Source organism: Bowmanella denitrificans, from assembly GCF_039522935.1.
Lineage (GTDB): Bacteria > Pseudomonadota > Gammaproteobacteria > Enterobacterales > Alteromonadaceae > Bowmanella > Bowmanella denitrificans.
Genome location: NZ_BAAAEI010000002.1, coordinates 1 through 57,671 on the forward strand (window position 1 = coordinate 1; position 57,671 = coordinate 57,671).

The 57,671-nt window shown below is 50.5% G+C and carries 52 protein-coding genes and 1 other RNA gene (1 of these 53 running past the window's edge); 22 read left to right on the top strand and 31 right to left on the bottom strand.

Annotated elements, in window-relative coordinates:
• Positions 1 to 239: 239 nt before the first annotated feature.
• Positions 240 to 995 (bottom strand): DUF4097 family beta strand repeat-containing protein, encoded by a 756-nt coding sequence (locus ABD028_RS01175; protein WP_343840750.1) that lies wholly within the window; start codon positions 993 to 995, stop codon positions 240 to 242.
• A gap of 88 nt (positions 996 to 1,083) precedes the next feature.
• Complete coding sequence (locus ABD028_RS01180) at positions 1,084 to 1,581, bottom strand: DUF1203 domain-containing protein (protein ID WP_343840753.1); 498 nt, start codon at positions 1,579 to 1,581, stop codon at positions 1,084 to 1,086.
• 619 nt (positions 1,582 to 2,200) lie between these two features.
• Between ABD028_RS01180 and ABD028_RS01185 the strand changes: the two genes are divergently transcribed.
• Positions 2,201 to 3,052, top strand: coding sequence for a methylated-DNA--[protein]-cysteine S-methyltransferase (locus tag ABD028_RS01185; protein ID WP_343840756.1), 852 nt, complete (start codon positions 2,201 to 2,203; stop codon positions 3,050 to 3,052).
• The gene (locus tag ABD028_RS01190) at positions 3,042 to 3,752 is read left to right on the top strand and encodes a 2OG-Fe(II) oxygenase (protein WP_343840758.1); all 711 of its coding nucleotides are present in this window, start codon (positions 3,042 to 3,044) and stop codon (positions 3,750 to 3,752) included. Before ABD028_RS01185 ends, ABD028_RS01190 begins: the two co-directional genes overlap by 11 nt.
• Positions 3,753 to 3,819: 67 nt before the next feature.
• Here the strand turns inward: ABD028_RS01190 and nspC are convergent, their stop codons facing one another.
• The 3 genes from nspC to ABD028_RS01205 all read right to left on the bottom strand — a co-directional run bounded on the left by nspC (position 3,820) and on the right by ABD028_RS01205 (position 7,041).
• Positions 3,820 to 4,956 carry a carboxynorspermidine decarboxylase gene (nspC, locus tag ABD028_RS01195; RefSeq protein ID WP_343840762.1) on the bottom strand — a complete coding sequence of 379 codons (1,137 nt, stop codon included), beginning with the start codon at positions 4,954 to 4,956 and terminating at the stop codon, positions 3,820 to 3,822.
• Between the two features lie 91 nt (positions 4,957 to 5,047).
• Positions 5,048 to 6,247, bottom strand: a complete 1,200-nt coding sequence (locus ABD028_RS01200) for a saccharopine dehydrogenase family protein (protein WP_343840765.1) — start codon at positions 6,245 to 6,247, stop codon at positions 5,048 to 5,050.
• Positions 6,248 to 6,657: 410 nt separating this feature from the next.
• Positions 6,658 to 7,041, bottom strand: coding sequence for a YciI family protein (locus ABD028_RS01205; RefSeq protein ID WP_343840768.1), 384 nt, complete (start codon positions 7,039 to 7,041; stop codon positions 6,658 to 6,660).
• A gap of 234 nt (positions 7,042 to 7,275) precedes the next feature.
• Here ABD028_RS01205 and ABD028_RS01210 point away from each other — a divergent pair, with 234 nt between their 5' ends.
• Positions 7,276 to 7,929 carry a LiaF domain-containing protein gene (locus tag ABD028_RS01210; RefSeq protein WP_343840771.1) on the top strand — a complete coding sequence of 218 codons (654 nt, stop codon included), beginning with the start codon at positions 7,276 to 7,278 and terminating at the stop codon, positions 7,927 to 7,929.
• Between the two features lie 93 nt (positions 7,930 to 8,022).
• Here ABD028_RS01210 and ABD028_RS01215 read toward each other — a convergent pair whose 3' ends face one another.
• From ABD028_RS01215 to ABD028_RS01225, 3 genes are all read right to left on the bottom strand, one after another.
• The gene (locus ABD028_RS01215) at positions 8,023 to 8,259 is read right to left on the bottom strand and encodes a helix-turn-helix transcriptional regulator (protein ID WP_245921756.1); all 237 of its coding nucleotides are present in this window, start codon (positions 8,257 to 8,259) and stop codon (positions 8,023 to 8,025) included.
• Positions 8,256 to 8,729, bottom strand: a complete 474-nt coding sequence (locus ABD028_RS01220; RefSeq protein ID WP_343840776.1) for a hypothetical protein — start codon at positions 8,727 to 8,729, stop codon at positions 8,256 to 8,258. The genes ABD028_RS01215 and ABD028_RS01220 overlap by 4 nt, the downstream gene beginning before the upstream one ends.
• A 146-nt stretch (positions 8,730 to 8,875) precedes the next feature.
• Positions 8,876 to 10,330 carry a hypothetical protein gene (locus tag ABD028_RS01225; RefSeq protein WP_343840779.1) on the bottom strand — a complete coding sequence of 485 codons (1,455 nt, stop codon included), beginning with the start codon at positions 10,328 to 10,330 and terminating at the stop codon, positions 8,876 to 8,878.
• Positions 10,331 to 10,506: 176 nt separating this feature from the next.
• Here ABD028_RS01225 and rnpB point away from each other — a divergent pair.
• An RNA gene (rnpB, locus tag ABD028_RS01230) (RNase P RNA component class A) lies at positions 10,507 to 10,858 on the top strand.
• 126 nt (positions 10,859 to 10,984) lie between these two features.
• Here rnpB and ABD028_RS01235 read toward each other — a convergent pair.
• Complete coding sequence (locus ABD028_RS01235) at positions 10,985 to 11,980, bottom strand: LysR family transcriptional regulator (RefSeq protein ID WP_343840782.1); 996 nt, start codon at positions 11,978 to 11,980, stop codon at positions 10,985 to 10,987.
• A 104-nt stretch (positions 11,981 to 12,084) separates the two neighbouring features.
• Here ABD028_RS01235 and ABD028_RS01240 point away from each other — a divergent pair, with 104 nt between their 5' ends.
• The 3 genes from ABD028_RS01240 to ABD028_RS01250 all read left to right on the top strand — a co-directional run bounded on the left by ABD028_RS01240 (position 12,085) and on the right by ABD028_RS01250 (position 14,078).
• Positions 12,085 to 13,239 carry an MFS transporter gene (locus ABD028_RS01240; RefSeq protein ID WP_343840784.1) on the top strand — a complete coding sequence of 385 codons (1,155 nt, stop codon included), beginning with the start codon at positions 12,085 to 12,087 and terminating at the stop codon, positions 13,237 to 13,239.
• Positions 13,240 to 13,333: 94 nt separating this feature from the next.
• Entirely contained in the window at positions 13,334 to 13,903 is a 570-nt protein-coding gene (locus ABD028_RS01245) for a hypothetical protein (protein ID WP_343840786.1), read from the top strand.
• A complete protein-coding gene (locus tag ABD028_RS01250; RefSeq protein ID WP_343840788.1) occupies positions 13,896 to 14,078 on the top strand; it encodes a hypothetical protein in 183 nt (60 codons plus the stop codon). The genes ABD028_RS01245 and ABD028_RS01250 overlap by 8 nt, the downstream gene beginning before the upstream one ends.
• A gap of 109 nt (positions 14,079 to 14,187) precedes the next feature.
• Here the strand turns inward: ABD028_RS01250 and ABD028_RS01255 are convergent, their stop codons facing one another.
• From ABD028_RS01255 to ABD028_RS01270, 4 genes are all read right to left on the bottom strand, one after another.
• A complete protein-coding gene (locus ABD028_RS01255) occupies positions 14,188 to 15,372 on the bottom strand; it encodes an ABC transporter permease (RefSeq protein WP_102797947.1) in 1,185 nt (394 codons plus the stop codon).
• A gap of 1 nt (position 15,373) precedes the next feature.
• Entirely contained in the window at positions 15,374 to 16,531 is a 1,158-nt protein-coding gene (locus ABD028_RS01260; protein WP_102797948.1) for an ABC transporter permease, read from the bottom strand.
• Positions 16,528 to 17,241 (bottom strand): ABC transporter ATP-binding protein, encoded by a 714-nt coding sequence (locus ABD028_RS01265; protein WP_102797949.1) that lies wholly within the window; start codon positions 17,239 to 17,241, stop codon positions 16,528 to 16,530. Before ABD028_RS01265 ends, ABD028_RS01260 begins: the two co-directional genes overlap by 4 nt.
• Positions 17,242 to 17,309: 68 nt before the next feature.
• On the bottom strand, positions 17,310 to 18,326 hold the full coding sequence (locus ABD028_RS01270; protein WP_343840799.1) for an efflux RND transporter periplasmic adaptor subunit: 1,017 nt from the start codon (positions 18,324 to 18,326) through the stop codon (positions 17,310 to 17,312).
• Between the two features lie 272 nt (positions 18,327 to 18,598).
• On the opposite strand from ABD028_RS01270, the gene ABD028_RS01275 reads away from it, so the two are divergent.
• Complete coding sequence (locus ABD028_RS01275; RefSeq protein ID WP_343840801.1) at positions 18,599 to 19,804, top strand: M23 family metallopeptidase; 1,206 nt, start codon at positions 18,599 to 18,601, stop codon at positions 19,802 to 19,804.
• Positions 19,805 to 19,836: 32 nt separating this feature from the next.
• Here the strand turns inward: ABD028_RS01275 and ABD028_RS01280 are convergent, their stop codons facing one another.
• The 4 genes from ABD028_RS01280 to ABD028_RS01295 form a co-directional block, all read right to left on the bottom strand.
• Positions 19,837 to 21,900, bottom strand: a complete 2,064-nt coding sequence (locus tag ABD028_RS01280; RefSeq protein ID WP_425542044.1) for a S9 family peptidase — start codon at positions 21,898 to 21,900, stop codon at positions 19,837 to 19,839.
• Between the two features lie 143 nt (positions 21,901 to 22,043).
• Positions 22,044 to 23,996, bottom strand: coding sequence for a glucans biosynthesis glucosyltransferase MdoH (gene mdoH, locus ABD028_RS01285; RefSeq protein WP_343840807.1), 1,953 nt, complete (start codon positions 23,994 to 23,996; stop codon positions 22,044 to 22,046).
• Positions 23,968 to 25,569, bottom strand: coding sequence for an OpgD/OpgG family glucan biosynthesis protein (locus ABD028_RS01290; RefSeq protein ID WP_343840810.1), 1,602 nt, complete (start codon positions 25,567 to 25,569; stop codon positions 23,968 to 23,970). The genes mdoH and ABD028_RS01290 overlap by 29 nt, the downstream gene beginning before the upstream one ends.
• Before the next feature lie 464 nt (positions 25,570 to 26,033).
• Positions 26,034 to 26,978 carry a LysR family transcriptional regulator gene (locus tag ABD028_RS01295; RefSeq protein ID WP_343840812.1) on the bottom strand — a complete coding sequence of 315 codons (945 nt, stop codon included), beginning with the start codon at positions 26,976 to 26,978 and terminating at the stop codon, positions 26,034 to 26,036.
• A gap of 122 nt (positions 26,979 to 27,100) precedes the next feature.
• Here ABD028_RS01295 and ABD028_RS01300 point away from each other — a divergent pair, with 122 nt between their 5' ends.
• From ABD028_RS01300 to ABD028_RS01310, 3 genes are read left to right on the top strand one after another with little or no spacing between them, the layout of a single operon-like run.
• Positions 27,101 to 29,815, top strand: a complete 2,715-nt coding sequence (locus ABD028_RS01300) for a TonB-dependent receptor (protein ID WP_343840815.1) — start codon at positions 27,101 to 27,103, stop codon at positions 29,813 to 29,815.
• Positions 29,816 to 29,857: 42 nt separating this feature from the next.
• Entirely contained in the window at positions 29,858 to 30,718 is an 861-nt protein-coding gene (locus tag ABD028_RS01305; protein WP_343840818.1) for an N-formylglutamate amidohydrolase, read from the top strand.
• Positions 30,711 to 32,099, top strand: coding sequence for a YfcC family protein (locus ABD028_RS01310; protein WP_343840821.1), 1,389 nt, complete (start codon positions 30,711 to 30,713; stop codon positions 32,097 to 32,099). Before ABD028_RS01305 ends, ABD028_RS01310 begins: the two co-directional genes overlap by 8 nt.
• Before the next feature lie 143 nt (positions 32,100 to 32,242).
• Here the strand turns inward: ABD028_RS01310 and ABD028_RS01315 are convergent, their stop codons facing one another.
• Entirely contained in the window at positions 32,243 to 33,028 is a 786-nt protein-coding gene (locus ABD028_RS01315; protein WP_343840824.1) for an alpha/beta fold hydrolase, read from the bottom strand.
• 293 nt (positions 33,029 to 33,321) lie between these two features.
• Here ABD028_RS01315 and ABD028_RS01320 point away from each other — a divergent pair, with 293 nt between their 5' ends.
• Positions 33,322 to 33,609 (top strand): hypothetical protein, encoded by a 288-nt coding sequence (locus ABD028_RS01320; RefSeq protein WP_343840826.1) that lies wholly within the window; start codon positions 33,322 to 33,324, stop codon positions 33,607 to 33,609.
• Here the strand turns inward: ABD028_RS01320 and ABD028_RS01325 are convergent.
• Positions 33,606 to 35,720: a sensor histidine kinase gene (locus tag ABD028_RS01325; protein WP_343840829.1), complete on the bottom strand. Its 2,115-nt coding sequence runs from the start codon at positions 35,718 to 35,720 to the stop codon at positions 33,606 to 33,608. The two genes, ABD028_RS01320 and ABD028_RS01325, sit on opposite strands and share 4 nt — an antisense overlap.
• A 236-nt stretch (positions 35,721 to 35,956) precedes the next feature.
• On the opposite strand from ABD028_RS01325, the gene ABD028_RS01330 reads away from it, so the two are divergent.
• Positions 35,957 to 36,223, top strand: a complete 267-nt coding sequence (locus tag ABD028_RS01330) for a hypothetical protein (RefSeq protein WP_102797961.1) — start codon at positions 35,957 to 35,959, stop codon at positions 36,221 to 36,223.
• Positions 36,224 to 36,316: 93 nt separating this feature from the next.
• Here ABD028_RS01330 and ABD028_RS01335 read toward each other — a convergent pair whose 3' ends face one another.
• Positions 36,317 to 37,102 (bottom strand): DUF748 domain-containing protein, encoded by a 786-nt coding sequence (locus ABD028_RS01335; protein WP_343840833.1) that lies wholly within the window; start codon positions 37,100 to 37,102, stop codon positions 36,317 to 36,319.
• 100 nt (positions 37,103 to 37,202) lie between these two features.
• Positions 37,203 to 38,132 carry a 1-aminocyclopropane-1-carboxylate deaminase/D-cysteine desulfhydrase gene (locus tag ABD028_RS01340; RefSeq protein ID WP_343840835.1) on the bottom strand — a complete coding sequence of 310 codons (930 nt, stop codon included), beginning with the start codon at positions 38,130 to 38,132 and terminating at the stop codon, positions 37,203 to 37,205.
• 30 nt (positions 38,133 to 38,162) lie between these two features.
• Here ABD028_RS01340 and ABD028_RS01345 point away from each other — a divergent pair, with 30 nt between their 5' ends.
• Positions 38,163 to 38,567 carry an MAPEG family protein gene (locus tag ABD028_RS01345; RefSeq protein WP_102797963.1) on the top strand — a complete coding sequence of 135 codons (405 nt, stop codon included), beginning with the start codon at positions 38,163 to 38,165 and terminating at the stop codon, positions 38,565 to 38,567.
• Here the strand turns inward: ABD028_RS01345 and ABD028_RS01350 are convergent.
• The 3 genes from ABD028_RS01350 to aceK all read right to left on the bottom strand — a co-directional run bounded on the left by ABD028_RS01350 (position 38,564) and on the right by aceK (position 42,478).
• Positions 38,564 to 39,703: a DUF4785 domain-containing protein gene (locus ABD028_RS01350; RefSeq protein ID WP_343840840.1), complete on the bottom strand. Its 1,140-nt coding sequence runs from the start codon at positions 39,701 to 39,703 to the stop codon at positions 38,564 to 38,566. The genes ABD028_RS01345 and ABD028_RS01350 overlap by 4 nt on opposite strands.
• A 10-nt stretch (positions 39,704 to 39,713) precedes the next feature.
• Complete coding sequence (locus tag ABD028_RS01355; RefSeq protein ID WP_343840843.1) at positions 39,714 to 40,565, bottom strand: alpha/beta hydrolase family protein; 852 nt, start codon at positions 40,563 to 40,565, stop codon at positions 39,714 to 39,716.
• A 185-nt stretch (positions 40,566 to 40,750) separates the two neighbouring features.
• Complete coding sequence (gene aceK / locus ABD028_RS01360; RefSeq protein ID WP_343840846.1) at positions 40,751 to 42,478, bottom strand: bifunctional isocitrate dehydrogenase kinase/phosphatase; 1,728 nt, start codon at positions 42,476 to 42,478, stop codon at positions 40,751 to 40,753.
• A gap of 81 nt (positions 42,479 to 42,559) precedes the next feature.
• On the opposite strand from aceK, the gene ABD028_RS01365 reads away from it, so the two are divergent.
• The 5 genes from ABD028_RS01365 to ung all read left to right on the top strand — a co-directional run bounded on the left by ABD028_RS01365 (position 42,560) and on the right by ung (position 48,560).
• Positions 42,560 to 42,952, top strand: a complete 393-nt coding sequence (locus tag ABD028_RS01365; RefSeq protein WP_343840849.1) for a response regulator — start codon at positions 42,560 to 42,562, stop codon at positions 42,950 to 42,952.
• A 253-nt stretch (positions 42,953 to 43,205) separates the two neighbouring features.
• Complete coding sequence (thrA, locus tag ABD028_RS01370) at positions 43,206 to 45,665, top strand: bifunctional aspartate kinase/homoserine dehydrogenase I (RefSeq protein WP_343840852.1); 2,460 nt, start codon at positions 43,206 to 43,208, stop codon at positions 45,663 to 45,665.
• A complete protein-coding gene (gene thrB / locus ABD028_RS01375) occupies positions 45,665 to 46,621 on the top strand; it encodes a homoserine kinase (protein ID WP_343840854.1) in 957 nt (318 codons plus the stop codon). Before thrA ends, thrB begins: the two co-directional genes overlap by 1 nt.
• 2 nt (positions 46,622 to 46,623) lie before the next feature.
• Positions 46,624 to 47,904, top strand: a complete 1,281-nt coding sequence (gene thrC / locus ABD028_RS01380; RefSeq protein WP_343840857.1) for a threonine synthase — start codon at positions 46,624 to 46,626, stop codon at positions 47,902 to 47,904.
• Positions 47,901 to 48,560 carry a uracil-DNA glycosylase gene (gene ung, locus ABD028_RS01385; protein WP_343840860.1) on the top strand — a complete coding sequence of 220 codons (660 nt, stop codon included), beginning with the start codon at positions 47,901 to 47,903 and terminating at the stop codon, positions 48,558 to 48,560. The genes thrC and ung overlap by 4 nt, the downstream gene beginning before the upstream one ends.
• A gap of 89 nt (positions 48,561 to 48,649) precedes the next feature.
• On the opposite strand, the gene ABD028_RS01390 is transcribed toward ung, so the two are convergent.
• Positions 48,650 to 48,826, bottom strand: a complete 177-nt coding sequence (locus ABD028_RS01390) for a DUF3545 family protein (protein WP_102797972.1) — start codon at positions 48,824 to 48,826, stop codon at positions 48,650 to 48,652.
• Between the two features lie 246 nt (positions 48,827 to 49,072).
• On the opposite strand from ABD028_RS01390, the gene ABD028_RS01395 reads away from it, so the two are divergent.
• Entirely contained in the window at positions 49,073 to 50,443 is a 1,371-nt protein-coding gene (locus ABD028_RS01395; RefSeq protein WP_343840863.1) for a sensor histidine kinase, read from the top strand.
• A gap of 32 nt (positions 50,444 to 50,475) precedes the next feature.
• Here the strand turns inward: ABD028_RS01395 and ABD028_RS01400 are convergent, their stop codons facing one another.
• From ABD028_RS01400 to ABD028_RS01415, 4 genes are all read right to left on the bottom strand, one after another.
• Entirely contained in the window at positions 50,476 to 51,243 is a 768-nt protein-coding gene (locus ABD028_RS01400; protein ID WP_343840866.1) for a ParA family protein, read from the bottom strand.
• A gap of 130 nt (positions 51,244 to 51,373) precedes the next feature.
• Complete coding sequence (gene pgi, locus ABD028_RS01405) at positions 51,374 to 53,020, bottom strand: glucose-6-phosphate isomerase (protein WP_343840869.1); 1,647 nt, start codon at positions 53,018 to 53,020, stop codon at positions 51,374 to 51,376.
• A gap of 99 nt (positions 53,021 to 53,119) precedes the next feature.
• Positions 53,120 to 54,073 (bottom strand): transaldolase, encoded by a 954-nt coding sequence (gene tal / locus ABD028_RS01410; protein WP_343840872.1) that lies wholly within the window; start codon positions 54,071 to 54,073, stop codon positions 53,120 to 53,122.
• 300 nt (positions 54,074 to 54,373) lie between these two features.
• The gene (locus tag ABD028_RS01415) at positions 54,374 to 54,856 is read right to left on the bottom strand and encodes a hypothetical protein (RefSeq protein WP_343840875.1); all 483 of its coding nucleotides are present in this window, start codon (positions 54,854 to 54,856) and stop codon (positions 54,374 to 54,376) included.
• A 178-nt stretch (positions 54,857 to 55,034) separates the two neighbouring features.
• Between ABD028_RS01415 and yaaA the strand changes: the two genes are divergently transcribed.
• Together yaaA and ABD028_RS01425 are read left to right on the top strand one after the other, a co-directional pair.
• On the top strand, positions 55,035 to 55,808 hold the full coding sequence (gene yaaA / locus ABD028_RS01420; RefSeq protein ID WP_102797979.1) for a peroxide stress protein YaaA: 774 nt from the start codon (positions 55,035 to 55,037) through the stop codon (positions 55,806 to 55,808).
• 114 nt (positions 55,809 to 55,922) lie between these two features.
• A complete protein-coding gene (locus ABD028_RS01425) occupies positions 55,923 to 56,660 on the top strand; it encodes a MipA/OmpV family protein (protein WP_102797980.1) in 738 nt (245 codons plus the stop codon).
• Between the two features lie 63 nt (positions 56,661 to 56,723).
• Here ABD028_RS01425 and ABD028_RS01430 read toward each other — a convergent pair whose 3' ends face one another.
• Both ABD028_RS01430 and ABD028_RS01435 read right to left on the bottom strand, forming a co-directional pair.
• Entirely contained in the window at positions 56,724 to 57,149 is a 426-nt protein-coding gene (locus ABD028_RS01430) for a DUF4426 domain-containing protein (protein WP_343840879.1), read from the bottom strand.
• 103 nt (positions 57,150 to 57,252) lie between these two features.
• A protein-coding gene (locus tag ABD028_RS01435; protein ID WP_343840881.1) for a YggT family protein crosses the window boundary here: on the bottom strand, positions 57,253 to 57,671 show its 3' portion. It continues 130 nt past the right edge of the window; the window shows 419 of its 549 coding nt (coding positions 131–549); its start codon lies off the right edge, out of view; its stop codon occupies positions 57,253 to 57,255.

The window sequence follows — 57,671 nt, forward strand, 5'->3', positions numbered from 1 at the left end:
AAACGAGTCAGAACGAAGATACTGGCGTAACTATAAACCTGTGGCCAATATGACTTGACCACTACAGTGACTCTGCGTGCTTTTCTCAGCGCACTCCGTGTCTCTGCGAGAGGTATCCGGATCTAGGCTTTAATTATTTACCGCAGAGACGCGGAGTGCGCTGAGATTTCAAGGGCAAATATCGAAATATCTCCTGCCTTCCTCCGCGCCCCGGCGTCTCTGCGGTGAAGATATCAAAACTATTGTTCACGGATATTACGTAAATCCACATCGCCAGAGCCGTCGCGCAGCAATAAAAAACGCTGAGCACCATCAACCCGGATATCTCCGCTGCTGTCTTCTACTTCCACCAGGCCGGATACGTCTTGCACTTCAATATCGCCTGAGCTGTCAAACAGGGTTAAATCACCTTGTATTTTCTGCACCCAGATATCGCCGGAGGCATCAACTAAATGAATATCGCCCTGAATATCCGCCATATGCACTTTGCCAGAGGCATCCTGTGCGCGTACCGGTCCTTTCACCTCGGTCAGGCTGAGATCGCCGGAACCATCGGTTATGTATACCTCGCCATTGATACGACTGACCCGCATATCTCCTGAACCATCCTGAATGTTCAGCAAGGCATTGATGCCACTGACATCCATATCCCCCGAACCATCTTTAATATCTAACAGCAGATTGGCCGGCATACGCACGGTGACATCAATATAGGCGTCATGAATGCGTGGGTTAGTATGTGCCATCAAAATGGCGACGTCTTTTTCAGCTTCCAGAGTCAGTTGATAGTTTTCTGGTTCAAGCTCCTTACCGGATTGATATCTGGCTTTTGCCTCCACTTTGATGCTTGTTAGCCCTGCTTCACCGCGCACCTGCAATTCGCCGCTGCCGGCTTCGATTTTAAACTGACTCAGGCCCTGAGTGTCGAGTTCCAGTGTTTGTGCCAGACACAGTGGGCTGATTAACGCTAAAGATACTAACCATTTATTGTTCATTGATATTCCATTGGCTGTTGTTTGAACCTTAGTCGACCAAAGAACTACAAAGGTTTAAATACCAGTTAAGAAATTTTTAAATTTTTTATTAGCCTCCGGAAAGTTCATCCGTCTGGCAAGACCTTGTAACTTTGGCCAGAAAGCAGCCGTGCGTTGGCGAGTGCAGGTGCAGGTACGATGTAGTGGGATTGTCCAGTAAGCGTTCGATGCACAATCTCAGTTCCTGCTGGCCCTGAGCCAGCTCTGCTGCCTGAATATGGTGCCGGGCCGATAAGGCCCTGACAGCAACGCGTTTTAAGCTAAACATGTCGGGGATGTGTGCTGGCGCAAAATAGCCAGAGGGATGGCCATCGCGAATATAAATAGCATGGCTGGAGCGATAGGGACTGTCTACATCCAGATGCGTGTAGTTAAGCAATAGCATCCGTTCACCCGGCTCGGGCAGGGCGAGGCTGACACGGCAGGGATAGCCGTTTGGTGTCTTGGCAATTTCAGTGATAACACCTTGTCTGGCCAGGGCTTCGTCGCTTAAGCCGTAGAGGTGGTTGAATTGTTGGTGATCCAGAGCAGTAAATTGAAAAGTCATAGGTATCCTGAGTAGGTTAAATCAGGACCTAAGACTAAACAGCCAAACCCCTGGTGCCGATCCGTTTCTTGCGCTGTTCAATGGCCGTTTTTAACCACGAATAACTGAATATATCTCTCGCGGAGACGCGGAGCTCGCTAAGAAATGCTCGCGGACTTAACATCCTCTTGAACAACTCTGTGACCTCTGTGGTTATTGGTATTTTTTAACTGATACGACTTCACCACAGAGGCACGAAGGTCCCAGAGAAAAGCAAAAATATTTTCAATATATATCATTGAAATCTCAGCGTTCTCTGCGCCTCGGCGGTGAATACAAAAGGCTTCTCGCAAAGACGCGAAAGGCGTGAAGAAAAGCCCGCAGAGCTGGCAAAACCTTCAGCCACTCTGTGCTCTCTGTGCCTCTGTGGTTTTTAGTATTAAACAGAGACGATTTCACCACAGAGGTACGAAGAACACGGAGATTCCAGGGCTTGTTCTTAAGACACTCTGCGGCTCTGCGAGAAATACTTTCGTGCTTTTCGTGGTCAAAAGTCACTTCAATATACAGCAAGAAGCGGACAGCGATTTTTCTGTCGGTGCGATAGCCTTTAGACTGTGGTTATTCAGTGAGGTGGTATATGACAGACGCGACCGACAACCGGGTTTTACAGGTAGCTGACTATTTAGAGCAGCATGCAGAGCAGGCGTTGTCTCTGGCTGAACTGGCGGAGCGTGCAGCCTTAAGCAGTTTCCATTTTCAGCGTAGCTTTAAAGCTCTGCTGGGAGTAACGCCAAAACAGTTTCAGCATGCCGTGCGCTTACAGAAACTCCGGCAATCCCTGCAACAGGGCGAAGCCGTGCTGGATGCCATTTACGCGGCTGGTTTTGGCTCAAGTAGCCGGGTGTACGAGAAGCTACCGGAAAATCTTGGTGTGACTCCCTCGGTATTGCGTCAGGGCGGTAAGGGGCTGGAGATATATTTTGCGTTGCGAGAAACCCGCTTTGGCCATTTACTTATGGCAGCAACTGAGCGCGGAGTTTGCTGTGTGCAGTTGGCTGACAGTTTCACAAAGTTACTCGAAGCCCTACATCAATCCTTTCCCAATGCCGAGCTATTGACCACGCCAGATACTATGGACACCGAGCTGGATAAATGGATGGCTGCCCTGGAGACTTTTTTGCAACATGGTGGTCCCCAACCGCAGATCCCGGTGGAATTGTTTGGCACGGCCTTTCAAATTAAGGTGTGGCAGTTTCTGACCCGCATCGGTAGCGGGCAAAAATGCAGTTACAAGCAGGTGGCCGAAGGTATCGGTGCGCCTAGCGCGCATCGCGCTGTGGCTAACGCTTGTGGTGCCAATAAACTGGCAGTATTGATACCTTGCCATCGGGTACTGCGCGGCGATGGCAGTTTAGGTGGCTATCGCTGGGGTGAGCAACGCAAACGCGCCTTGCTGGCCATGGAAGAAGGACTGGCCTGTGAATATTGACGCCATCCTGCAAAACAGCAAGCCACTGGCTTTGTTGGATGCTGACTTGCTGGCGCATAACTATAGTGTGATGTCGGGATCTTTGGATGTGGCAACCTGCAAAACCTTATCCGCCTTGTTTGATGAACGGCAGTGGTTTCGCAATGAAGTGCGGATGGAAAAACATGGCTTTGGCCGTGGTCGTTATCGCTATTTTGCCTATCCGCTGCCAGCCGCAATTCAGCAACTACGGGAAGGCTTCTATGCGCAACTGGCCCCCCTGGCCAACCTGTGGGCCGAACGATTGGGGTTGGCTACACGCTGGCCACCCACACTGGATGAATTTCTGGCCAGCAACCACAACGCGGGCCAAACCAAAGCCACACCCTTAATGCTGGATTATGGGCCAGGCGATTATAACTGCCTGCATCAGGATAAATACGGCGAGTGCTATTTCCCTTTTCAGGTGCTGATTTTGCTCAGTCAGTCAGGCACGGATTTTCGTGGCGGTGAATTGATGCTGGTGGAGAATCAGCCCCGTAAGCAAAGCCGAGGTCAGGTAGTGCCGCTGACACAAGGTCAGGCGGTGATTTTTCCCAATAGTGTCGGCCTCGTGCCCACGGCCAATGGCTTTCGGCGCAGTCGGTTACGCCATGGTGTCAGTGAAATATTGACAGGGTACAGGCGCAGCCTGGGTTTGATATTCCATGATGCGCTATAAGTAGATATCAGCAAAAGTGCCGCTATAAAAAAGCCCCGCACTGCGGGGCCTCAAAAACGAAAAAAGTTCAGGACAACTTATCGCGAAAATCTTCATACTCGAATTTTCGCACCAGCTTAAAGCTACCGTCTTTTTGCAAAATACCAATGGACGGGTGTTCCACCCCGTTAAAGAAGGTGGTTTTAACCATGGTGTAGTGAATCATATCTTCAAAGATAATGCGTTCACCGATTTGCAACTCGTGATCGAAGCTATACAGATCAATCACATCACCAGCCAGACAGGAATTACCCCCCAGCTTATAAGTAAAGGCCTTTTCCTGAGGCAGACCTGCGCCACGAATCGCCGGGCGGTATGGCATTTCCAGCACATCCGGCATATGCGCAGTGGCGGAGATATCCAAAATGGCGATAGGGCCATCGTTGTGTACAATATCCACTACTTCGGCCACTAACGGACCGGTTTGCCAGGCGACTGCAGAGCCAGGTTCGAGAATGATTTCCAGGTCGTACTTTTCACGGAAGGCTTTAAGGGTGGCAATTAAATGGTCCACATCATAACCCTGACGGGTCATCAGATGGCCTCCGCCAAGGTTCAACCATTTCAGTTGTGGCAGGTATTTAGCAAAGCGCTGTTCCACTGCTTTCAAGGTGCGCTCGGCAGCATAGGAGTCACATTCACATAAGTTGTGCACGTGGAAGCCTTCAATACCGGACAGGTCCACTCCTTCCAGATCCCTGGCCATAATCCCTAAACGGGAACCAGGCGCGCTAGGGTCATATAGCTCCGTCTCTGCTTCACGGTGCTCCGGATTAATCCGGATACCCATAGAAATACCGGCTGCTGCCACCTGATCTTTGTAGCGTTGATACTGGCCCAGGCTGTTAAATGAAATATGATTAACCAGTTTAACCAGCTCATCGATATCGGCCTGCTTATAGGCAGGTGAGTAAGCATGCACTTCCTTACCCATCTCAAATTTGGCTAGCTTGGCTTCCCATACCGAGCTGGCAGTACAGCCTTGCAGGTACTGTCCCACCAATGGAAAGGTGGACCACATGGAGAAGCCTTTTAAAGCCAGGATGATATTGACGCCAGCCTCTTTCTGCACCCGCTGCATTAGCTGCAGATTGGCTTCCAGCCTGGCTTCCTCACACACATAGCATGGGGAAGGGATGTGGGGATTCATTATCGGATCGTTCAATCTTTCATCCTCAATGTAGCTGAATGTAGGTCGGACTTAAGTCCGACATGTTCTGTCGGGATTAATCCCGACCTACAGATCAGGTGCACCGTTACTTCTTAAACGGGCTGTCGCACTCAATCACATGCCAGGGCAGGCCGTGTTTGTTGAGCATGTCCATAAAGGGATCAGGATCGAACTGTTCCATATTCCATACGCCAGGCTTTTTCCAGGTGCCGCTGAGCATCAGGGCTGCACCGATCATAGCCGGTACGCCAGTGGTGTAAGACACCGCCTGTGCGCCCACTTCTTCGTGGCAGGCGTGGTGGTCACAGTTGTTATAGATAAAGATAGTCTTCTCTTTACCATCCTTAATACCTGTGATGTAGGTACCGATACAGGTTTGACCTTCATAGCCTTCAGACAGTGAACCCGGGTTTGGCAGCACGGCTTTGAGGAATTCCAGCGGCACAATTTGCTGGCCCTGGAAGTCGATAGGCGCAATGCTGGTCATGCCGATACCTTCCAATACACGCAGGTGGGTCAGATAGGCTTCACCGAAGGTCATCCAGAAACGTGCACGTTTCAGGGTAGGGAAGTGCTTAACCAGTGATTCCAGTTCTTCGTGGAACATCAGGTAAGAGGCACGTACACCGATATTCTGGTAATCCAGATCTTCACGTACTGACAACGGATCGGTTTCTTTCCACTCACCGTTTTCCCAGTAGCGACCGCGCTGGGTGATTTCACGGATATTGATTTCCGGGTTGAAGTTGGTGGCAAAGGCCTTACCGTGATCGCCGCCATTACAGTCAACGATATCCAGATAGTGGATTTCGTCGAAATAGTGTTTGGCCGCATAAGCGGTGTAGACGTTGGTTACGCCTGGGTCAAAACCGCTGCCCAAAAGTGCCATCAGACCAGCTTTTTCAAAGCGCTCCTGATACGCCCACTGCCAGGAATATTCAAACTTGGCTTCGTCTTTAGGTTCGTAGTTGGCGGTATCCAGATAATCCACGCCGGTTTCCAGACAGGCGTCCATAATCGGCAGATCCTGATACGGCAGGGCCAGGTTAACCACCAAATCGGGTTGTACCTTGCGGATAAGTTCGGCTACCTGCTTGGCATCGTCGGCGTCGACGGCGAATACGCCCTTGACCCGGTCGGCGCCACATTCCTGCTGCAGCGCTTCACATTTCGACACAGTGCGGCTGGCCAGATAGATTTCATCAAAATGCTCAGGTAAACGGGCACATTTTTTGACTGTTACGGTACTGACACCACCGGCGCCAATGATCAAAACGCGAGACATAAGGCATAATCCTCTAAAGTTGTGTTCCGGCGCCCTTGTTAGACGCCATCCTGCCAGTGGCAGAACCATTTTGAACAAGGTACGGGCCTGTTACCAGGCTAAAACCGCAGCATGCTATCAGCTATTTGCAAACAGGCAAGTATTACTGCGGTTAGCAGGGATCAACCTTAGAATATCAGCCTTGAGTCAGCAACTGATGACAGAAAGATGTCTGGTTTAATCCGAGAGACAACAAAACCCACGAAGAAACGAAAATCTGCATAGAGCTTCTCTCCAAACTAAGTGCGCCAGCGGTAGCAAACGCGATTAAGCACTGCTTATCGTTGGGTTTCTAATCATTGTTGGGGGATTTCCAGCTCGCACCTGAGTCCGACATCTCTCTGCCATCTCAATTCTGCGCACAGCCAACTTTATTCCGGCGTTTCATTACTTTTGACCAAAGCATTGGCTGGCGTGGCATCCAAAGGGCGAATTTCATATTCCAGTCCGCAGGCCATGCAGGGATTTTGCGCTGCCAATCTGGCAGCATCATCCAGGCTATTGGCCAGAATAAACCAATAGCCGCCAATGACTTCTTTGGTTTCGGTAAAGGGGCCGTCGGTAATGCCCTGACTGGACACCCGGCGAATTTCAGTACTAAGTCGTGAGCCGGGACCAAAGTTGCCTTGCGCCAGATTGTCCTCATACCAAAGATAAAAGGCTTCAATGGCCTGTTGAATGTCCTTGGCTGGCAGATCTGCATGCCATTGTCCGCGGGAAAGCAGTAAATAGGTGTGCTTGGTTTGCGCTGTCACAGTTCGCACCGTCATTGTGGGTATTTACTGCAACTATGCCTAAATCCGCTTGTACATAAAAGTGTCAACTGAATCCAAATATCTGGTTAATATCACCATTATTTGCGCTGGTCGGCGTTTCTTGCTAGTAATGGAATTTTTAATCTATTGATTAATATGGATTTTTGATGTGGTGTGGAAATTGCTTAACACCATGGCTACTTAAACTCTTTATGTGCTACAAGGATAATCAAAATGTCAGTACCCCTGCAGGACCAACCTATTGAGCATGTACGTGAACAGGTGATTGACAAGCTTATTTACAACTACGGTCAGGGCGCACTGTCTCTTGATGCCTTCGAACGACGGTTGGATATTGCCATGGAAAGCAAGGATGTCATTGAAATCTCTGCGCAGGCACAAGATCTTCCACATCAAATTTCCGAGCAATATCAACAGAGTCGCAATAGCGCATTCGATGTTGCGTACGATACGCAAAGACAGCCTGAGAGTGAAACCATACTCAGTGTGCTGGGCGGTACCAATCGCAGTGGCGCCTGGGTAGTACCCAGTGAAATTCGTTGTGTCACTATTCTGGGTGGTTCGGATCTGGATTTCAGTCAGGCGGTATTTACCAGCCAGGAAGTGACTATCAAGGTGTTTTGCTTATTTGGTGGTGACAACATTTACGTACCGGAAAACGTCAACGTGGTGTCGCGGGCATTTTGTATTTTAGGTGGCAATAACATTGATATTCCGCCGGTTATCCACAGACGCCAGGTACCCACCCTGATTATTGAGGGCTTGGTGCTGTTTGGCGGTATTGATGTCAAAATCAAACGCAGCATAAAGCAGCGGCTGATTAGCTTTGCACGGCAGATGAAACAAATGCTTAATGCAGAAAAGTAGCGTTTGATGCATCTGAGCATAGAGTTAAACGCCCCAGGCTTTGCTATCGCAGGAATGGCTAAAGGTGTGCCCCAACCGTTTGGTTTTTGATGGCTATTCGTCGGTTGAATGACACTGATACTGGAATACGGCTTCAAGTGGTTGGTTAAAGACCTCAGCAATACGAAAAGCCAGCTCTAACGACGGAGAATATTTGTTCGCTTCCAGAGACATAATGGTTTGTCTTGTCACCCCTGCCGCCTTAGCCAGCTCAGCCTGGGTCATTTCATTATGATCAAAGCGTAAGCGGCGAATCTGGTTGTATATTTTACCTTTATTGACGGCCATCATATCCCTCTTCGGTACATTACTAACTGGCTCAGGTGCTTAACGGTGGATGCTGCCAGCAGGCAGATCAGTAAAGCGTGGGCACATATGAGCGGCGTGGATAAAGCAACAGGCAGTGTATCGGAGCCAACCCCCAGTGCATCGGCGACCAGATGACCAATCATAAGCAATATCGCCCCCACTAATACACCGTAACCAATGCTATTGCCTTTGCCTTCTATAAGTCTGTCCCTTTCATCGGCCGGTTCCCGGTTACCGGTGCGCCAGTTAATCAGGCCGAACAGTAAAGCGGCGCCTATGCTTGCAACAATAATTACTTGCACAATAATGCCTGCCAGCGCACTGCCTGGTGCCGCCAGGCCCTCTGGTAGCGACGTCAGCTTACTGAAGTACAATGCCGCAATGGCCAGATCCAACACCAGGGTTGCCATAAGATTCCACTCGCGATTGGAGAAAGTGCGTAATGTATCCATCACCTTACCTAAATTACTTTGCTATCAGAGCATGAATGGTAATGCAAAATGGACTTTAGGTAAAATGATTTTTACATTTTGTATGTTTTACATTTCTTTTCGTCTAACTTTTTATGCTCTATATGCAAAACAGGTAACGGTTGGCATTAATTGGCGATCCTGGTGGTTTTGTTCCACAGGTTCTGGTGTTTCGCGTAAGAAAAGAAGGTATAGGGATGCCAGCTATTGGGGATCAGATCCAGTTCTTTACGTTCCTCGAAGTTAGACACCAGCTTGCTGAGTATTTCCAGTAGTCTTTCCTTGCTCATCACTTCCAGCTTTTTTCTGGCTTTGGGGTAATACAGATTGTTTTCCTGGCTGATTAACAGGTCCTGGCCAAATCCGGTAAAGGCCAGATTCTTGGTGGCTGATCTGCAAATCGGCACACTGGGATTGGCAGGGTACAGTCCATTGACTATGGCGTATTCGTATCTGTCCAAATCGCGGCGATCTGAATCCTTGGGTATATAAGTCACACCGAATCCCTGCGGGAAATGCCCCACCACTTTGATAAAGCACTGGACCGCCTTGGCATTTAATGCGTCTTTCTCGGCGGCCTTTTCCAGTACTAAGGTGGCTTTGGGTAAAGTATCGTAAGCTTGCCCTCGTTTGGTTGACATCACTACTGAGCTATATACCTGCGGGACTTTAAGTAAATTGCCTATGGACTGTTGGGGGTCCAGGGAGGATTTAATCATAGTCATCACAAACTTTAGTTTGTCTTTTTCTGTTTCATTAAACTGGTCCCGCTCCTGTCGCGAATTGCCCACATAGCTGCCACAACCTATACCGTCTTTAAGGTAGTTAACCGTGTATTGGTAGCTGAGTTTAAGCATTTGTTGGCGTTCATCTTTTTCCAGGGTGCGAAACTCATCTTCATCACCATCAGGGCCTTTAAGAATGGCCTGCACATCATGATGATACTGGCCTATGTCCTGCAGCAGTGCTGTCATCAGTAGTGGAATTTTCACATACAGGCGAAAAGGGCAGCGGGCGGCGTCATCTTTATCTTTAGGTTGTTGAATGCGGTTGCTGTAATGCTGCAATACATAAGGGTTACTGATTTGCTTATCTTCCAGCATGGCGTCGAGCAGCAACAGACATAACACGGCCTTATACAGGTGCTTGGTTTTCTGATTGAACGCTGCCACCTTGCGGTGTTCTGTCTGCGTGGTTAAAAGCAGGGTACCCAGCAAACGGGCAAAGTTGCGGGCGGTTTCTTCTTTGTTTGCGCCATCGGTTAGTTCCAGTATCTGCTCGCAAACTTGCTGCAAATCTTTGTAGCGCTGCAACCGTGATTCTTCACTGTTCTTTTGAAAGGATTTAAGTTTGTCCTGTGCGTCCTTCAGACGTTTTTCGGTGCGACTATTTTTTAACTCTTTGCTGTCGCTGAGCTGCTGTTTGAGATTAGCCAACTGCTCTTTCTGCACCTCAGCACTGGCAAAGTAGTCGGCTGCCTGCTCATATAATGAGTCTTTGATCGGAGACTGGTCGTGCACCTTTTTAACCAGGTTACGCACACTTTTGGTGTAGTGACTCTCGCCAATCAAAGCCTTGTTCATAGATTAGAATACTTGCCAGGTTCCAGGACTTGCACTTTAGCAGATTTTGCAAGTGGTTGCTTAGTATAAGAATTCCTTAAAAGGGCTAACCTAATGGTCAGAATTAAAGCTGCCAATGCAGATAATCCGCTATTGTCTGCTCGAATCGCACCGTACTTTAGGGTAGACTGCGCGCCGGAGTCGGCCAGACAATCGCTGCCCGCTTAGGCGGGGGGAGGAAAGTCCGGGCTCCATAGGGCAGGGTGCCAGGTAACGCCTGGGCGGCGCAAGCCGACGACAAGTGCAGCAGAGAGTAGACCGCCAACCCCGGATTCGTTCGGGCGGTAAGGGTGAAAGGGTGCGGTAAGAGCGCACCGCGCAACTGGTAACAGTGTGTGGCAAGGTAAACTCCACCCGGAGCAAGACCAAATAGGGTTCCTTGGCGTGGCCCGCGTCGGAACCGGGTAGGTTGCTTGAGCCAGTGAGTAATTACTGGCCTAGATGAATGATTGTCCTCGACAGAACCCGGCTTACCGGCCGACTCCAACTTTTAATCAACCGCAGATTAATCAGGCGGTTGATTAAGGCTTATGCTTTTCCATAGCAGGCAATGTTTCACCGCCTGTGCCTTTCTGAGTTTAGGGCTGGTGCTTCAGCGCTGACTCCCCTTTGCTGTTAGCTGCCAGCGCGGAAGTCTATCAATGGTGGCCAGCTTTCGGCCCAGGTATGGTTTGTACTCTCCCCTTTTGCTGCTAATGACCTGGTCAGAAAGTCGATAAATACCCTGACTTTGGCCGGTAAATAATCCCGTTTCGGATAGATAGCAAATACACCGTTGTAAGCCTGAGGCGGTCGGAAATAGGGGTACAACGACACCAAAGCACCCTTGTTTAGTTCTTTCTGTGCCAGAAAATGCGGTAATTGGGCAAAACCCAAGCCATCGGCACACATATGTGCCATCGCTTCACCGTCATCGGTAATATGTTTGCGCTGCAGCTCATACTGCATGTACTCGCCCTGCGCATTAGGCAGAAAGATTGGCTGCAATTGCTGCGTTTCTTTAATGCGAAAACCAATCCAACTGTGTTGCCTGAAATCTTCTGCCTGGCGCGGCGTGCCATAGGTTTGCAGATACTGTGGTGATGCACAAAGTAGGAAATCCATCGGGCTGAGACGGCGAGCAACCAGACGGCTGTCTTTGACATGGCCGGTACGCAATGCCACGTCAATGTTGTTATCAATAATATCCATATGCAGATCGTTGATTTCAAGTTCCAGCTTTATCCCGGGATAACGGCGACAGAAAGACGGTAACAATGGGCGAAGATACAGATGCCCGTAGCAAACCGCTGCATTGATGCGTAGCGTGCCGCTTGGTGAGTCATTTAGCTGCTTAAGATCGCTTTCACAGGATCTCAATTCATGCAGCATCTTGCGCACGGTGAGAGCATAGTGCTGGCCAGCCTCGGTAATTCGCAATTGTCGGGTGGAGCGCTGAAATAAGGTCAAAGCCAATTGGCTTTCCAGGCGACCTATGGCCTTGCTGACCGTGGAAGGATCTGTATTACAGGCTCGCGCTGCGGCGGCAAAACTACCACCATCACAAGTGGCCAGAAACAGTTCTAATAAACGTAGTTTGTCCATTGCGGCATCCTGGGCAGGAATATTCATGAATAGTATTCATGACTGAATGGGGGCGCCAGCTATTTTTCCGTTTCCGCGGCAAGAATAAAGTCAGTTATCGACATTAAAACAGATGCATTGCTTGAGGAACCATGTTGAAAAAAATCTCTACTGAAAGTGCCGCCGGATACTTTTTGTTTGCTTTTATCGCGATGGCCGGACTGGCTTATATCAACTTTCTACCCGGCGTTGTCAGTGCTTTGGCCGGGGGGATAGGATTTGATCAAACAGAAGCCGGGCAAATTGTGGCGGTCAATCTGTTTGGCGGGCTGTTGGGTTGTACCTGTGCTGTTTTTCTGGTGCGCAGGATTAAATGGAAACCGGCCATTTTCATCCCTTTTGCTACCCTGGCGCTGATTGACCTGAGTTCGGTTTGGGTTGATGACTATAGTCTGATGCTGGGGATGCGCTTGCTGGCTGGTGTGTTGGGCGGGCTGGGTATGGGCGTGGCATTTTCTGTGCTGGCCCGCCTGAATAATCCTGATCGAGCTTTTGGTGCATTACTGTTTGTGCAGTTTGTTATTGGCGCTTTGGTTATATATCTGCTGCCATTACTGGAGAACATGCTAAGCACCTTTGCGGTTTTCTACGTGATGGCTGGCATTGTTTTGCTAAGTCTGATCTTTCTGATGTTGTTGTCCGATCTTCCTCAGCGCAATACGTCAGCAATACAAGCCATGGCATTGTCAGTTGGGTGGGGAAATGCCCTGTTGTTGATGCTGGCCATCATTTTCTACCTGTGCGCCGCCAATGCGATTTGGGCTTATGTGGAGCTGATGGGGCTGGGAGCAGGAATGGATGATGAAAGCGTCAGCAGCTATATCGCCATGACCGGCTTACTTGGCCTTGCCGGTGCTATGTTACCTATTCTCAGTGGTAATAAGTTCGGTCGTTTTTACTGGATTGCCGCCGGTGTTGTGCTGTCGATAGTCGCGGCTGTGATGTTAAGTGCATCAGAACTGACGCCGCTTATCTATATCAGTGCCATGGCCTTGCTGTTTTTCTGCTGGCCAGCGGTGAATTCCTATTTACTGGCCATTGCGGCTGATTTTGATAGCAGCGGCCGACTCTCATCGGTTGCCGCAGTGGTCTCGCTTGTCGGTTTAGCAGCCGGACCACTGATGGCATCGGGTTTGCTGGATGATGGCAGTTTCACAACCATGCTCCATGCTGCTGCTGGTATTTTCCTGGTTAGTTTCCTTATGTTGTTCAGGCCGGTGAAGGCACTGGAAAAGCAGCAATCCTAGCCAATGCCGGCCAACCCCGGACGCCTCTGATATTTACTAACTTTTGTCATCAAGGTACCCGTCTCAGAATGCTGAAGCGGGTAAGGAGTATTCAATGTTTAGGTATATGTTCAACAAAATGTTGCTGACGCTAAAAAAGCGCTATGACTACGACATTCGCTATCAGCAGGACATTCTTAACGCAGATTTGGGCGCTTACAGCAAGTTTATGGGATTTCAGATGATGGCATCCCATTCAGGCAACTTGCCGACAGAAGTGCTGTATGCCGCCAGAATTCGCGCCATTATCTGGGACGATTGCGGACCATGCACACAACTGGTTGTGGATATGGCCTTAGAAGCAAAGGTTAACCCGGACATGGTACGCGCGATTATCGACAGAGACTTCAGCAAAGTGCCTGACAATGTTGCCATGGTGATGCAATTCACTGAGTTTGTGCTGGCGCACAATCCTGAAGCGGACGATTTACGTGACAGGATATTGGCTCTGTGGGGCCAAAGAGGGCTTATTACTCTGGGTTTTTCTATCAGTTCATACCGGGTGTATCCGGCCCTTAAGTACTCTCTGGGGTATGGTACCGCCTGCAGCAAGGTACAGGTTAACGACGCGTCATTGGCACCAGGCCGTGGTCCGGATGCGGCCATAGGGGCCCAGCATGGTTAACAGATTAATCACCGGATTCGCCGTACTGATAGGCCTGGCAGGGGTGATTAATGGTGCCTTTATGACCATTGCCCCTGAGTCCTGGGAGTCCAATTCCGGGTTTCCCCTGAAAAGGATAACTACCAGGTATCCCATTCCGTCACTTTTTCGATTATTGGTCCTGAAGGAAATTTAGTTGGGCGTTTTTATCCGGGGTTTAACACAGCCAACCTGAGTGAGGAGCTTCTTTTCAGGCTCAGGATGGCTGCGGTTTAAATACAGGATAGGAAGGGGCTGCCCTTTTTCTATCCCCTGGATTGAAATGCCACGGCCACTGGCACACTGGTGGCACGCCAGGCGGGGAAGAAGCCGCTGATAAAGCCAATCACCAGTGCCAGCCAGATACCCTGCATCACCAATTGGCCGTTCATTTCAAAACTGAACACCACCTGGGTAAAGCTACCGCCTAAGGTGGACGCACTTAAGCCGTCAAATAGCAGGAAGGCCGCCAGTGCCCCCAATACACCGCCAAGCAAGGCCAGCACCAGGGCTTCTGCCATAGTACCGATAAAGGCCGACAGATTAGAAAAACCAATGGCCCGTAAGGTGGCAATTTCCTTGGCCCGGTCCGATACCGAGGTGTACATGGTATTCAGTGCCCCAGCCATGGCACCCAATGCCATAACGGTGCTGATCACCCGGCCAAAGATGGCCATATAGCTTAAGCTTTCGCCCTGCACCGCGAAATACTTGGCTTCGCTTTGCACTTCCTGATTCAGGCGTGGTTCGTTTTTGATATAGGCTTCAATCGCTTCCAGACTGGCTCCGCTTTGCAGTTTGGCGCGTACCGACTGATAGCTGCTACCGCGGTTATACAGGGTCTGAATCACTTTAGCGTCGGCCCACAGTTCACTTTCAAACACGTTACCGCCGGTACTGAATACACCTACTACTGTCCAGCGGTTCTTGCCAAAACGCACCTCTTTGCCCAGTTCAAAGCCTTCAAACTGGCGTAATACCCCTTCTCCAACAATTAACTCATCGGTACCTGGGGTAAACAGCCGGCCCTGCACCAGTTTAAAGTTGTGACGCAGTGCCATGCCCTGTGGTTCCAGGCCACGTAACGGGATATTGGCGTCGGTACCGCTGCTTTTTTTGGTGCCATCGACAATCACATACAACTCGGGTGAAACCAGTTTGCCATTTTCATCGCTGGCAATGCCTGGTGCTTCGCGCAGCAGGTCAACCTGCTCTTTCATCACCGAGCTGTTCAGTTCAGCAGCAGATCCGGTACGGATAAAAAACGCCACATCTTCTTGCCCGGCGCTTTGTAGCGTGGCTTCAAAACCCTTGGCCATTGCCAGAAAGGCCAGCAGTACGGCAACCACCACCGCGCTGGCCAGGACCATGGCCAGTGACATCCATAAACGGCGCGGCAAACTCTTAATATTCATGCCAATTACGGCACTGGATTGTGCAATCAGGCTCATATTACCCCCTGGCAAATGCAGTGATGATGTTCAAACGAAGCGCCCGGTAGGCCGGTGCAATCCCAGTGATCAGACCCAGCAGCAGCATATAGCCCAGCGCCTGCAGGATAATATCTTCACCCAGCACCAGATTCGGCAGAAAACGCGCCATCATCTTAGACAAGGCGCCTACCGCCAGATAGGCCGCGCCCAATCCCAACAGGCCGCCAAGAAAGGCCAGCAGGCAGGATTCGGTCAGGATCATGCGAAAGATACGGGGTGAGGAAAAGCCCAGGGTTTTTAGCACTGCAATTTCGCTGGTACGCTCACGAATCGCCAGTACCATAGTGTTGCCAACCAGCACCAAAATGGTAAAGAACGCCATAAACACCACACCAAAGATAATCAGGCCGATATTACCGATTTGCTCGATAAAGGCCTTGTTAAAGGCTTTCTCGGTACTGGTGTCGGTTTCCGCCTGGGAGTTGGCGAAGTTTTCGTCAATGGCCTTGGCCACCTGTTCGTTGATGGCCGGGTCGTCTGTGGTCAGCACTATCCAGCCCACGTAATCACCGCCCCAACTCTGGGTTTCCATAAAGTACTTGTAGTGAAACACCATATAGCCGGTGTCCACCTGCGGGTCCTTGCCGGTGAAAATGCCCTCCACCACTAAATCCCAGGTTTGGCCGCCATCTTTGTTGGAGAAAATATTCGAGGAAATGGGAATGCGGTCACCAATCTTCCAGTTGTTGACTGTCGCCAGACGTTCCCCCACCATCACCCCGGCCTGGTTCTGTAACCAGTTGGCTTTCTGTTGTGTATCGACTTGCAATTCTTCATACACATCAAAGTAGGTGTCAGGATCTACCGCCATGGTAACCACCTGATTGGCTGGTTCCTGATAATAGCCACCAAACCAGTTGGCAAAAGTCACATCTTTTACCCCGTCAATACCGCTGACCTTATTGACATAGGCATAGGGCAGGGACTGGGTAAAATTGATTTTGTTGAATACCACCAGACGGTTATCTGCCGACATTTCCACCCCTGAATTCAATGCCCCCTGCAATGCAGTGACGGCACCAAAAATCAGGAAGGCGATAAAGATGGCGAAACTGGTGAGAAACAGCCGCAATTTTTTGCGGGTCAGGTTTTTGTACACCAGATAGAGGTCCTTCATGCGGATTTCTCCTGCAGTACAGGCTCGTCTTTATCGACAAACTGGCCTTTATCCAGATGCAGGGTATGAGTTGCATAACGGGCGGCAGCCGGGTCGTGGGTAACCATCACAATGGTTTTACCAAACTCACGATTGAGCAATTGCAGCATCTCGAGAATTTCGTCGGCGGTGTTGCGATCCAAATCCCCTGTTGGTTCGTCACACAGCAGCAATTTGGGATCGGACACCACTGCCCGTGCAATCGCCACGCGCTGCAACTGTCCACCAGACATTTCACTGGGCATATGTTTGGCTCTGTCCGCCAGGCCTACTAATTTAAGGGCGGTTTCTACGCGCTGCTGGCGTTCTTTGCCGCTGAGGTTGGTTAACAGCAGTGGTAACTCAACATTTTTCGCGGCATTGAGCATCGGCATCAGATTGTAGAATTGGAAGATAAAACCAATGTTGTTGGCTCGCCAGGTGGCCAGTTGCCCCTCGCTTAAACTGTCGATGCGGGCTCCATCAAAACTCACTTCACCGCTGGTGGGCTGGTCCACACCGCCCAGCAGGTTAAGCAGGGTGGTTTTCCCCGAACCTGAAGGCCCCATTATCGCCAGGAAATCCCCGCGTTTTATATGCATATTCAGGTCGTCAAAAATACTGATGGTTTCCTTACCTTTTTTGAAACGCTTGGCGACCGCTTTCAGTTCAAATAAATTGTCGTCACTCATGCTGTTTTCCCGTTTGGTGTTGTGATGTAGGTTAGTCGTTTGGCAACCGGCAAAATCGACAGCTGCTATCAGGCCTTCATAAAGGCCACTTTTACACCCATGTCCGGTAGGATTCTGGGGTCTTTTACTTCAATTCGAATACGCACTTGTACTGTGGCCTTGGCCCTGTCGGCGGTGGGGATAATGGCAATAACTGATGCCGGAATACGCCAGTCGGGATAAGCGTCCAGTGTCGCCTCTACCTGCTGACCGGGGCTGACCCTGCCGATAAAGGCTTCGTTAACATCCACTTCAATTTCCAGCGAATCCATATCCACTATGGTGCAGATACCGGTGCGGGTGAAACCACCACCGGCAGAGGTGGGGGCGACAATTTCACCCGGCTGGGCATTTTTTACCGTCACGACACCGGAAAACGGGGCACGAATCGTGTGATCGTCCAGCCGCTCGCGCTGGCTCTGGGCCTGTAATCTGGCCACTTCAATTTCGGCGCTGGCACTTTGCAGGCTGGCCGCCAGATTTTGGACCCGGCTGGCAGCGCCAGTGCGTTCGGCTTCGCTGGAAAAACTGTTGTTGTTAACCCGGCTCAGGTTACGTCTGGCTTCTTCCAGATCGGCATCCAGCGCAGTACGCCTGGCCGACAAGGCTTTAACCTGGGCTTCGGAAAGTTGCATGGCGGTTTTTGCCAGTGCACTATCCAGTCTTGCTAACACATCGCCCTGTTGCACCTGCATCCCTTCTTCCACATTAACTTCGGTGATCAGCCCCATCACTTCCGCGGAAACTGTTGCCATGCGTCGGGCAGTGATATAGCCAGATGAGTTAAGGATGCTGTTATTTTCTACCGGTGCTTTGGTGGTCACTGGTTTTGCCGCCGTGGTGTCTGCATTGCTGGTTTGCTGTGCGGAACTTATCTGTGGAGCCGGGCCGGTCTTATCCTGGTTGACAAAGCTGGTCAGCCAGAACGTCAGGGCGGCACTTGCCAGCACCGCGAACAGCAAATGCCAGAGACTCAGGCCCTTTTGTTCATGCTTTTGCTCAGGGTTAATCTGCAGTTGTTTTAGTAGCGCGCTTTTATCGTTCACCATTTATTCCCGGTGTTTTTGTGGACATCCTGGTGGCTAATGATTGCACAGTTAAAAACAAAGAAAAAATAGGCCACAAGTCACAAATTTGAATTTTTTTGCTTTGGCGCGGCTGATAAGCAGCCCTTATGTATAGATTTGAAGTTTAAATTATTTGTTTGTGGCCACCTGCTATACCTGATCCTGATACATGTATTTATGCGGTTCGTGTTGATAGCGGCCGCTCCGGAGAGTGGCCGGATTGGAAACCATGTTCATAAGGAAATTTCAGGATGAACAAAAAACTCATAGTGGTTGCCCTGGCCGGGCTAATGGCCGCTCCCGTCGTTGCAGAAGAGCAACTTTTTCCCGGTGGTGATGTGCAGGTAGAGACAATACTGGCGATGCAGTTGGCCGGATTGCCAGCCATTGAGCTGGATGACGCGCAGTATGTGTTGTCTGGTGCATTGCTCAATGAAGACTGGTCTGCATTCTTTACCCAGCGCGTGCCTGCACTGGTGGATTACCAGGATGTGATTATGCATTGGAGTGGGATTGCCAGTATTAATCCCAAACTGTTGGTGGCATTGATAGAGCACCAAAGTCAGATGCTCAGTACACCGGAAAAAGCCGACTTGCAGCGGCCTTTCGGTAATTTGTCTGATGCGCTTGTTTTTTCTGAACAGGTACGGGATATTGCCGGTCAGCTAAGCCGCAGATTCTATGCTTATCAGCACCTGCAGGCAGAAACAGACAAGGTGTCTTTGCCTGTGAGTTCAGCTACCTTAGCGCTGGCCAGTTTGTTGCAAAAAAATAGTGCAAAACCTTTCAATAAAGACAACGCCAAGTTGTCTGCAGATCACGCGCAGCCCTTGAGAGATTTTCTCGCTACTTACAAGAGGCTATTTGATGGCCCTAGGGAGAGTGTGTTGTTAACGGACTCAGAAGCGAAAGCTGAATCAGGCGACCAACAGATTCAGGCGTTTTCGATGAACCTGCCCTGGTCTTCAGGTTATGCCTGGTACAGTGGTGGTGCGCATTCCAACACAGGTTCGGGTTACCCTTATTCGTCACTGGATTTCAACAATGGTTCCGGTGGCTGGGGCAGCAATACGCCCTGGGTGCAGGCAGCTCATGCGGGTACGGTAAGCCGTTATTCTTCCTGCAATATCCGTATTACTCATGCCAGCGGTTACGCCACTAATTATTACCATATGTCTAGTCTGCAATATCAAAGCGGCGACTATGTTGCGGCGGGGGCCTACATCGGTCGGTATGCCAGTAATTACAATCAGGCTTTATGCCAAGGCGGACAATCCAGTGGGCCACATGTGCATTTTTCCTTGTTGTATAACGGGCAATATGTGTCCTTGCATAACCGATATATCAGTGGCTATCGCGTTGATGTGGGTAACTACAACTACGACACCAATTGTTATAACTTCTACTTTGAGCGTAATGGCCAGAAAACCTGTGCCTGGTATCCCTTGTATCGTTAAATAAGTTAAAGGCGCCAATTGGCGCCTTTGCTTTACATTTTGTCTGAGGATTTACGCTGGTCTTTTACCGCTTTAAGTCTGGCGGCGTGATCAATTTCATAATCCGGCATATTGGTATTGCCTGCAATCAGATAGTTGTCCATCCAGCGCATCAGGCGCAAACTGTAATCATACTGGGCAGCCACTTTACGATTGCCATGCCCTTCGCCGGGATAGTATACCAGGCGCACGTCTTTGCCCTGCACTTTCATATAGCGATACAGCTCCATGGACTGAGCGGGGTGTACCCTGGGATCGTCCTTGCCGTGCATAATCAACAGTGGGGTTTTGGACTGCCCTGCCCAGTATATGGGACTGCGTTCAAGATAGTATTGCCACTTGTCCCAAGGGTAAGAGCGGGCGTGTACCAGATGCATTTCATTGGAAATATCCGTGGTGCCAAATTTAGACAACTGATTGGTAACGCCGACAAACATAACGCTGGTGGCAAAGTGTTCGGTGAGCTTGGTGGCGGCCCAGGCCGATGCGTAACCACCGTAAGAGCCGCCGGTGATACCAACCCGCTTACTGTCTACCAGACCCATGTTAACCAGATGCTGCTTAAAGCGGACTAGATCGTTGAATTCCTCACCGGCATAATCGTTCTGGCCCAGTTTGGAATAGGCTACTCCTTTGCCGGTGGAACCCCGGTAGTTGGGGTAGAACACGGCATAACCGCGAGCTGCGGCCATCTGGCCGGGGCGCGAATAGTTGGTCAACCAGCCGTCCTTATCATGGCTTTCCGGGCCACCGTGCACCGACATAATGAGCGGATAACGCTGACCCGCCTGGTAATCCAACGGATAGATCAGTACACCGTCCAGTTCCACACCGTCTTCAGCCTTGAAGCGGATGGTTTCTTGTTTGGCCAACCGCTTGTTGCTAAGCCAGGGATTGGAGTCTGACAGACGGCGGACGTTACCGCTTTGCAACATAAATACTTCGTTGGGATGTGCCGCACTATGGGCGCGCAGCGCGATGCGCTTGCCACTATCATCGATGCTCAGACCGGAAGCAATAAACTGCCCTTCCTTAACCAGTTTTTTGTATTTGCTGGAGCCTGGCTTCAGGCTGGCGATAAAGTTCTGGGTGCCGACTTCGGCAATAAAATTCAGCTCATGGCCTTTGGCAGACCACTGGAATTCACTGATGTGGCCCTTAAAGCCAGGCAACCAGTCCTTGACCTCACCGCTGTCAGCATCGGCCAGATACAAACGACCGGCGGCCGGGTCGTGTTTGTCTTCGGCGCCGATAATGGCGATGTAACGGCCATCGGCAGACAATTCGGCTTCGTCCAGCTTGCCTTCTGTGGCCAGTGACAGCCTGACCTGTTGTTTGTTCAGATCAAACAGATGCCATTGTGACTTCATATACTTGTCATCAATCAGGGCGCTGGGCTGGGTTTTGATCAATAACGATGCGCTGTCGGAAGCCCAGTTGACATCGCTGACATAGTCCTTGATGTCCAAGGCTTGTGGCGTCAGATCTTTACCAGCCTGGTCGAGCCCCAGCACAAACAATTGTTGTGACTTCAGGCCAAGCTCATAAACTTCCGCCATAAAACCAAGCTTTTTCAGTTCTTTCTCGGATTTGTCGGCGCCCGGTTTGGCCAGCAAAGCCAGTTGTTTGCCGTTGGGAGCCAGTTGGTAAGAGCCAATACTGCGGTCTTTCAGACTGAGTGCCAATTGCGCCTGACCGCCATCTACCGGGATGCGATACAGGTTGGTGTACATGTCATCACCCAGTTTGGCCAGAAAGTAAATGTGCGTGCCATCTGCTGACCATTGCAACTGACTTATATTGACCTTGCCGGTGATGTAAGGGCGCTCCACGCCTTTATCATCAACCAGATACAGTTCGGCATAGTTGTTGCCGTTGTCATCCACATAGAGGGCCCGGGGCACCGAGCGGGTAAAAGCAACCCATTTGCCGTTTGGGCTGATACTGCTCTGGATCACAGATTGAATAGTGGGAATATCGTCGATGCTCAGGCGGTCTTGTGCAAAAGTGCAGGTACTTGTCAGGCCAAGTGTCAGGGCCAGTAGGGTCTGTTTTATCTTCATTGTTGTCCTTTTCTGTCTTTAGCATTAGCCGCGTGGATTCTACTTAGAAGGGCTTATCGACGCTACCTTTGACAAGACAAAGCAGACCAATGACAGGGTAAAACCCATGCCATCTGAGCATGGCATGGGGTTAGGTTTTAGTTGCTGACTTCAGCCAGGACTGACGGTGGAACATCATCAAAGCTTTGCAGGGGCATTTCCCGCCACTGCTCTGCGGGTAATGCTGGCACACAATCCACTTGCGCTGGTTTGGCGGGCAGATTTGCCAGGCGGATACGCAGCAGTTTGAGTTCATCAGGTTCAATGGCTTCGCTGGGGCTGATAAACAGACCGTTCAGCCTGGCCCAGCGCCCCAGTCCCAGACTGCTGGAATAACGCACTATAGGTGCAGCCAGAATCACACCGGTAAACACCGGCACCATCCACCAGAACATCAATGGCGTTAATACAAAAGTCACGGCGGCCCAAAGGGCTGCGATGGCACTGGGTAAGGCGGTGCGGTGTAGGGCTTCCCGCCAGCTTAACATGCGTCCTTCACGCTCCTGAGCATTCCAGCTCACCTGATACCCCAAAAACACGCTAAGAACAAAAAAGGCGTGATAAACCATCATGATTGGGGCGATTAGCAGGGCAAATAATGCTTCTGCTATGGCCCCTTTAAGCAAGGTGGCGACACCACCAAATTCGTTGCGTCGCTGTTTCAACGCCAGTATTACCCCCAACGCTTTGGGGAACATCAGCAACACCACGGTACACATTAGCAACGCATTAATCAGACCGGTTTCTGCCACCTGCCAGTTAGGGAATAACTGGTAGGTGTGATGAAAATAGTCATTGTCGCTGGTGGCGCGCAGCAGGGCGTCGGCTGAACTCAACGCCAGCATCAGCATCCACAACAGTGAGGATATATAGGCCAGAGCGCCAAACAGAAAATGCAAACGGCTGGTCAGATGCAAACCCCGGCTGCCCAGTAACGCCAGATGCTGAATATTGCCTTGTACCCAGCGACGGTCGCGGGTGGCGTAGTCAAGAATATTGCAGGGCACCTCTTCAAAACTGCCACGCATATCGGTCAGCAGGAACACATCCCATCCGGCACGCCTTAATAACGCGGCTTCAACAAAGTCATGGCTGAGGATATCGCCGCCAAACGGCGCAGGTCCATCCAGTTTGGGTAAGCCGCAACTTTGCATAAAGGCTTGCATGCGGACAATGGCATTGTGGCCCCAGTAGTTGGCACTGTCGGTTTGCCAGAATGACAAGCCGGTGGCCAGCATTGGGCAGTACAATTCGGAGGCAAATTGCAGGAAGCGACCAAACAAGGTGGTTTGTCGTACCGGAATGGGCACCGTCTGGATCAGACCCGTATTAGGGTTCTGCTCCATGGCGTGCACCAACTGTAACATGGTCTGGCCGCTCATTATGCTGTCTGCATCCAGCACTATCATCTGTTCATAGCGGTAACCAAATCGTTGGCAGAATTCCTTAAGGTTACCGACTTTACGTTCGCCGTTTTTTTCGCGGCGACGATAAAATGCATGGTGACGCAAGTTACCCAGACGTTGCTGCAGTGCTTGCCAGTGGTCCAGCTCAGCCTGTGCCAGTTCTGGGTTGCGGGTATCACTGAGCATGTAAAAGTCAAAATGGGCCAGATGACCGCTGTCCGCCAAACTACGCAGGCAACTTTCAAAGCCCGCCATAATGCGCCGGGTATCTTCGTTATACACCGGCATCACCACGGCAGTGCGACTGAGCGGTGCCGTGTCTGGCGCAGGTATTGTCAGTTTAGGCTTAAGACTAAGTGGATCGATGTTCAGCCATTGCAGTACAAAGCCAATAACAGCACTCCAAAAAGCACAGACAATCCAACTGAACACAATGGCAAACAGGCCCAGAAGTGTTATCTCCAGACCGGTCAGGCCATTGGCTTTGAGGATCTGCGTCATCATACCAATACCGGCCACCGCACTGGTGCTGACCAGTAGGAAAAACAGCCACTGACGCAGTGCCTTATGGTTCAGAATGATCTGCCAAGTCGGATTAGATTGCGCCGCTGCGCTGTTATTTGAGGTCGCTTGGATTCCAGACATAGTTCCATACCTCGCTTAATGTTTCGTTGCGTAATGTCAATTGCAGACGCATGTCTACAGGTTTCTGGTCGGCGGGGTTAAGCTTGAAGGAGACCCGCCAGTCTCCGTTTGGCAGCTTGCTGGTGGTCAAATCGCGGATTGCACCGGAAGACAATTGCAAGTCTGCCTGCATGGGCTGGGTGGCATTGAGTTTGGCCAGTTTGTCGGCGCTGAAATCCACCACAAACTGGCGCTCGGCCTTGGGTGGCGGATTCTGCTCACCCGGTAAAGCCGACCAGCCGATGCGGGTTCGGCTGACCTGGGCCAGGGTTTGCTCGGGGCGTTTACTGTCAAAGGTCGATAACTGGTAGCTGATTTCCAGTTGTTGTCCGGCCTGCAGCGGAGCGTCAGGTACCCAATAACTGACGATGTTATCGTTGGTTTCGTTGTTGGTAGGAATTTCCACTATTTCCAGACGGCCTTTCCCCCAATTGCCCTGCGGGGTGATCCAGATGCTGGGACGCTGATGATATTCCGCTTCGGTGTCCTGATAGTGCACAAAGCTTCGATCGCGCTGCACCAGACCAAACCCCTTGGGATTTTCATCAGCCAGACTGGTGACTTGCAAATGACGCGGGTTTTTCAGCGGGCGCCAGATCCATTCATCATGGGAGGTTTGCATCAACACACCATCTGAGTCGTGAATCTCCGGGCGAAAATCATCTACAAAACGCACCCGGTTCTCACCATAGAAGAACATACTGGTCAGCGGTGCAATCCCCAGTTTCTTAACATCCTGACGGGCAAAGAGGCGTGCGGTAACCTGCATATGAGTGTCGCTTTCTGGCGTCAGTTCAAAACGATAGGCCCCGGTTACAGAGGGGCTGTCTAATAAGGCGAAGAACACTAATGTTGTGTCATTGGGCTGCGGCCTGACCAACCAGAAACGCTTAAAATGTGGGAATTGCTCACCGCTGCTCTCTGCAGTATCAATCGCCAGACCTCTGGCAGACAGGCCGTAAATCTGCTCTGGCCCTACCAGACGGAAATACGATGCCCCCTGAAATACCGCTACTTCGTCTTTATAATCTGGGCGATTTAGCGGGTAATGCACGCGAAAACCTGAGTACCCTTTACTATTGGTACGTTGTCCGGCCAGGGGCGCCGCCTCTGCGTCATAACTGAACTGACTGGCATCAAAAGGCAGCAGTTTGTTCATACCATCCTTGTTGATCTCTTCAATTTCCACTGGCTGCTGATATAAGAAGCCAGGATGAAAAAACTGGATTTCAAACAACGACTGCTGATGCCACAGTGCCTGTTCAGGTTTAAAGCGAATCGCCCGATACTGCGAATAGCTCATCGACTTCCAACTGTCTGGCAGGGCAGCGCTGTCGGCGCTGTAACTCTGAGCTGCCAGGGCTTTGGCCCGGCTGGCCATCAGGTCAAAAAGTACCTGCTGTTTATTTTTGCCCTGATTAGCGGGTAATTGCTGGGCCTTGACACTGGTTGTCAGGATCAGCAATACCGCCACCAGCAGGCCGACACTTAAAAAGGCCCTGGTCTTTAATTGATGAAATTTAGACTTACTCAAGCTTACTACCCCCGAGTCTGAAAATACTGTCCCCTGATTGGAACAAAGTAGAGAAATGTTGGAATGATCTGTGTATCGCAAAAAAGAGGCCAACTAGCGGGGAAAAATATTTTTTCTGACTTCTGAATCACTTCATTTGTCGAGAAATTCATGTAATCAATTGAATATACTGATTTTATATTCTGTGTGTTTTTGCCATTTATGGTTGCAGGGAACGGTGTAAGAAGGATTAGCAGTGAAGCCGAGTCAGCAAAAACTTATAATTCTGTCTCTTTATGGCGACAAATTTGTTGGGGTGGAAGGGGTATCACAAACTTTGGCAGCGGTTTGGCTCGCAAAATTTCTGGCACCTCTGCGCGGGCCTGGTCTGGCGGACCGAGGGCGGTGTTTTCTAAATGGCGGTCATGCTGTCGCCTCATTGAGACAGTGTCTGTAGAAACCCCTGTTTGACCTGAGGTCAATCCTTAAGCTTTAGGTATCAGCTCGTCCTGCATACGACCAAAGCTTTGGCGGCAGTGATTAAAAAATGCCGTGGTCAGTCTGCTCATCGGTGCATGGGCAGAGGTGATAAAGCCATACTCATAAATCAAGGCCGGGGCGAAAGGTATCAGCAGCAAGTTGTTATCAGCATATTGCCTGGCCAGCATGCCGTTGACGATGGCAACCCCAAGGTTACGCCTGGCAAAAGTACAGGCAATGGCCACGGTATGAGTTTCCAGCTTTACCTTCATGGGCACCCCGGCCTGCTGGAAGATACTGTCAATTTGCATACGGGAGTAGCGCCCTTTCCCTAACAGGATCAGGTTTTGTCCAAGCAGATCCTGAACTTCGATTCGCCCCTTACTGGCCAGCGGGTGGGCGGGCGATAACGCGCATACAGTATGGCTTTGCAGCATGGATTCTACCTGCAGGCCCGGGTGATTTTCCGGTAACTGAATAAAGCCACAATCGGCACTACGATGGGCTACCAGCTCCCTGGCGGTGGCCGGGCTATGGGTATCCAGAGAGATATTTACCCTGGGATGCTGGCGCATAAAGTCGGCGACGACATCGGCCAGCGGGCCGGCGATAAAAGAATTTGGCGCCACGATCTTGAGTAATCCCAAGTCTGAGTTAAAGATATTTCTGGCCAACAGGCTGATGCGCTCTGCGCCCTGCAGGGTTAGCTCCACTTCCTTAAACAAAGCCAATGCTTCTTCGGTGGGAAACAGGCGGCTTTTTTCCCGGTAAAACAGGGCGAATCCCACGTGCTGTTCAAAGCTGGCCAGCAAGCGACTGACTGCTGGTTGCGTGATGCCTAAACTGGTAGCAGCTGCTGTGGCTGAGCCGGATTGAATAATGGCGCGAAAGGCTTCCAGGCTCTTTAAACTCAGGCCTTCTAGGCCTTTTGGCGAAGTTGCTGTATTCATATCAATAACAAAATGTAATGAAGTGATTAGTTATATCCATAATATTGCATGACTTTGGCGGGTTAATAAACTGTTAATCAAAAGGCACTTGTAGATGCCTATCAACAGCCGGAGACCAGTTTATGCGTATCTTTCGTCCTTCCCTATTGACCCTGGCCGTGAGTGCGGCCTTTTCACCCCTGACCTGGGCACAACAAACTTCCGTGGCCGACACACCAGCCGATACCGAGATTATCGCGGTAACGGGCTCAAGAATTAAGCGCCAGGGAGATACCCCCAGTCCGGTGCAGGAGTTGGATCTGGAAGCTTTAAACCAGACCGGGGCCGTGTCATTGGGCGAGGTATTGCAGGAGTTACCTTCGGTCGGAGCCAGTTTAAACAGCAATGGTTCAGCGGGCACCAGCCATGGTAGCAGCAGTATGAATCTGCGTAATCTGGGTGAAAACCGCTCGCTTGTACTGGTTAACGGTCATCGCTGGGTAAATGGTGCCGGCACACGCGGCTTTCGCGATTTTGTTGACCTCAATACTATTCCTCAGGCCATCGTTAAAAGAGTGGAAGTGTTGCAGGATGGTGCGACTGCCATCTACGGCGCCGATGCCATTGCCGGGGTGGTGAACATCTATACCCATAACGATTTTGTCGGGACCAGTGCCAAAGCCTATTATGGCCAGAGCAGTGAAGGAGACAGAGAGACGCTGAATCTGGATGTGTTGTTTGGTAAAGATATTGGCGACAGTAATCTGATGGTGGCTGCCAGCTATTCAGACCAGAAGCCCATTTATACTCAGGACCGTGAACTGACGGCAATCCCGTTGAACGGCTTGTCTGAAGGCACGCCAGAAGGTTTGTTCAGAGAAAGCAGTCTGGCTTCGGTTCTGGACTTCAGCATTCCGACCGCCGGCATTACCCGCAACCCCGACAGCAATGGTAACAATCTCGGCAGTTGGCGTGCCGCCACGGCTGACGATCAGTTTAATCGCTACTACAACAATTATGTGGTGGGGCCCAGTCAGCGCATGTCTTTATATGCCCAGGCCCTGGTGCCCTTTGATACGGTTAATCTGCGCGTCGAGGCATTGTACAACAGTCGCGAGTCGGACCAGCAGTTTTCCTCGGCTTTGTCCTCGGTGCGGGGCGGTAGTCGGGGTTTTGTGATTGCCAATGATTTACGGGTAAACCCCTTTGGTGTGGAATTCAGCGGCAGTGACTTTCGCCATACATCCTTTATGCAGGAAAATGGTTACCGGGTAAATGCACAGCAGGTGGAAACCACCCGACTGGGTGTTGGCCTGGATGGTGAACTGAATATCGGCCATGGCTGGAGCTGGGATGGTTTCCTATCCTGGGCCAAAAACGAAGGGACCTTTAAGTCCAATAATCAGGTGCATCTGGATAAACTGGCCCTGGGGTTACGGGCTTGTGACAGCAGCGGCATTAGCGCCGATGTGTCGGATCTGGTGGCCGGTTGTGTGCCGGTTAATCTGTTTGACACCCTAAGCGCTGAGATGGTGGATTACATTAATTTCACCGGCAAAGATAAAAACCAGGCCAGTCAGGTGGACTTTACCCTGAATATCACCGGCAGCCTGTTTGAATTGCCAGCCGGTGACCTGGCCATGGCAGCGGGTATTGAATACCGGCGCGAGCGTGGCCTGGATGTGCCGGACGATATTATTAATTCCGCCCCCAGGGTGAACACTTACCAGACCACCAGTTCCGCACCACGCACCGGTACGGATGGCGAGTATGATCTGAAAGAAGCCTATATAGAGCTGAGTATTCCGCTGCTGGATGAGGCACCGCTGGCCCACCGGCTGGAGATGAGTCTGGCTAGCCGTTACTCAGATTACAGTACCTTTGGCAGCACCACGAACAGCAAGGTGGGATTACTTTATTCGCCGCTGCAAGGTTTGTCATTGCGCGCTACCTGGGCAGAAGGCTTCCGTGCTCCTTCTATTCTGGAATTATATGAAGGCCAGCGGCAAAGCTTTGCGCCGGTGCTCGACCCTTGTTCGGCGAATAAATCTCTGCCTGGATGTGCAGGTGTGCCTTCCGGTTACAGTCAGGGAGAAACCAATGTGCAGTTAACCACTGGTGGCAACGGCCTGCTGCAACCGGAAACCTCGGAAAACCTGTCATTTGGTTTGGTACTGATCCCTACCTTTATGGATGATTTCAGCCTGACCCTGGATTGGTACGATATTGAAATTGATAACACCATCAGTACTTTTGGCGCACAAAATCTGTTGGACCTGTGTGCCAGCCAGGCGCGTAACTGCGAGGTCATCAGCCGCGCCGCCAGTGGCGAGATAGACAATATCCTGGATGGCCCGGTGAATCTCAACAGCACTAAAACCGCGGGTATGGATATGCTGATGCGCTATGGCCTGGCCACCGACAGCGGCGACTTTGATTTCAGCCTGAATATGTCGCGGTTGCGCGAGTTTGAAACCAGTACCACCTTGTCAGATGGCACTGTGCAGGTGGAAGACAAAGTGGGCAACGCCTATTTACGTGAAGCCTTTCCTAAATGGCGTGGCAGTTTCTCTGCTAAATGGCAACAGGGCCCCTGGGCACTGAATTACAACCTGCGCCATATTGGCGACAGTACCGAGACCTTCCAGGATGAACAGCGTCATATTGGTACGGTGGTCTACCACAATGCGTCGGTCAGCTACGATATTGACGAGGCTATGCGGGTGAAGTTTGGCATTAATAATCTGGCTGACAAGCAACCGCCCATTTCCCTGAGTAACCCCAATATCAATTTCGATCAGAACACCTATAACCCGGTAGGACGCTTTTTCTACCTGCAGTTAAGCTACGATATGTAAACCACTGGCCCCGTACGGGGCCAAAGACGACGCGGATGATTTATGACCAATGTCTATACTTTGGCTGAACCTGACTGTATTGAAGCCCTGCCATTGGTGTTGGATTCACCTCACAGCGGTAGCCTGTTTCCAGATGACTTTCGCTGTCTGGCCAGTGAAGCCCAGCTTAAAAGCGGCTGGGATGCCTATGTGGATGACTTATGGGCGCCGGTGCTGGCCGTAGGAGGAAGCCTGCTCAGCGCGCATTATTCCCGCATGTATATTGATTTGAACCGGGCGCCTGATGATGTTGATCCTGCCATGTTGAAACGCCCCTGGGCGGGATGTAATCCCAGCAAATACAGTGAGCGGGGAATGGGCCTGATTCGCCGTTATGCCCTGCCCGATGTACCGATGTACGATGCGCCACTGAATATCGAAGACATTGTCAGGCGCATTGAGCAATTCTACCGGCCTTACCACCAGGCTTTGCAAACCAAATTGGACGCCCTGCAACAACAGTTCTCAGCGGTCTGGCATGTGGATTGTCACTCAATGAAATCCACCGGCAACCGCATGAATATTGACAGTGGCGCAGCCCGCCCGGATGTGGTGCTGGGGGATAACGATGGTCTGTGCAGTGATCCTGGTTTTGTGCAGATAGTGGAAGATGCCTTTGTGAGTCTGGGTTATAAAGTCGTGCGCAATCAGCCCTACAAAGGTGGGTATCTGGTTACCCATTATGGCAATCCGGCTAAGCGCCGTTTCAGTATGCAGATAGAGCTGAATCGCGCCCTGTATATGGATGAACAGGCCTTTGTGCCAAATCGCAAATTCGATGATTTTCGTCGTGATCTGGGACGGGTCGCCGGGGCAATGGCTGATTATATTGTCGACAACCTTGGGGGGCAGGATAATGTCTGAAAACCCATCTGAGCGTAAAACCCTTAATCCCCTGATTATTCTGCTGGGCATTTTGTTGCTGGCTGGTGCCATGACTTACTTTATTGAGTCGGGGCGTTATGCGCGGGATGGCCGCCTGGTGGTGCCTGGCTCCTATCAGACGCTGGATAAAGACGCCAGTCTGGCCAACTTGCTGCGTACCGATATACCAGAGGCTGACAGGGCCTATCCGGTCAGCATCACCGAGCTGTTAATGAGCATTCCCGAAGGCCTGGAACGCGGTGGTGGGCTGATTTTTATGGTACTGATTATCGGCGGTATGTTTGGCATTCTGACTCGCGCCGGAGCCGTGGACGCAGGCCTGGAGCGATTGCTGAGCCTGGTCAAAGGTAATATTTATGTGCTGGTGATTACGCTGATGCTGGTGTTTTCCGCTGGCAGCACCTTCTTGGGGCTGGCATCGGAATATTTATTGGTTATTCCATTGATGGTGGCGATGGCCACACGTTTGGGCATGGCCCCCATTATCGGCTTTGCCATTGTCACTATTTCGGTCAAGGTGGGGTATTTGTCATCGGTGTCTAATCCGCTGCCGTTGACCATTGCCCAGCCTCTGGTCGGTTTGCAGATTTTCAGTGGTGCTGGTTTTCGCCTGGCCTGTTACCTGGTGTTTTTGCTGATTGGCATTGGCTTTATGCTGTGGGTGATCCGCCGCCAGGCAAAAGCCGAGCAAGTTGTGCTGGAACTGAATCATGCCCGGTTGTCCTGGCGTCACAGTCTGATGCTGATGGTGCTTGTTAGCAGCATTGGCTTTCTGGTCTATGCCTCGAATCAATGGCATTGGAAGCATGAAGCCTTATCCGCCTACTATATTGGTGTCAGTTTACTGTTGGCTGCGCTTAGCGGACTGGGGGCCAATGGCGCGGCGGATGCTTTTGTCGGCGGGATGAAAAAAGTGTTGCTGGCCAGCTTTCTGATTGGCGTGGCATCGGCTGTGGCCGTGACATTGGAAAAAGGTCAGATCCTGGATTCAGTGGTGCATTCTCTGGTGCGTTTGATTGGCGAAGGTAGCCCGACACTGGCGGCCAGCGGCATGTTCTTTGCCCAGTTGCTGCTGGATTTCCTGATCCCTTCCACCTCAGGGCAGGCAGCTGTGAGTATGCCGATTATGGGGCCTATCGGGCAATTATCCGGGGTGTCGGCACAAACCACCGTATTGGCGTTTTTATTTGGTAACGGTATCACCAATATGCTGACGCCCACTTCGGGCACCTTACTGGCTTATCTGGCTACCGCCAATGTGGGCTGGGCACAATGGGCCAGATTTGTTTTACCGCTGTGGGCCATTTTTATTGTTACCGCGTTGGTGTTGTTGGCGGTGGCTGTGCAGGTTGGGTTTTGATTCGCCGGCAGTTGGCAGAAAAGCCTGCTTCAGAGCAATGTTGGGCTCGGGTTTGCGTCGCATGAGTTTTTTGTCGGAATAAATTCCGACCTACAGGTAAACAGGAGCGGCGAGGTTGGTGCGCCGCTCAGGTCTGTTTTATTTTAATACCTCAGGGCTGTCAGGATGGTCTGGCTGAGCTGTTGCGGCATACTGAGCATCGGTAAATGGCCGCCTGGCAAGGTAAATTGCTGATCCGGCTGAATGGATGCGGCGATTTTTTGCTGGCTGGCAAAAGAGATAATCTTGTCCTGCTCGGCAAAAATATAGCTGGTGCGAATGTTTTGCAGTTGCGCCGCTGGCAGATTCACCTGACCATCGCCGGTGGCGGCAGGTTCATCTACAGCCTGGGAAATCACCTGGGCATAGTAGGCAGAGTCCGCGGTAAAGGTTTCGGCAAAGGCTTGCGGGTTGGTGATCTTCATCCAGCCGTCCTGATAGGTAATGCCGCTAAAATAGTGCTGCTCGTCTGCTTCATTTAGCAAGGCAAACGGCTTGGCACCATCAATGGGGGCGACCGCCGAGATATACACAATGTCGGATACCTCAACGGCAGGGCACAAGTGCAGCGCCTGATGCGCTATGGCTCCGCCCTGACTGTGCACCACCAATGCAATGGCACCCGAGATATCAGCCAGACTTTGGCAAAGGGCGGCGGCAGAGCTATCTAAGGTCGCGCTACCAGGTGTTGGATCATCGCCCCGACCTGGCAGATTTACCGCCTGGCTGTGTATTCCGGCTTTCTGCAGTTCATTTTGCAGTGGTTGCCAGGCTGCGGCGTTAAAATGGGCGCCGTGTACTAACACTAAGGTAGGCGCAGGTGCTGCAGGGTGGTGTGCAGCGCAGCCCAGTAATGTGATGGGCAACAGGGCCAGGATGTGTTTTCTCATGTTATGTCCTTGATATGAGATGATTGTTGGCGCGGATTCTATCTGCTGCGATGCGATAAAAATCATTTTTAACAAATAGTTACAGAAATAAGTTGGCCCTGAGCCAGGCCCCCGCCATGTGCATTGTATGGTTAACAGGCCAGGTGAACGAACACTGGTCTGGCATGACGTGCCTTTCCCCAGTAAAACCCTTGGCAAGGAATAGCAAAAAGTCAGACAATGATGCAGGGATATTTAATCCGTTTTAATGGACAAAAAGATAGCGCTACGAGTGTTTCAGTAAAGGAGTACAAATGCCGGGTAAATTCGAATTGATCGCTGCGTTTCTGTTGCTGGCAGTGGGCCTGTTGATATTAGTGTATTTCCCCGATTTTTCGGCGACAGCTTGGTTTTTAGTGGCTTTCTCTATTGTTTTTTTCGTATTTCCAGGGCCCCAACTCAGGTTGAAGTTGCACAGTAAAGAAGTGAACTTAGCGTGGCGAGAAAAGGTAAAAAGAGCCAGTGCCAACGGAACGGATTGGTGGACATCACCTTTCCCCTGGATATTTTTGACTATTGTGTTTCTTGCTTTCTTTGTTTAAGCCAACCGGCCAGGTTCAGGCGTTTTGGGGATGATGATGATAAATTTTGTACCCACGCCCACTTGTGATTGGCATTCAATACGGCCGTTTAGTTGCTGCACAACAATATTGTAAACCACATGCAAACCCAAACCGTTACTGAGCTGCTCAAGCTTGGTGGTAAAGAAGGGGTCAAATACCCGCTCTCTGATTTCCTCTGACATACCTTTACCATTATCAGCGACCAGCATTTGAATATGATCGCTTTGCTCGCTGATATTGATTTCAATTTTGCCTGGCTTCTCAACCGAAAAGGCATGGGTCAGAGCATTGTCTATCAGGTTCGCGAGGATCTGCGTCAGGGCGCCAGGGTGCGAATACAGATTAAGATCTGGCGGGCAGTTCAATGTGATCTGGTGAGCTGTCTGTTCAAACTTACTGCGCATGGACAGCAGGATTTTATTGATATAATCGCCGACATTGAACAGGCGTTGATTTTCATTGGACTGATCCACTGCCACCAGTTTAAAGCTGGAGATTAAATTAGAAGCCCGATCCAGATTGAGTTGCAGCAGCTCAGTGCTCTCAACAATCTTATCCATAGCCTGCTCAAAGGCCCGTTTGCCTATTTGTCCGTTCATGGCTTTTTCAAAGGTCGCCCTAACTTCTACTGACAGAAATGAAGCCGCGGTGACACAAACACCCAGTGGTGTATTGATATGGTGCGCCACACCTGCCACCAGCCTGCCCAGGGCTGCGTGTTTTTCGTTTTCAATCAGTTGTTGCTGGGTGCGCTTAAGCCGTTCCAACGACTCGGTTAACTTGAGGTTTTTCTGTTGTACCTCTGCAGTTCTGGTTTCGACCTTCTGTTCCAGTTCGGCATTCAACTGCACGATTTTCTGCTTTGACGCGATCAGCCGTAGGTTGGTTTCTTCCACCTGTTGTACGTGTTCCTGTACTTGCAGGTAGATATCATTCATGGCCTTCACGATAGGGGAAAACTCATTGTGGCTGCGATATTCAATTTGCTTCAATCTCACCTTGTTTTCATTGCCACAGTAAGTGACGGATTCCCGTATGGTTTTAAGCACGGCATCAAAAGGCCTGAACAGCCAATGCAATACCAGAAACATCAACAGAATAAAGGCCAGCCCCGCCAAGGTGCCATACAGCAAAATCATGCGCGAAATACTGTTGATATCCCGTCTAAGGTCTGTGCCAGGCACCAGCGAGCCAAACAAAAAGCCATCTTCGGTATAGAAGTAATACAGCTCGTAACTGGTATTGCCGAGTTGCAGGTCACTGATTTGCTTAATCAGGCTTGTTTGCCGGTCTTGTAAAACGGCATTCAGTTCAGGCAGCAAGTGGGCTTGAGTCATGACCTTAGCCGGATCCCTGGGATAACTGAGTAACAGGCCTGAATCCCGGTGAACGAAAAAAGGAAAGGCATTGGGTGTCACTTTTACCGCATCTAAGAAATGGGTGAGTTCGTCCAAAGACCAATCCACGGTAGACATGCCAATAGGGCGACGCTGATCGTCAAACATCACACAATCCACTGTCATCATGGGCGACAAGGAACCGGCGTCGTCCACATAAGGTGATGTCCATAACATAGGGCGAAAGCGTTGTTGCCTGGCCCCCCAGTGGCTGTTGACGGCAAGACGATACCAATCTTGCTGATGATAATCGTATTCCGCTGTGCTTAATTCCCAGGAAAACGCCACAGCTCCCAGCTTTCGAAACACATAAGGGCCGTAATAGCGCTCATTCTGATCAAATACGAAAGGTTCATACCAGATACCTCCGCCCAGCGCCTGTTCAAAGCTGGTAAAACTATCGGTAAGCAGCTTCTTAGCATATGCGGTGGCGGCTTGAGTAGACAACAGTTGTTGCTGTTTAAGGCGGTATAACTGTTCACCGGCTATGGCTAGTTCTGTGGCCTTTTGCTCCATACGTCGCAGCACATTGTCGACCTTGACGACGCTGGATTGTAAAACCGATTGGATCTGGCTGTTGCGCAAGGTGTCCATTTCGCGCACATAAAGATAATGATTAACCAACTGCAATGTTGAATAAGCGATAATTTCGAACAGCACAATAAAGACCAGGATTCTGGTTTTAATATTCATGTGCCAGTAGCGCTTTTCTCTCAAACCTGAACTGCCTTTCGTACGTTTTGCCTAATCAGCTTGCTATGTATTTAAAGCAGTGATGGGAATACGCAATCTATAAACCGATGAATTAATCCTAACTCTATTGTGTGAACATTAAATTTTTCTTAATTTTGCGGGCGCTTATTCCATTCCCCGCATTGACATTAAGTAATTTTCACCAACACTTATTATTAACTCGCAAGGGAATGCCTATGGAAAAGCAAGCAAGCAAACTTTTAGCTCAGCGTCTGGCATATCATCCCGCACTTTCGTTGGTTGCTCTGCAGGTGGTCGCCGAGGTTGAAAAGGAGTTAGGTCGGCAGGCCAGCATTAGTGACATCAGGGATGTGCTTAAAAATCGCAATAAACTGGTCAAGCTAGCCAGGGAAAGCTGTAATCTGGAATTACAGACCGCACTGTCTGAGTCTTCAGAAAAACTCCAGCAACTATTGCGCACTTGTGCTGAAATGCTGGACTAACCAGAGCTATGCTCAAAGGGTTAACCGGCTCCAATAAAAAAGGATGGCAATTGCCATCCTTAAAACCGAGCAGTGACAGCAAGTTTTGGCTGTTTATTTATTGCCCAAAAGATTTTTAAGCTTTTCCTTGGCTTTCTCTTCCAGCTTTTGCTTTTCTTCTTCGATTTTCTCTTTGGCTTTTTCTTTGGCCTTGTCTTCGAAGATATCTTTTACTTTTTTCTTGGCCTGTTTAATCAGATTGTCCAGCATACTGTTCATAATGGCCCCGCCAACCTGATCGGCTGGCAAACCATTGGGTACGCCAACAGGTTCTGACTGGAAGGTGGGGAGCGTCAATTCATACTGCTTTTTATCCAGTTTCAACTCACCGGTGTCCATCGCCTCAAAGTTGATGCGTAGCTTGGCGTCTTTAATGGTCACCTTTTGCACCGATACTACGGGGGAAGGACCGGTATTTTGTTGAGGCTGACTTTCGCCACCTTTAGGCAACATGGCTTGCAGGTTGTCTTTCAATACCACCAGATTAGCCTTACCCGATGCGTCCACTTCATACAGCACAGTGGGCGCATCAATCAGTACTTCTTCCACGATATAAGGTTCCTGGGTGGAGGTGCCCAGGTCCAGCTTCACTTCTCCCAGACTAAATGCCTGATCGTTGGAATAGCCGGAGGGGTTTTGCACATTAAAACCGCTAATACTCATACGTGCTTCGGCGAAGGAAAGCTCAACCTTGCTGACCCTCACTTCAGTTTGCAGGGCTTTGCTGCCTTGCGTTTCCATTTGTGAGCGAATTAGTTCGTCTATGCCTGATGCCAGGTAAAACACCACGCCAATAAAGGCCGCCAGCAATACCAGTACAATAACCAGTATCTTTTTCATGTTTAAATCCTTCTTAATGTGAATGCCTGATAAGTGGGCAGGAACGCCGCGCACTTATTTATCCTACTGAATCGCCATCGGAATCGCCAGTTGATAGCGACTATTGTGTGCGGGCGCCCTGCAAGCCACCGGTATGTAACAGTAATATCTGACTGCCCGGCGGGAAGTAGCCATCAGCCAAACGCTGTTTAAGCGCCCAGGCGGCTTTACCACTGTATACGGGTTCAATGGGGACCTGCGTTTGCTGATAAAAGGTGCTACAAAATGCCAGCAACCCTTGGTTTCGTTTGGCGTAGCCACCAAAGTGAAAATCGTGGTCTATCAGCCAGTTATCAAAGCTGTGTTGCGGTAACAATGCGCTCACTTGTTGTTCCAGGTAGTCCTGACCTTTGAGCACGGCAATCCCTATCAATCTGGTATCCGCTGCGTTGGTCGACGCCGCGGCAATCAACCCGGCCAACGTCCCGCCGCTGCCAACCGGCAAAACGATATGGCTGAAATGTTGCGTCTGCTCGTTCAGAAGTTCGGCTACACCAGCTAATGCCTGAGTCTGACTGCCCCCTTCAGGAATAATCAGGGCATGGGGATGAGCGGCTTGCCATTTGGCGATAAAATCGGTCTGGCTACGTAGCTGATAAGTGGCTTTATCAAGGTAAACAATTTGCGCCTGCCAGTCGGCCAGATCCTTCAGCATGGGTGTAGGGGTGGCGCGATAGTTGCCACGCACCAGAGCCATAAATTGTATGCCCAGCTTATTACAGCAGTAACCTAAGGCGTGCAGATGGTTTGAATAACCGCCGCCAAAGCTGATGATTTCGGTAACCCCCTTTTGCCGGGCTTCCACCAGCGCATATTTAAGCTTACGCCATTTATTACCTGAGATGACCGGATGTATCAAATCGTCGCGTTTGATGTACAGCCTCACCTGTTCAGCGCCTTGCCAGTGAGTGACCAACGGCTGCACCGGGGAGGGAGAATGGACAGATAACTGGCTGGCAATTTCTGCTGCGATTTTGGTGGAATCTGGCACTATACAGTCAATCAACAAAAGGAATGCACAATGTACATGATTCTGCTGTGTTTGTTTATCGCTACGATATTGCCCATTTTGTCCAAAGCGCCGCTGGCTTTTGCCCAGGCCAAAGCGGGGGGCTATGACAATCGTAACCCGCGCGCTCAGCAGGCAGCATTAACCGGCTTTGGTGCCAGAGCAAAAGCCGGTCATGAAAATGCCTTTGAAGCCTTATTAATGTTTATTCCTGGTGCGCTGGCGGTGCTAGTCACTGGTCAAGTTGATACTTATGCTCAATATCTGGCTCAGGGCTTTATTGTTGCCAGAGTGCTGTATCACTTCTTCTACCTGTTTGACTGGCACCTGCCGCGCAGCCTGGTCTGGACAGCAGGTTTTGCTTGCTCGGTACTGCTGCTTCTGCATGCTGTCCAGGGAGCCTCTGCGAACCTTTAATTTAAAGTGGCAGCGTCCAGCTTGGTATCTAACAAGCCAAGCTGGTGTTGGTCAAACAACTTGACCGAGGCCAGTTTAAACGGCGCTGTAACACCCGCTTTATCCAGAATGGCCTGTTCGAAGGGCACAAGGATACTGTCAGCACCGGCTGTCAGGGTCTGTGCGGCGTGGCTTTCCATCACAGGTACCAGTTGGCCATCGGCATTGGTGCCGTACAGCATGGCTCTGATTTCAAAACGACTGTCTTGTTCTGCCAGCAATCCTACTTTGGCATATAAAATTTTCTCTTGTAGCAAGAATACATCAGCCAAGGTGGCGGTTTTATTCGTCAGTGCCACCGCCAGTTTTGCATCTCGCGGAATTGTCGCCTGATCTTCCTGCGCCACCGACTGCAACCGAATTTCATACAGTCCCTGTTTGGGACTCAGTATTTTTTGTGGCGCAGAAGCCCGGATATACATATCTCCGGAGCGGGAGATTTTGACGCTGGCAGGAAGCAACTCACCATCCGGTGCAACCAGGGTTGCCTCAGCACGTTGGATCTGCAGTGATTGCCCGAGTTTTTCCAGACTGGCCCGTGCCAGAATACGCTGCTGTGCAAGCAGATTCTGGTTATCCACACTGAGATTCAGGATGTAGGCAGAGCCTTTTTCTTTCACTGTAATGCGGTAGGAAGCGTCTGCAGGCAGAGGCTGTGAGGTGCTGAGAAGCATAGCGCCGGGATGGCTGTCTGCTGTTGTTTGCAACGCCATACTGTTGTCCAGCACACCGGTTTGGGCCAGCAGTTGCTGGGAGACACGTCTGGCAATTTGCGGGTGACCTTGCTGATTTTTGTAGCGCAGCTGTAACAGCTCTACATCCAGTGGACTTTGCTGCTTGCTGCCGAGTGGGGTGAGCAGAAATAAAGCTTCGGCTTTAGTGGTATGTAGTGTCACTCCCTGGTGCAGGTCATGTCCATTCACCTGAATGCTGTATTCGTTACTTTGTACTTGCTCTGCCACCGGACCCACCTGCAATTGCGCGTTGGTATCTAAGGCAAAGCTGTAATGGGCGTAGTCACCTGTGGTTGGCAATGGCTGCCCATGGGCTAACAAACTGCATAGCGTCAGGCAAAGAAAATTAAAAATGGCTCTCATCGTTATCTCCTTATATGTCGTTACGCAGAATGACATCCAGATTAAAGCACTTACGTCTGGATTGATGATGACTCAGGGGTTCACGACCACGGGTGCGACTTTTATCGTTAAACCACAAACTGCCGGCCCCCGATTGTGAACTGCATTCAAGAAAGCCGTCTGAACAACTGTTCAGCCAGTTTTGTGTCACTTCTAAGGCCACCTGATACTGATACCCGCCACAGTAGCTATCACTGTCCCAGATGGCTGAGTCGACATCTGTGCCAACAATATTGACGAAAGGCTTAGGTAAGGCTGGCCTTCCTGCGGTGCCATAAAGATTGGTGTTATTGTATTGATGCATCCAGCTTAGTTGTTGCTGCTTTACTGCATCTGAGTCATATCCGAGGATCCAGCCCAGAATTTGTTCAAAGCTGTTGCCATCAACCACCGCGTCGGCTAACGGCGTACCCTTACTGGATGGCGCAATAGCGACTACTTTACTTATCTTATTGATAATATTGGGATAACGGCTGTCCAGGGTGGGGTTGGACATCAGCCAGCGCACCATATTGCCGCCGTGGGAGTGGGTGATGACATAGAGAGATGTAATACCCTGGTTTTGAATGAACTGACTGAGCTGATCGGCCAGACAGCCGGTGGCTGCGCTATCCCACATGTATTTTTCAAAGTTGCAGTTAATCACGACATAGCGGTTACCGTTTCCCGACATCACAGAATTAACAAAACTGCCGGTCCAGTAATCGTTGTAAGCATCACTTTGTTTGCCTGTACCATGTACAAAGGCGACACCCTGATGGGCTTGCACAAATTGAGCTGTGCCAAGCAGGCAGGCAAGCAGCAGGTATTTGCATAGACGCATGTTGATCTCCATTTTTGAGCAGTACGGCAGATAACTGACCAACTGCTGCCATGAAGATCCACCGTCCGGATTGGTATCGTTGTCCTCTGGCCTGAGGGAGGATTCCGTCAGGTCAAAAAAAGCCTAGACGTGGTTTTTGTGGCTGTAAAGTCAGCAAATGTGAGGGTTTTTCGAACAGAATTCGTTTAACCTTCTTTACCACCGTATCTGCTTTTAAAGCGCTGCTGCTGGGGATAGGGCAATACATCTTTAATCAGGCCACCGGCCATTTCGTGCTGAATGGTTCGCCACCATGCCGGATCCATCAATTCAGGATGCTTTTGTTTCAGAAGCGCTTTCAGGTGACGTTTACCAACGATAAAGTGCTCAAACTGTTCGGGAAACACATCGTCCGGGGCGACAGATAAGGTGTCCAGTGCGTAGGGATCATCTGATTTTGGCAGGGCCCGGAAATTGCGCTGATGCATATAACAGACTTCATCATAATCGTAGAAGATCACCCGGCCATGACGGGTAATACCGAAATTTTTATGCAGCATATCGCCGGGAAAAATATTGGCAGCAGCAATTTGTTTAATGCACTGGCCCAAGTCTTCTATGGCCTCGGCGACCTTTTGAGGATCGGTTTCTGTGTCCAGATAGATGTTCAATGGCGTCATCTTGCGCTCGATATACAAGTGCTTGATGATCACCTCTGTGTCGGTGAGCTCGATACTGCTATTGGCCACATCCAGCAGTTCGTCCAGCAGCGCCTGACTGACCCTGGTGCGTGGCAGGCGAAAATTCACATATTCGTGGGTGTCAGCCATACGGCCAACCCTGTCGCTCATTTTCACCAACCGATAACAGTCCTTAACATGCTGGCGGGTAATTTTCTTACTTTCGGCAAATTCGTCTTTGATGACCTTAAATACCACCCCATAAGTGGGCAGGTGGAATACCGCCATCACCAGGCCTTTGATACCCGGGGCCGCTTCAAACAAATCGTCGCTGTGCTGAAGGTGTTGTAAAAAGTTGCGATAAAACACCGTCTTGCCATGCTTGTAATAGCCCAGGGAAATATACAGCTCAAAATGCTTCTTGTTGGGCAATAGCTCCTGCAGAAAAGCCACTACCTCTGCCGGGTGCTGGGTATCCACCATAAAATAGGAGCGGGCAAAGCCAAATAAAACACTCAAGTCGCGCCGCTCGGTTAACAAGGTATCTACCACTAACTGCCCTTGTTTGTTATGCATCAGCGCCATCACGAAGGGGATGGGGTTGCCCTCGGTGCACATACGGCCAATCAGATAGGCGGCCTTATTGCGATAAAACACGCTTTGTAATATCTCGACTTTATTAATGCTGGCTAACTGTTCGCGACTGAAACTGTCCCGCAGGTATCGCTCCAGATGCTGCAAATCCCGCTCCAGATTGGCATAGGGAATGCGAAAGCTGTAACGGTCGAGTATTGCTTCCAGCGTATCTCGGATGCGGCCGCGGGCATCGAAGCTGTTGATAACGGACGCTCTTACCTGGCCTGGTAAATAGCAACGACTGGGTAACACAAACATCATGTCATCATCAATTTTCTGGTGGCGGAATAGTCGCCCTATAACGGAGTTGAAGAAAGTTTCGGCTAATTCGAATTGCCCGTGATGATCAAGTTGTTTAAGGTAGTGCTGCTTAAGTGAACGCCAGAAGTCCTGGTCCTGCTTATGTGGGTGACAACTCTGGTAAATTTCGGCGACCACTTCAGCCAGACTTTGGTCGTAAATGGCGATGCGCTCGCGGGCCGCAGTCTGTACCGCGCGCCAGTCGGCCTGCTCGAAACGTTCTCGGGCGGCACTGGTAATGCGGCTGTACCAGCGAAAGCTTTTTTCAAAGCCTTTGAGGATTTGATACGCAATTTTGCTGGCAGATGGTGATGGCAATAGGTGTTCCTCCGATAAATGGGGCTGCCGCACAAAGTATGCGTTACATCAGGAATTGATAACGAGAATAACGGAACAAAGATGGGTTTTCCTGTATTGATTTGCGATGACTCCATGCTGGCACGAAAGTCGGCACAGCGAGCGTTACCCATTGACTGGGATGCCGAAGTGAGTTTTGCGGCCAATGGCCGTGAAGCCATTGTGGCCCTGCAGCGTCAGCACTTCGGCTTGTTATTGTTGGATTTAACCATGCCGGAGATGGACGGTGTCGAAGTGCTGGAGCAAATTAAAGCGCTGGGCATTGAGGTCTTTGTAGTGGTAATCTCGGGCGATATACAGCCACAAATGCAGCAAAGAGTAAGAGAGCTGGGGGCATTGGACTTTATTGCCAAACCCGTGGACAGCCAGAAGTTGCAGGCTATTTTGCAGGGGTTTGGCTTGTACCGGCCAGCAGCGCAAAGCGCCCATGCCTAAATACTCAATGATATTGGTATAAGAACCAATCGATATAAGCTACGGGCGCTGCCTGTCGCAATTGGATGGAATTACGTCTTGACATATAGACGTCTATACGGCAAATTGAAACGCATGAAATTTATTCGTCGCACCACTACCACCATGATGATTACCACCACAAGACTGGTGGTCGCTGGCTAGTGCGCAACAGAATATCAACAAGCCCGCGACCCCACCAGGAAGCGGGTTTTTTTTTATCCAGGAGCAGCAAATGAAGGTAATGAAATTCGGGGGATCCTCGCTCGCAGATGCCGAGCGCTATCTGATGGTCAAAGATATCGTGCTGCCAACCCACCAGGACACCGGCGCGGCAGTGGTACTGTCGGCCCCTAAGGGCGTCACCAATGCCTTGTCGTCTCTGGTTGATATGGCAGTGGCCGGACAGGACTACCAGGAACTGTTTGACAAACTGACCACCACCCTGACCGGGATTGTGCGCGAGCTGACCGAACATATCAGCGGTTTCGACGGCACCACCCTGCTTACCTACATTGATGAGCTGCTCAGTGAGTTGCATCAGAACCTGGATGGCATCAAGCTTATTCACTGCAGTCCGGATGCGGTGACGGCCAAGATTCTGAGTCTGGGCGAATATGTCAGCGTCAACATTTTCAGTAAGCTGATGACTGCGCTGGGCCATACCAACCTGATTATTGATCCGGTGCAGTATGTGTTGGCCGAAGGGGATTATCTGGACAGCATTGCTGATGTGGCAGAAAGTCGCAGCCGTTTTGGCGATATCCCTAAAGACGGTTCGGTGCTATTGATCATGCCGGGTTTTGTGGCGGCCAATGACAAGGGCGAAAAAGTCACCCTGGGACGTAACGGTTCGGATTATTCCGGCGCCATACTGGCGGCTTGTATTGATGCCGAGTGTTGTGAAATCTGGACCGATGTGGACGGGGTGTACAATGCCGATCCTAACCAGGTGGAAGGCGCGGTGCTGCTGGATAAGCTGACCTATCAGGAGGCCATGGAGCTATCCTACTTCGGTGCTAAGGTTTTACACCCTAAAACCATCGGCCCGATTGCGCAGCATCATATTCCCTGTCTGATCCGTAATACCCTCAATCCTGTGGCCCCAGGTACCCTGATCAGCAATGAGCCCAGCACGGTCTGGACCAGCGTCAAAGGTATTTCGCACCTGTCGGATGTGACCATGTTTAATGTGGCAGGTCCTGGCATGAAGGGTATGGTGGGGATGGCCAGCCGGGTCTTTGAGGTCATCTCTAATGCCAATATTTCCATCAGCCTGATCACCCAGTCGTCCAGTGAATACAGCATCAGTTTCTGTATTCACAGTAAGGACGCTGCCCGCGCGCTGGCGCTACTCGAAGATGCGTTTCGCCTGGAGCTGGAAAATCAGTTGCTGGAGCCCATTGAGATGCGCCAGGAACTGGGCATTGTCACCCTGGTTGGTGATGGTATGCGCCGGGTTAAAGGCCTGGCGGCCAAGTTCTTCAGTTCCCTGGCACAAGCCAGGGTCAATATTGTCGCTATTGCGCAGGGCTCCTCAGAACGTTCTATTTCTGCCGTGATTGAAAGCCGCAAAGCCAAGGAGGCCGTGAAGGTCGTGCATCAGAATTTTTTCTCTAATCTCCATACCATTGACGCCTTTTTGATTGGCTGCGGCACAGTGGGTGGAGAGTTGCTAAGCCAAATCGCCCGCCAGCAGCGCCAATTGCTGGAGCGTAACATCAGTTTAAAAGTGTACGGTATTGCCAATAGTCGCACACTGTTGCTGCAGCCAGGTGGCATTGACCTTGAAAATGGCTGGCGCGACAGCCTGGGGCAAAGTCAGCAGGCATTCTCTTTGTCGGCGTTAGAAGCCTTTGTACAAGACAACAGTCTGGTGAATCCGGTGGTTATCGACTGTACCACCAGTGACGATGTGGCCGATTTGTACCTGGAAATGCTGCAGGCTGGTTTCCATGTGGTCACACCGAATAAAAAGGCCAACACCAAAGACATGGCGTTTTATCATTTGCTGCGCGACACGGCGCAGAAAACCAGACGCCAGTTTTTGTATGAAACCACTGTCGGGGCAGGGCTGCCGGTGATTGATAACCTGCAGAAACTGATTTATGCCGGCGACGAGTTAACCCGCTTTGAAGGGATTTTATCTGGTTCCTTGTCTTTTATTTTTGGTAAGCTCGAGGAAGGGCTAAGTCTGTCTGACGCTACCCGCATTGCCAGAGATAAAGGCTATACCGAACCTGATCCGCGCGACGACCTCAGTGGCATGGATGTGGCGCGTAAACTGCTGATTATGGCCCGAGAATCCGGTTTGCAACTGGAGTTGGCGGATATTGAGATTGAGTCCATTCTACCGGCGGATTTTGATGCTTCAGGCACGGTAAGTGAATTTCTGCATAAGCTGGCGGGATTAGATGAGTTATACCGGCAACTGCAGGCCAGTGCCGAGGCCAAAGGCCAGGTACTGCGTTATGTGGGCACTATTGAGAAAGGCCAGTGCAAAGTAGGTATTCAGGCCGTGGATGCCAAACACCCGCTGTACGTGGTTAAAGACGGCGAAAATGCCCTGGCTATCCATAGTCATTATTATCAGCCGATTCCCTTTGTGATTCGTGGTTATGGTGCGGGCGCGGCTGTAACTGCTGCTGGCGTGTTTGCCGATGTACTGCGCACTATGCCGTGGAAGCAAGAATAATGAGTGGTGAGATGGTACGGGCCTATGCGCCCGCTTCGACTGGCAATGTCAGTCTGGGCTTTGATCTTTTGGGTGCAGCCTTAAAACCCATTGATGGCAGTTTGTTGGGGGATGAAGTTGAAGTGTTTGCCAGCGAGCACTTCGATATCCAGGTTAAAGGACGCTTTGCCCACAAGCTGCCCAGCGATCCCAAAGACAATATTTTGTATCACTGCCATCAGCACTTTATTGCTAAGTTGACCGAGCGGCAAAAGGAGCTTGTACCCTGTGCTATGGTGCTGTATAAAAATCTGCCCATCGGCAGTGGTCTGGGCTCAAGCGCCAGTTCTGTGGTAGCCGCCCTGCATGCTCTGAACAGCTTTTACCATGAGCCGTTTAATCATGATGAGATGCTGTTGATGATGGGTGAGCTGGAAGGCCAGATTAGCGGCAGCGTGCATTATGATAATGTCGCGCCCTGCTATTTGGGCGGACTGGTGCTGATGGCTGAGCAAGCAGAGCGAATAGCCGTCCAACTACCGGTATTTGAAGAATGGTACTGGGTGGTATGCTACTCGGGTATCAAAGTGTCGACCTCGGAAGCTCGTAAGATCCTGCCTCAGCAGGTCAGCCTGAAAAATACCCTGACCTTTGGCAGGCAACTGGGCGTATTTGTGCACGCCTTACATTGTGGCGACCGGAAGCTGGCGGCCAGCGTCATGCACGATGTGATTGCCGAGCCCTATCGTAAAGCGCTATTGCCAGGGTTCGATGCGGCCAGACAATTTGCCAACGATAATCAAGCGCTGGCATTTGGCATCTCTGGTTCAGGTCCAACGGTATTCGCCGTTTGTGATAATCTGGACGCCGCCCAGCGAATCAATCAGTGGCTGAGTCAACACTATATCCAGAATGCCGATGGATTCAGTCATATTTGTCAATTGGATCCGCAAGGATCAACAGCAACAAGGGTATAAGTTTGGAATTGTTCAACTTAAAGGAAACCACTGAAAGGGTGAGTTTCAGTCAGGCAGTAAAACAAGGGCTGGGCAAGAACCAGGGATTGTTTTTTCCTGCCGAGCTACCCACCTTTGATGATATCGATGCACTGCTGGCGATGCCGCTGGCTGAGCGCAGCAGCGAAATTCTGCATCGTCTGATTGGCGATGAGATTCCTAAGGCCCGTCTGGCCGAGCTGGTCACCAATGCCTTTAACTTTCCGGCACCGCTGGCCGAGGTGGAAGACAATGTCTATTGTCTGGAGTTGTTTCATGGCCCCACTCTGGCCTTTAAAGACTTCGGTGGCCGTTTTATGGCCCAGTGTCTGTCCGAGCTGGCCAAGGGCGAAAAGATTACCATACTGACTGCCACATCCGGCGATACCGGAGCGGCGGTGGCTCATGCTTTCTATGGCCTGGATGATATCCAGGTGGTGATCCTCTATCCCAAGGGCAAAATCAGCCTGCTACAGGAAAAACTCTTCACCACGCTGGGCGGCAATATTCACACCATCGCCATCGAAGGGGATTTTGACCAGTGTCAGCAACTGGTTAAAACCACCTTTGATGACGAACAGGCCAGAACCGGCTTACATCTGAATTCTGCCAACTCCATCAATATCAGTCGCTTGCTGGCGCAGATTTGCTACTACTTTGAGGCGGTGGCACAACTGCAAAATCGCGAAAACCTGGTGGTGTCGGTACCATCAGGTAATTTCGGCAACCTGACGGCCGGCATGTTTGCCAAGGTACTGGGGTTACCGATCCAGGGCTTTGTGGCATCTACTAATCTGAATGACACCGTGCCGCGTTATTTGCGCAGTGGTCAATGGCAACCAAAGCCCACTGTGGCAACCTTGTCTAATGCCATGGATGTCAGCCAGCCCAATAACTGGCCGCGTATCGAAGCCTTATTTGAGCAGGGTTATCTGGATAGGGGAATATTGCAATCCGATGCCATTGATGAGGAATACACTCAGGTGGCCATGCGTCAGTTGGCGCAGTTGGGCTATGTGAGCGAACCGCACGCGGCGGTAGCATACAAAGCCTTGAAGCGTCATCTTGAGCCGGGGCAAACCGGTATTTTCCTGGGCACCGCTCACCCTGCCAAATTCCGTGATACGGTGGAAAATGTGTTGGGGCAGCCTATCAGTTTGCCGCAGGAACTGGCTGAATGTGCTGGTAAGGAAGGGCTGTCGCTGACCCTGGCCAACGATTATCAACAACTTAAAGCCACGCTGTTTGAATTGGTGGGTAAGTGACAAGTTGGCAGGAAGTACTGGGTCAGGAAAAGCAGCAGGACTACTTTAAGCAGATCCTGGCCTATGTAAAAGCTGAGCGGCAGGCGGGCAAAACCATTTATCCGCCGCAGGCTGATGTATTTAATGCCTTTAAGCTTACCCCCTTTGACCAGGTCAAGGTGGTGATTCTGGGCCAGGATCCTTATCACGGTCCTGGCCAGGCTCATGGCCTGTGTTTCTCGGTTCAGCCGGGTATTGCGCCGCCGCCATCATTGCTTAATATGTTTAAGGAACTGGAGCAGGATATATCCGGCTTCCAACGTCCTGAACACGGATTTTTGCAGAGCTGGGCTGAGCAAGGTGTACTGCTATTAAACACTGTGCTGACAGTGCAGCAGGGGCAAGCGCATTCTCATGCCAAAATTGGTTGGGAACGTTTTACCGATATGGTCATCGCACAGTTGAATCAGCACCGGGACGGGCTGATCTTCCTGTTATGGGGCAGTCATGCACAAAAAAAGGGCGCCATTATCGACAGACAGCGTCATCATGTGCTGATGGCACCGCACCCCAGTCCCTTATCTGCACATCGTGGTTTTTTCGGCTGTGGGCATTTTTCCCAGGCCAACCTGTTGTTGCAGCAGCAAGGACAAAGCCCCATTAACTGGCAAGTATAACGCGGACAATGTGATTGCCCTACGCCAAACCTGCCAGTGTCAATGGCCCGTATAAAAGCAAAAAGCCCTGCATAGCAGGGCTTTACTTTTTAGATCTCGGATTCGTTCAGTTCTTCATCCAGATACAGGTCCAATTCAGCCAGTTCCCGGCGTAACCGATACTGATCCTGAATGGCTTCGATCTCTCTCCACTTGCGTTTCTTGCTTTTGTTCTTGGCGGGACGGGACTCTAAGTCGAGCATAGACATCAAATCAGACTGATCCACTGGAGATCTCCTTTTTTAGTTACCGCGAGATAGGGTATATCACAACCTCTGATAAACTAGAACACCTTTCGTTACTTTTTATTAACATATTTTGAAATTTTTATGACACTGCGCAGCTCCTTGAATATGTTGAAAAAACGTCCAAATGGCTAACGCAAGAAACTTACCAATCTCGCCTAACTGAACTAGGATTAGCAAAAAGCTATTGCTTCAGCTTCCGGCTGTTGCCAAACCCCAGGGATTTGCATGCTGGCCACACTGGAAAATCTGCTTTTGGAGGTATCCAAGTCCGACCGCATTGATATGGGGGATATGCGCGAGGCCGAAGAAATGATTTTGCAGTCATTGCTTAAAGGGCTGAATATCAAGCGGGCAGGGATCTGGATGCGTGATGATGCGCTGGACGGTATCCGATGTTCCCTGCTGATTGATTTGCACCATCAAAGCCGCCTGGAAGATATCTTATTAACTCGTCAGCAATACCCTGATTACTTTGCCGCCCTGGACGAAGAGCGGCGTATTTCTGCGGACAATGCCCTGAGTCATCCGGCCACCAAAGAGTTCGCCGAATCTTATTTAAAGCCTTTGGGAATTACATCTATGTTGGACCTACCCATACGCCACCGCGGGCGTGTGGTAGGGATTGTGTGCTGCGAGCATATTGGTGCGGCGAAAGTCTGGACAGCGGATGAAAAAACCTTTGCCGGGGTTCTGGCTGATATGGTGGGGCGAGCGATATCAGCCAAGGAACGTAATGAATATGCCAGACAACTGGAAGTGTCCAACGAGTCGCTGGAAGCTCTGGTGCAAAAGCGTACCGCCAGTCTGGAGCAAACGCTGGACAGCCTTAAAATGGCTCAGCAACAATTGGTGGAAAACGAAAAAATGGCCAGTTTGGGAAGTCTGGTGGCCGGTGTGGCGCATGAGGTCAATACTCCCCTTGGCATTGCCGTGACCGCCGCCAGCCATTGTCAGTTGGTATTAGGTGAACTAAAAGCTGCCGTACAAGATAATCAACTAACTCGTAGTCTGCTGAATAGCACGCTGGAAAATATGGATGACTCGCTGAATCTGATTAACCATAATCTGGCCAGAGCGGCGGAACTGGTGCAGAATTTTAAAAAAACTGCAGTAGATCAGCATAATCTGGCCCTGACCGAGTTTGAACTGGGCGATTACATTCAAGTCGTAATGTCCAGCTTATTGCCCATTCTGAAAAGCAAAAAGATTCACTTCGAATTGCTTAATCCGGTCGCAATCTCCATGTACAGCTATCCCGGTGCACTGGCCCAGATTCTGACAAATCTGGTGAACAATGCTGCCCACCATGCATTTGAGCAGGACGCTGACAATCAAATTTGTATTCAATTGAAACCTAATAACAGTGACAAGGTTGAATTATTGTTTCGCGACAACGGCTCAGGTATGCCTGCAGAGATAAAAAGACGCATCTTTGAGCCGTTCTACACCACTAAGCGTGGTCAGGGAGGTTCAGGCTTGGGATTGTCTATTTCTTATAATCTGGCGACTGCCAAACTGAAGGGCAAGATGTCGGTGGAATCCTCGCCAGGACAGGGCACAGAGTTCAGGCTGGTGCTACCCAGAAAAGTCTCTTAGCCGGTGACCTGTCTGGCGGCGCCCCAGATGAGTTAGTCAACCTGGCCTTCGAGTAAGTTATGCAAAGACAACAGAGACTGGCTGAGCTTGTGCCGGGGAGACAGATGGATAAGCGGCTGTCTGGCCTGATGTGACTCGCGCATTTTAACCGATTGGCCTAAGTACACGGGCAGAACCGGCAACTGTTCCTGCTGCAAATCACGGATGATCTGATTGGGCAGTTTGGCGTTAGCCATATATTGGTTGGCAATCACCCCTTCAATCTGCAAATCGGGATTGTGGTCTTCACGGATTTCTTCAATGCGCTGGCACAGATTGTACAAACCCTGACGCGAGAAATCGTCGCAATCGATGGGAATAAGACAGCGCTGCGCACCAATCAGCGCGGAGAGGCTGTAGAAGTTCAGTGCGGGCGCCGTGTCGATGTAAATGCGTTGATAATGCCCGGTAAGATTGGCAAGTGATTCTTTGAGCTTAAAAATTTTATGCCGACTGTGCAGTTCACTTTCAATATTGGCCAGTCGCGCAGAGCCGGGTAGCAGGTCCAAATTGGTAAAGGCGGTGGCGTGGCAAAACTCGGTGGCTGGACGGCGGTGCAAATGAAAGGTGATAAATTGTTCAAATAAGTCGGCAATGTTGTCCTTTGGCTGCTCGGCATTGAGATACTGGCTGGCGTTACATTGAGTATCCAGGTCGATGACCAGGGTTTTCAGACCCTGAGCGGCGGAAATAGCCGCCAGATTCACCGCAATACTGGATTTTCCTACCCCACCTTTTTGATTAAACAGTACCCGAATCATTGCCTTCGCTCCTTGTTATGTTGCAAGCCTGGTCAACCCAACTATGCAATAATGGCTCCAGTTGCGGCACAAATAATAGCGGTAGCCCATAAAAAAGGGCGGAAATTTCCGCCCTGTGATTGTGTACTGGCTAGTTTGGGTTAGCCTCACGGAAACGACTAATCAATGCGTTGGTTGAGGCATCGAAGTCCAGCGCGGCGCTGCTGTCGGTAAGCTTGGCCAGAATGTTGTTGCCCAAAACCTTGCCGAGCTCCACGCCCCATTGGTCAAAAGAGTTCACCCCCCAGATGGCTCCTTGTACAAAAACTTTATGCTCGTACAACGCCACCAGCGAACCTAAGGTTTTTGGATCCAACTGTTGAAACAGCAGGGTATTGCTGGGTTTGTTGCCGGGCATGGTTTTGTGGCTGGCCAGCGAATGACGTTTTTGTTCGCTAAGTCCTTTGCCTTCCAGCTCAGCATAAGCTTCTTCATAGGTTTTTCCTTGCATCAGTGCCTGGGTTTGACCGAAACAGTTGGATGCCAGCATCGCATGATGGGTGTCATCCTGATTCGGCACATGCAGTGGTAGCATAAAATCTGCCGGGATCAACACCTGCCCCTGGTGAATCAGCTGATGGAAAGAGTGCTGGCCGTTGGTGCCTTCGCTGCCCCAGATAACCGGGCCAGTGGCATAATTGACCTGCTCAGCATCACCTGCCACAGACTTGCCGTTGCTTTCCATATCCAGCTGCTGCACATAGGCAGGGAAACCCCGCAGGTAATGATAATAGGGCAGCAGCACATGGCTTTGCGCAGCAAAGAAATTAGCGTACCACACCCCCAGTAGCGCCATCAGCATGGGTAAGTTTTGCTCTGGTGGTGCCTCGTTAAAGTGCTGGTCCATGGCAAATGCGCCTTCCAGCAACTGCCGGTAATTCTCATAGCCCAGGCCCAGTGCAATAGGCAGTCCTATGGCCGACCACAGTGAATAACGGCCGCCTACCCAATCCCACATGGGGAAAATATTATTTTCATCCATACCAAAGTCTACTGCGGCTTTAATATTGGACGACACACAAATAAAGTGTTTGGCAATATCCTGTTGGCTGCCGCCGGCATTCAGGAACCAGGCCTTGGCGGTCAGGGTATTTTGCAGGGTTTCCTGGGTAGTAAAGGACTTGGACGACATCACTATCAGGGTGTCTTCATGGTCAAGATTTGCCAGCACATCCTGGATATGACAGCCGTCTACGTTGGCGACAAAATGTAGCTTAATGCCTTGATGCCAATAGGGCTTTAAGGCCTCAAACATAATTTTCGGGCCGAGGAAGGACCCACCAATACCAATACTGACAATATGCTTGATGGCTTTGCCGGTGTAGCCTTTGTGTTCGCCGCTGTGAATTTGTTTCACAAAGCGCTGGATTTTATCCTGCGTAGCCAATACCTCGGGCATCACATCCTGGCCGTCTACCATAACCGGCGAGCCGGAAAAATTTCGCAGCGCGGTATGCAGTACTGCACGTCCTTCTGTGTGGTTGATGATATCACCGGCAAACATGGCGTCACGTTTGGTACTAACCTGACGCGCTTGTGCGAGGCTAAACAAAGCCTTCAGGATCTCGTCATTGATTAGGTTCTTAGAGTAATCTAACTCAATACCGCACGCCTTGGCGTTGTAACGTGCGGCCCGGTTCGTATCCTGCTTGAACCAGTCGCGCATATGCTGGCCGTCCAGGCTTTGTGCAAGGGATTGCAGGTGTTGCCATTGGCTGGTTTGGGTCAGGCTGGTCATCTTCTCTCCATTGTTGTACTGGCCGCCAATTACCTTGGTTGGCCTGAATCTTAAAACACCAGCGCCCGCATTGGGCGGGCGCTTGTTCGGTGGAATGTGTTAGAAAAACGCTTTGAGCATGGTTTCCAGTTTTACCTGGTCGGCGGCGAAACTACGAATGCCTTGTGCCAGCTTTTCTGTCGCCATAGCGTCTTCATTCATCTGCCAGCGGAAGTCGGCTTCGCCGAGGCGTTCACCTGGTTGTTTGCTCTGCCCGTTATCCTGCAATTTGACTTCCAGTGGAGCGTCGCTTTGGGCAAGTTGTTCCAGTAAGTCCGGGCTGATGGTTAAGCGGTCGCAACCGGCCAGTTCGGTGATTTCACCGGTATTACGGAAGCTGGCGCCCATCACTACGGTGTTATAACCATGTTCTTTGTAGTATTGATAAATCTGCGTAACAGACTGTACACCGGGATCTTCAGCAGGGGCGTAGTCTTTTTTATCGGTATTGGCTTTGTACCAGTCCAGTATGCGGCCCACAAAAGGTGAAATCAGGAACACACCCGCTTCGGCACAGGCGCGGGCCTGGGCAAAACTGAACAAAAGGGTCAGATTGCAGTTAATTCCCTCTTTTTCCAGTTGCTCTGCTGCACGAATGCCCTCCCAGGTGGAGGCAATCTTAATCAGGATGCGCTCTTTTTCCACCCCAACCTGTTTGTAAAGGTCAATCAGCCGATGGGCCTTTTCAATAGTCGCCTGTGTATCGAAAGACAAACGCGCATCCACTTCGGTGGAGATGCGGCCGGGAATAATATCCAGAATTTCCCTGCCGATACGCACCGCCAGTTTGTCGCCTGCATCAATAATCTGCTGCGTTGGATCATTGGACTGTTGCTTGGCCCACGCAACAGACTTTTCAATCAGTTCCTGATAGTGGGGCAAAGATGCCGCTTTGAGCAGCAGGGACGGATTGGTTGTGGCATCAACGGGGTGATACTTGCGAATGGCTTCGATGTCGCCCGTATCTGCGACCACAGTGGTAATTTTCTTTAAAGATTCCAGTTGATTTGCCATGTGATCCTCTTTTATGAAAGTTAATTTCGTAAATTTACAACAATTTCGCTGTTGTCTCTATTACGAATTATGACTGAAACCGTGACTTTTGTGATAAGCCCGGAGTACATAGTGACTTGCGTTAGCAACTAAGGTTGCTGCTAAGTGTAACGTTTCCGGGCCGGCAAACACAGTTGAGAGAGGTAAAAAACGCGGGTAAATGGACAGCCCCTGCTGGCTTAACCAGGGCCAGACTGCTGCCAGCGGCAGCAGGGTCCCCAGCACGCACATCAGGGCTTAAAAATACGTGATGCTCAGCATTTAAAATTGATAGCTGATGGTGGCGTTGCCGCCGGCATAATTGTTATCGTCAGCCGACACCCGGCCATAACCGGCGTCCAGGCGGAACCGCCAGCCTGACTGGTTTAAACCATTGACGCTGTAGCTGTATGACAGAGCGGCCCCCTGAATTGAGTGTTCATCGAAGATGCTGCCGATTGCACAGGCCAGACCACTCAAACCGTCATCTTTATCGCAATCATCTATGTCCCGCACACCCACCGCGCCGGCCAGCAGGCCGATACTGTGCTGCTGGTTTGGGTCCAGCGCATATTCAAAGCCTACCGAGAAGCCATCGTCCAGCCCTAAGTTGTACTTGGCGTACCATCGTTGATTATCGGTGTTTGACCAGGATACTTCCGGTACAACGAAATAGGGGTATCCCGCACCCAATGAAAAGTTCACATCGTTGGCAAAGGCAGTAGGGGCAAAGCATAGACTAAGTAAAATCAGTCCCTTTTTCATAGTGTTATATCCTTAGTGTTGATTTGGCAGGATAGTAAACAGCAAGAAAGACATTTGATAGGTGGGCATGTGGTTATTTTGTAAAACTTTGCAAAAAACAATCCGTCCCTGAGTCCTGCATTGAACCTTAAAAACGGGCTGGTATAGTAACGGCCTTTTTGCTGTTTCGAATCTTGTTATGCTGATTGTATTGTCCCCCGCCAAAAATCTCGATTATGACACTCAGGCCCATATCCAGGCCTATAGCCAACCTATGATGCTTGACCAGGCTGAAGCCCTTATTCAGGTCTGCCGGGATCTGTCGCCAGCCCAGGTTGGTAGTTTGATGCATATCAGTGACAAGCTTGCGCATCTGAATGTTGAGCGCTATCACAACTGGTCCCTGCCATTTAACCAGCATAATGCTAAGCAGGCCGTGCTGGCCTTTAATGGCGACGTGTACACCGGCCTTGAAGCCGCCAACCTGAGCGAAGCTGACCTGAACTATGCCCAGCAGCATTTGCGCATTCTGTCCGGGCTGTATGGTTTGCTCAGGCCTTTGGATTTGATGCAGCCTTACCGCCTGGAGATGGGCACCAAGCTGGCAAACCCAAGGGGCAAAGATCTTTATCAATTCTGGGGTGAACGTATTACCAGCGGATTAAATCAGGCGCTAAGTGAACAGGGGGATAATGTTCTCGTGAACCTGGCCTCTAATGAGTACTTCAAGGCAGTTAAGCCTAAAACACTGGATGGAATGATTGTTACCCCGACTTTTAAAGATAAGAAAAACGGCCAATACAAGGTCATCAGCTTCTTCGCCAAGAAAGCCAGAGGCATGATGGCACGCTTCATTCTGACCAACAGGTTGACGGAACTGGAACAGCTAAAAGACTTTGACCTGGGGGGCTACCGTTTTGACTCATCTCAATCCTCCCCGCGGGAACTCACCTTTATTCGTGATGAACAATAGATCGGATCGCTGACTTTCTCTGTATAAAAGCTGGCAACAACTTTAATACAGTTCTTAACACTTCTGTCTTGATTGGGTTGCTAAGATTCAGGCTTGAAAAAACAGGAGAACAGAATGCAACTACGGACGATTTGTTTATGTGTGGCACTGGCTGCGGCCGGACATGCCCAGGCAGAAGGCAAGTGGGGGCTGGGCCTGGGGGCTATTACTGCTACTTCCCCCTATTTGGGGGAATCCCGGGATTTTCTGGTGGTCCCCCTGGTAAGTTATGAAGGGGAAGACTTTCATTTTAGCGGTGTATCCGCCACCTATGATTTGTATGAAAATGAGACGCTGGCACTGAAGGCCTATATCAGCCCCGGCTTTGATTTTTTTGATCCGGATGATGCTGACTGGCAGAGCATGAAAAGCCTCAAGGAACGTAAATTTTCTGTAATGGCTGGCTTTGAGCTTGAAGCCGATTTGGGCTTTGCCACCAGTACCTTGTCTGCAGGCCATGATGTTACCGGCAATGCCAGTGGCTACAGCCTGAGCTGGGGAATTAGCCAACATTATGCACTGGCAAAAGGTTTAATGCTGATCCCCGAAATCGGTGTGGTGTATGCTGATGCCAAGGTGGTGGATTATTATTACGGAGTGGATAGCGGGGAAAGCCCGTATTTTGGTGCTTATGAAGCCGACTCTGCACTAAATCCTTACGCCTCGTTAACGCTGATGTATCAGATTGATAAAAACTGGCAAGTGTTCAGCAATCTGGAATATACAAAGTACGATAGCGAAATTAAAGACTCGCCCATCGTGGGACGAGACGGCGATTTGCAATTCCTGGCGGCGTTTAGTTATACCTTCTGAACAATAAGGGGCTAATCAGCCCCTTAACCCTTTGGATATCAACTACGTTCATCTGAGACAAGGCTATTCGGCGTAGAGCTTCTGATTAAATCGCAACGTTTGCCGCTGGTTGCCGTTAGAAATGTTGATTTCGAAACGCATATCCTCTTCATAGCGAAACCCCATGGTCGCTATATAGTAGATGGCCTTGCCTTCGTTGATTTCCTTAAATTCCAAAGGCTTGGCGCGGCCCATCAGGTCGGTTGCTGAACCGGTTACCAATACCTTTTGCGCTTCTTTTGTGGCGCTGTCCAGGACCGAGATATTGACCAGGGCGCTGTATTTACTGCGCTGAATACCGTAGGCACGTGCTACTTCCGGGGTAAGAAAACTGCTGGTCAGGGCAATGTAATGCACATCCCAGTCTCCAAGTTGTTTCATCTGTTCGGCCTGTGCCGGCGTCAATGCGCCAAGCAGCCAGGCAAAGCAGAGCGTTTTCAGTAATTTCATGATGTTACTCACCTTGTTGGCGGTGTGATAAGTATAGTACCCGAGCTATTCTGCATCGTGTTGAACTTGTCTGGCGGCACCCTTGAGGTGCCGCAATTCATCTTCAGGCCAGGCCCAAATCTCGCAGCAGATAGGTTAAAAACTGAATCGCAATAATGGCTACCAGTACCGACAGATCCAGCCCGCCCATGGGCGGTAAAATACGCCGGATAGGTGCCAGTAAAGGTTCAGTCAGTTGATAAAGCACTAACTCCATAGGGTTACGCCCCTGGCTAAACCAACTGAGAATGGCGCGAATAATCAGGATCCAGAAAATTAACGACAAGGTTTGGCTGACTAACACGGCCAGTGAGTAAAGCAATACGGCGATGGGATTAAACATCTGCCAGCTTGCGCCACCTAAGACAAAGTTCAGCACCGTTAGCTTAGCAAAGGCTACCAGCAGGGCTAATACCAGCGTGGCAGTATCCAGATTACCCAAGGAAGGCAGAACCCGGCGCATCGGCCCCACCATCGGATGGG

What these genes read in the sequence shown, in the direction of transcription:
- ABD028_RS01175 (WP_343840750.1), bottom strand. Translation starts at nt 995, where the DNA reads ATGAACAATAAATGGTTAGTATCTTTAGCGTTAATCAGCCCACTGTGT.
- ABD028_RS01180 (WP_343840753.1), bottom strand. Translation starts at nt 1,581, where the DNA reads ATGACTTTTCAATTTACTGCTCTGGATCACCAACAATTCAACCACCTC.
- ABD028_RS01185 (WP_343840756.1), top strand. Translation starts at nt 2,201, where the DNA reads ATGACAGACGCGACCGACAACCGGGTTTTACAGGTAGCTGACTATTTA.
- ABD028_RS01200 (WP_343840765.1), bottom strand. Translation starts at nt 6,247, where the DNA reads ATGTCTCGCGTTTTGATCATTGGCGCCGGTGGTGTCAGTACCGTAACA.
- ABD028_RS01210 (WP_343840771.1), top strand. Translation starts at nt 7,276, where the DNA reads ATGTCAGTACCCCTGCAGGACCAACCTATTGAGCATGTACGTGAACAG.
- ABD028_RS01215 (WP_245921756.1), bottom strand. Translation starts at nt 8,259, where the DNA reads ATGATGGCCGTCAATAAAGGTAAAATATACAACCAGATTCGCCGCTTA.
- ABD028_RS01220 (WP_343840776.1), bottom strand. Translation starts at nt 8,729, where the DNA reads ATGGATACATTACGCACTTTCTCCAATCGCGAGTGGAATCTTATGGCA.
- ABD028_RS01225 (WP_343840779.1), bottom strand. Translation starts at nt 10,330, where the DNA reads ATGAACAAGGCTTTGATTGGCGAGAGTCACTACACCAAAAGTGTGCGT.
- ABD028_RS01235 (WP_343840782.1), bottom strand. Translation starts at nt 11,980, where the DNA reads ATGAATATTCCTGCCCAGGATGCCGCAATGGACAAACTACGTTTATTA.
- ABD028_RS01240 (WP_343840784.1), top strand. Translation starts at nt 12,085, where the DNA reads ATGTTGAAAAAAATCTCTACTGAAAGTGCCGCCGGATACTTTTTGTTT.
- ABD028_RS01245 (WP_343840786.1), top strand. Translation starts at nt 13,334, where the DNA reads ATGTTTAGGTATATGTTCAACAAAATGTTGCTGACGCTAAAAAAGCGC.
- ABD028_RS01250 (WP_343840788.1), top strand. Translation starts at nt 13,896, where the DNA reads ATGGTTAACAGATTAATCACCGGATTCGCCGTACTGATAGGCCTGGCA.
- ABD028_RS01255 (WP_102797947.1), bottom strand. Translation starts at nt 15,372, where the DNA reads ATGAGCCTGATTGCACAATCCAGTGCCGTAATTGGCATGAATATTAAG.
- ABD028_RS01260 (WP_102797948.1), bottom strand. Translation starts at nt 16,531, where the DNA reads ATGAAGGACCTCTATCTGGTGTACAAAAACCTGACCCGCAAAAAATTG.
- ABD028_RS01265 (WP_102797949.1), bottom strand. Translation starts at nt 17,241, where the DNA reads ATGAGTGACGACAATTTATTTGAACTGAAAGCGGTCGCCAAGCGTTTC.
- ABD028_RS01275 (WP_343840801.1), top strand. Translation starts at nt 18,599, where the DNA reads ATGAACAAAAAACTCATAGTGGTTGCCCTGGCCGGGCTAATGGCCGCT.
- mdoH (WP_343840807.1), bottom strand. Translation starts at nt 23,996, where the DNA reads ATGTCTGGAATCCAAGCGACCTCAAATAACAGCGCAGCGGCGCAATCT.
- ABD028_RS01295 (WP_343840812.1), bottom strand. Translation starts at nt 26,978, where the DNA reads ATGAATACAGCAACTTCGCCAAAAGGCCTAGAAGGCCTGAGTTTAAAG.
- ABD028_RS01300 (WP_343840815.1), top strand. Translation starts at nt 27,101, where the DNA reads ATGCGTATCTTTCGTCCTTCCCTATTGACCCTGGCCGTGAGTGCGGCC.
- ABD028_RS01305 (WP_343840818.1), top strand. Translation starts at nt 29,858, where the DNA reads ATGACCAATGTCTATACTTTGGCTGAACCTGACTGTATTGAAGCCCTG.
- ABD028_RS01310 (WP_343840821.1), top strand. Translation starts at nt 30,711, where the DNA reads ATGTCTGAAAACCCATCTGAGCGTAAAACCCTTAATCCCCTGATTATT.
- ABD028_RS01315 (WP_343840824.1), bottom strand. Translation starts at nt 33,028, where the DNA reads ATGAGAAAACACATCCTGGCCCTGTTGCCCATCACATTACTGGGCTGC.
- ABD028_RS01320 (WP_343840826.1), top strand. Translation starts at nt 33,322, where the DNA reads ATGCCGGGTAAATTCGAATTGATCGCTGCGTTTCTGTTGCTGGCAGTG.
- ABD028_RS01325 (WP_343840829.1), bottom strand. Translation starts at nt 35,720, where the DNA reads ATGAATATTAAAACCAGAATCCTGGTCTTTATTGTGCTGTTCGAAATT.
- ABD028_RS01330 (WP_102797961.1), top strand. Translation starts at nt 35,957, where the DNA reads ATGGAAAAGCAAGCAAGCAAACTTTTAGCTCAGCGTCTGGCATATCAT.
- ABD028_RS01335 (WP_343840833.1), bottom strand. Translation starts at nt 37,102, where the DNA reads ATGAAAAAGATACTGGTTATTGTACTGGTATTGCTGGCGGCCTTTATT.
- ABD028_RS01345 (WP_102797963.1), top strand. Translation starts at nt 38,163, where the DNA reads ATGTACATGATTCTGCTGTGTTTGTTTATCGCTACGATATTGCCCATT.
- ABD028_RS01350 (WP_343840840.1), bottom strand. Translation starts at nt 39,703, where the DNA reads ATGAGAGCCATTTTTAATTTTCTTTGCCTGACGCTATGCAGTTTGTTA.
- ABD028_RS01355 (WP_343840843.1), bottom strand. Translation starts at nt 40,565, where the DNA reads ATGCGTCTATGCAAATACCTGCTGCTTGCCTGCCTGCTTGGCACAGCT.
- ABD028_RS01365 (WP_343840849.1), top strand. Translation starts at nt 42,560, where the DNA reads ATGGGTTTTCCTGTATTGATTTGCGATGACTCCATGCTGGCACGAAAG.
- thrA (WP_343840852.1), top strand. Translation starts at nt 43,206, where the DNA reads ATGAAGGTAATGAAATTCGGGGGATCCTCGCTCGCAGATGCCGAGCGC.
- thrB (WP_343840854.1), top strand. Translation starts at nt 45,665, where the DNA reads ATGAGTGGTGAGATGGTACGGGCCTATGCGCCCGCTTCGACTGGCAAT.
- ABD028_RS01395 (WP_343840863.1), top strand. Translation starts at nt 49,073, where the DNA reads ATGCTGGCCACACTGGAAAATCTGCTTTTGGAGGTATCCAAGTCCGAC.
- ABD028_RS01400 (WP_343840866.1), bottom strand. Translation starts at nt 51,243, where the DNA reads ATGATTCGGGTACTGTTTAATCAAAAAGGTGGGGTAGGAAAATCCAGT.
- pgi (WP_343840869.1), bottom strand. Translation starts at nt 53,020, where the DNA reads ATGACCAGCCTGACCCAAACCAGCCAATGGCAACACCTGCAATCCCTT.
- tal (WP_343840872.1), bottom strand. Translation starts at nt 54,073, where the DNA reads ATGGCAAATCAACTGGAATCTTTAAAGAAAATTACCACTGTGGTCGCA.
- ABD028_RS01415 (WP_343840875.1), bottom strand. Translation starts at nt 54,856, where the DNA reads ATGAAAAAGGGACTGATTTTACTTAGTCTATGCTTTGCCCCTACTGCC.
- yaaA (WP_102797979.1), top strand. Translation starts at nt 55,035, where the DNA reads ATGCTGATTGTATTGTCCCCCGCCAAAAATCTCGATTATGACACTCAG.
- ABD028_RS01425 (WP_102797980.1), top strand. Translation starts at nt 55,923, where the DNA reads ATGCAACTACGGACGATTTGTTTATGTGTGGCACTGGCTGCGGCCGGA.
- ABD028_RS01430 (WP_343840879.1), bottom strand. Translation starts at nt 57,149, where the DNA reads ATGAAATTACTGAAAACGCTCTGCTTTGCCTGGCTGCTTGGCGCATTG.